This window comes from Shewanella sp. SR44-4, assembly GCF_014163715.1.
Classification (GTDB): Bacteria; Pseudomonadota; Gammaproteobacteria; order Enterobacterales; family Shewanellaceae; genus Shewanella.
Window position 1 is genome coordinate 57,672 of sequence record NZ_JACJDU010000001.1, and the last position, 57,671, is coordinate 115,342.

Below are 57,671 nucleotides of genomic sequence, written 5' to 3' on the forward strand. Positions count from 1 at the left end.
TTCATGATACTGCCGGCAGTATCATCTGGGTAACGCAATGCTTGCTCTACTCTATCCCGGTCTTGGCTTCGCATTGATTTGAGCACTTTCTTGTAAACATTATCGGGTAAACTGCGAAGAATATAGGCCATGTCATCTGTATCCATGCCTATTGTGGCCTGGGCAAGCTTCTCTGGTGTCATGCTGCTAATAAGTGAATCTTTAAGTTCTTCACCTAATTCGTCAAGAATTTCCCCAGCATATTGTTGGTCAATGAGTTGCCATAACACCTGACGATTTTTGGGCGGTGATGATTCGAGAATAAGGGCGACATCGTTAGGTGACATGGTATGTAGCATGTTACGGGCATGGACAAACAGACCACTGTCTAGTGCTTGAACGAGTTGATTGAGACGTTGTTCTGTTATCTCATTGTCTAGGTACTCTTTACCCATATATCTACTTCCTATTCGTCATACTTATATTATTCAGTATGTCATTATTCTGGGTTTCTCAGGTTGTACAGTTCAAGGCGTATAAATGCAGAAATAGCTGTCTTTACGTAAGACAATGAAATGCAGAAATAAAATACTTAAATGACTTCTGCGGTGAAATTCTGCAGCAGCCAATGCTGCTTTACATACTATAGACGTACCACGTCACGGAAACAGAGTTGCACTGGATCCGTTGCTAGAAGCGGTAATGTCTTTATCATGTTAAACGCTAACTCCCGCAGAATGAACTGATACTAATGAGATTGGTATCAACTGCGAGAGATAAACCTAAGGGCTAATATTTTTGAGGGACTGATGTCTACTGGTGATCATCAATGTCGTGACAGTTTGGTTAGTATGGCCTAGTCATTTAGAGGCCGCATAAAATAAGGATGACGGTGGCTTAAAGCATGAGTAACTTGCAGCTATTCACACATTACAGGCTATTTATAAATTCAATGCGATTAAAAAATTAACAAGATTCATCAAATTTAGCATTAATGAGATCGCACACTGCGTTTAATGCCACTTCAGCATCTGGGCCTTGAGCTGTCACCGTAATCATTTTACCGATACCACTTTCAAGCATTAATAGCCCAAGTACGCTAGCTGCGCTGGCGTTTTTTTCGCCTTGAGTTAAGGTGATGTTAGCATCAAAATCCGCCGCTAACATCGCGAGTTTTGTGGCGGCACGGGCGTGTAACCCCAATTTATTTGAAATGGTCACTTGGCGTTCAAGTTTGATCATTGACGCGATCCTATGCTCACTTAGTTATTAGTATCACTGATATTTAATTCTCTGTGGCGAGCATTAACTGTGTGTTTACTGCCTTGTCGAAATCGTTTTGCTAATTGATCTGCAATATATACCGAACGGTGCTGACCACCAGTACAACCAATCGCGATGGTAAGGTAACTGCGATTGTTACGTTCTAAATGCGGCATCCAAGTTTCAAATAGGTTTTCAATTTGCCAAATAAATTTATTAACTAATGGCTGACGACCTAAAAATTCTTGTACGGGCTCGTCTAAACCCGTAAATGGACGCAGTTCTATTTCCCAATGTGGGTTGGGTAAAAAGCGTACATCAAACATAAAATCTGCTTCTGTCGGCATGCCGTGTTTAAAGCCAAAAGATTCAAAGTTAATCACTAACTCTTTATCAACACTGCCTAATAATATTTGCCTAACTTGGTCGCTTAATTCGTAGATATTTAGCGCAGAAGTGTCGATATAGTGATCAACAATTTTTGCGATAGGCTCAAGTAAACGGCCTTCTAGTTTTATCGCTTCTTGCAGTGAAATATGATTTTTAGATAACGGGTGTAATCGACGTGTTTCGCTGTAACGTTTAAGCAATACTTTGTCATTGGAATTTAAAAAGAAACTGATAATTTCAGTGTCATTTTGAAGTAGTGCCAATTGGTCTTGAAGCACTTTACCTTGTTCTGCAATGTTACGAACATCAACGCTAATCGCAACCAAATCATTACTGCCTTTAAGCTGGGCTAATAATGTGCCAATGAGTGGTAAAGGCAAATTATCAACACAATAATATCCTAGGTCTTCTAATACTCTCAGGGCAACGGATTTCCCTGAGCCTGAACGTCCCGATACTATAACTAGTTTCATGCAGTAATAACCTGATAAAGTTCTGTTGCGTCGTGAGTTTTACGAAGCTGTTTCAATATTTGCTTATCGCTTAACTTTTGGGCCATGCTCGATAACGTGCCTAAATGTTGTTGGCACTGGTCTGCAGGGACTAACAAAGCAAATAAAAGATCCACGGGTTGCTTATCGATTGCATCAAAGGCAATGGCTTCTTCACATTTAATAAATATCGCGATAGGGTGATCGATGGTCGTTAATCTACCATGAGGTATCGCAATGCCATTTCCTATACCTGTGCTACCCATTTTCTCTCTCGCTAACAGGCTTTCAAAAACCTCTTGCGAAGACAGGGTTGGGTACTGGGCAGCGACTAAATTGCTGATGAGTTCCAGTACTTTTTTCTTACTGCCCGGTGTGGCACAGGTAGTGCATTCCGGCTGCAGAATGGTACAAAGTTCCATCGTTAGTGTTTTGTATTCTTCTCTTTGTGTTTAATTACCTGACGGTCGAGTTTATCGATCAGGGCGTCTATTGCAGCATACATATCAGTACTTTCTGACATTGCAAAAATTTCTGCGCCATTAATGTTGATTTTGGCTTCTGCTTTTTGTTGTAATTTTTCTACATTGAGCACAACGTGTACATTATGGATCTGATCGAAGTGTCGTTCAAGCTTTGAAAATTTACTGTGGATGTATTCACGTAAAGATTCTGTTATTTCGACATGACGTCCAGTCAGACTTATTTGCATAAAAAATCCTCCATTGCCTAGTAGGTTATAAACTCTTACGTTGGTTTGAGGGCGGGATCATCATTGCTTCACGGTATTTTGCTATCGTACGACGAGCAACGTTTATGCCCTGTTCTGCCAGAAGCTGAGCCATTTTACTGTCACTCAGTGGTTTTTTCTGGTTTTCTGCGGCAACCAGCTTTTTGATAAAAGCACGAATGGCCGTTGATGAGCATTCCCCGCCATCGTCAGTACTGACATGGCTAGAGAAGAAGTATTTTAGTTCAAATAAGCCACGAGGGGTGTGCATATATTTTTGTGTGGTGACTCGTGAAATGGTCGATTCATGCATTTCTACGGCTTCAGCGATATCATTGAGCACCATAGGCTTCATGGCTTCTTCGCCATATTCAAAAAAGCCTTGCTGAAATTGCACAATGCAATTTGCCACTTTAAGTAAAGTATCATTACGGCTTTCAATACTTTTAATAAACCATTTAGCCTCTTGCAGATGGCCTCGAATAAATTGACTATCCGACGGGTTTTTACTGCCTCTAGCCATGGCTGCATATTGCTGATTAACACCAATTTTAGGCATGTTGTCTGGGTTTAACTCTACTACCCAACGGCCATTTTTCTTTAATACTGTGACATCGGGAATCACGTATTCATCATCCATGGGGGTAATTAATAAGCCCGGACGAGGATTGAGTGTCTGGATTAGAGTGATTGCGTCACGTAACTCATTTTCTTTTAGTTTTGTTTTACGCATCAATAATCTGAAATCACGGCCAGCAATTAACTCTAAATAGCCTTTAATTAACAAACGGGCATTATCGATATGGGGTGTGTCGTTAGAGTATTGCGCTAATTGAATAAATAGGCATTCGCTTAAATCACGTGCTGCAACACCCACAGGATCAAAGTGTTGAACGCGTTTTAATACCGCCTCAACCTCATCGAGTTCCACATTTTCATCACCCATGGCTTCGAGAATATCTTCGGTACTTTGGGTTAGATAACCGCGTTCATCAATGGCATCAATAATGGCGGTGGCAATGGCGAGATCGGTGTCTGAAAATGGAGTGAGATTTTTTTGCCATTCTAAGTGTTCGTACAGACCTTCGGTGGTTTCACCTTGAAAGGGCATGTCGTCATCGCGCATGCTTGCACTGCCTGAACCTGACATAGGTGAGGCTGTGTATACTTCATCCCATGTGGTATCCATGGCTAAATCATCCATGGTTTCTTTGGTCATGGATTCTGTTATGTCGACGGTGGAAGTGTCTTTTTCGACATTAACAATACTGTTGTCACTAAAGTCTGTATCCGCTTGGTCGCGGTTTTCTTTTAAGGAGTCTTTTGCTTCAGAAAACTCATCTTCTATTTCAAGCAATGGATTTGAATCTAATGCTTGTTGGATTTCCTGCTGTAGCTCCAATGACGATAATTGCAGTAAGCGAATGGCTTGCTGCAATTGTGGGGTCATGGTTAAGTGTTGACCCATTTTAAGTTGGAGTGACGCTTTCATTTACCGCTTATCCCTAGATGATTTTCCATAAAAATGACAATCTCGAACTATAATGGATTGCCATAAACATCAATGACATTTAACGTTGTTTAGGTATCGTTCAATGAAATGAGTTAGCTAGACTAAAAGGCCAGTAAAGTAACTATAGCTTGAATTGTTCACCTAAGTACACAGCTCGAACTTGTTGATTACTTAATATCTCATCAGGTGTGCCTTCGGCAATTAAATTACCCTGGCTGACGATATAGGCTCGCTCACAAACGTCTAGCGTTTCACGTACGTTATGGTCGGTAATTAATACCCCTAAACCGCGATTTTTAAGTTGTTGGATGATTTTTTTAATGTCGATGACCGAAATAGGATCAACACCAGCAAAGGGCTCATCAAGCAAAATAAATTTTGGATTAGCAGCTAAAGCGCGCGCAATTTCAACTCGACGACGTTCACCACCCGATAACGACATACCTTGGCTGTCGCGTATGTGAGTAATGTGGAACTCTTCGAGTAGGTGCTCAAGCTGTTCAATACGTTGGTCTGTGCTGAGCTCTTTGCGAGTTTGCAGTACGGCCATTATGTTGTCGTAAACGGTGAGCTTGCGGAAAATACTGGCTTCTTGTGGTAAGTAACCTATACCTTTGCGGGCGCGCAAATGCATTGGATCGGCAGTAAGGTCGTCATCGTCAATCAATATTCGGCCTTTATCGCTTTTTACTAAGCCGACAACCATATAAAAGGTGGTGGTTTTACCTGCACCATTAGGGCCTAAAAGACCGACAATTTGGCCGGTTTTAACCGTTAAGCTCACATCTTTAACAACTTGACGAGCTTTATAGCTTTTAGCTAGATTTTCAGCGGTTAAGGTAATTTGGGTCATGGTTTGATCTGCTTGTTAACAGGAATTTCAGGGAGTTTTTGCTTTGGCGCTGACTCGTCTTGGAAATTCTCTGGTTGAATGATGGTGATTACCCGATCTTGTCCTGTACCAGTACTTTCGGCAATCAGCTCTTGAGCACTGATGTTGTACTTGATTTTATTACCGGTAACCTGGCTACCAGATTGATCCAATTTGGCGTTGCCAGTCAATGTGAGTGTAGTAGTGGCAAGGTCATAGCTAATTTCGTTAGCACTTGCGGTACCAATTTTACCGTCATCTAATTCTTGTGAAAATGTAGCTGGGGTGCCAGTAGCAATTAATCTCTTGCTGGTGGTGTTTTCAGGGGTAAACGCCCGTAACTGATCTGCATTGATATTAATCGTGCCTTGGACAATCGTTACCGGACCATTAAAAACAATTTGATTATTCTTAATGTCGGCAGACTGACTGACTGAAGCGATTTTCAATTCTTGTTTCAGATCCCCTTGTTTCGCTATGGCAGGCAAACTCAATATACAAAGTATGCTACTTAATAACATAACATTGGCGCGAGTGTGGAGACGATTAATGTGGCTCATATGTTCCTTCTACCTGGCTTAGTAGCGATAATTTTTGCGAATTCAAGTCAGCATGTAGGCCTAAACCTTGAATAATAAACCCTTTACCTTTGATGTACACCATCTCTTGTGAGGATCCTATCATAGTGGTTAAATCCACCGAAATAGCTTGGGTACTCAGTGACTGCAGGGGTTCTTCTATATCAATGGCATCAATAATAACATTATTTTCTAATGTGACTTTGCTGGTATTTTTATTCAATTGCCCACGGTCTGCACTTAATTGCCATTGTGCTTTACCGTTTTCAGGGTAAATGAGGTAAATAGGTTTGGTAAAGTGAGTGATGTCACTTGAGGCGTAATGCTCCATGTGTTCGGCGCTGACTCGACTTTCGACGAAACCTAGTTGGTTGAATTCTGTAGTGCGTAGGTTATCTGCAACAAAATCTGGGCGCTCAATACCGCGTATTTGTACCGCATCCATTTCACTGCGTTTTACTTGTGCTTGCCAGTACAATATAAAAGCAAGCCCAAAAAAAGCAATAATACCTAGCGTGACTCTACTCATATACTCATACCATGAGCACTGGCAAATTTATCTTGGCTTAATAGTAATAAATCGGTGAGTTCACGCAGTGCGCCGTGGCCACCATTGAGGGTGGTTGTCATATGGCACTGTTGTTTGACAAACGGATGACCATCACCGACACAAACGGCTAGTCCTACGGCTTTCATTACAGGTAGGTCTACCATGTCATCGCCAATGTAAGCCACTTCATCAGCAGTCACATTATAGAGCGACAATAATTGCTCAAAAGGCTCAAATTTATTATCAATACCTTGATAAATATGTGTTACACCTAATGCCGTCATGCGGTTTTCAACAATCTTGGATTTACGTCCTGTTATCACGGCAACATGGATACCACTGGTAAGCAAAGAACGCACACCATAACCGTCACGAGTATGGAACGCTTTGAGTTCTTCACCTGCATTACTGAGGTAAATACGTCCATCTGAAAATACTCCATCGACATCACAGATTAACAGTTTGATTTTTTGAGCTCGTTGCCAAATATCATTGCTGACAGGGCCGTAAAATCCTTGGTGAAACGAGGTTGATTCTGACATGATTAAATGACTCCAGCTTTAACCATATCGAGCATGTTTAATGCTCCGATCGGTTGATGTTTTTCATTAACGACAATCAGTCCGTTGATGCTCTTTTCATCCATGATTTGCAGTGCTTGTGCGGCTAAAATCCCCGCAGGGCAGGTAACACAATTTTCGGTCATAACCTGGGCAATAGGAGTGATTCGAAGATTCACGTCTGCATCGATAACCCGGCGTAAATCACCATCGGTAAAAATGCCCACAAGTTTATTGGCATGGTCGACTACTGCCGTCATGCCAAGGCCCTTTTTAGATATTTCATAAAGTGCCTCAGTAATACAAATATCATCATTGACGATCGGTAAATCATCGTCTTTATGCATGACATCGTCGACTTTTAGAAGTAATTTTCTTCCAAGAGAGCCACCAGGGTGTGATAAGGCAAAGTCATCACGAGTAAAACCTTTTGCTTGTAATAAAGCAATGGCTAATGCATCGCCCATAGCAAGTGTTGCAGTGGTGCTGGAAGTGGGTGCTAATCCTAATGGACATGCTTCTTCTTGCACTTGAATGCATAAATGGATTTTGGATAAACGCGCCATATTGGAGTCTGGTTTACCGGTCACCGCAATCACTGGTACACCCATACGTTGGATAACAGGCATTAATGTCAGTATTTCGCTTGATTCACCAGAGTTGGAAATGGCGAGTACAATGTCATTTTTGGCTAATGCGCCCAAATCACCATGACTGGCTTCACCAGGGTGAACAAAAAATGCCGGTGTGCCGGTACTGGCAAAGGTCGCGGATATTTTGTTACCAATATGACCTGATTTGCCCATCCCCATGACAATCACTTTACCTTTACACTGCATGATCAATTGACATGCTTGGTCAAACTCAACCGAGTCTACATATTGATATAAATTATCTAAGGCAGCTTTTTCTATATCAATGACTTTACGACCCCATTGACGAAATTGAGTGTGATTTACCATACGACTCTCTCTGTTAGCTTAATACTTTACCTTCATGCTCCAATCTAATGCGACTGAAAGACAACAATTTGGTACGCAATAAAGGTGATTAATAATAGTGCGCCATGCCAGCGAGTAAGTTGTTGCTTAGCGCCACTGGATAATACTAAAACGGCTAATGCTGCACTGGTGCCTAATACCATATAGAAGTCTCTTCCACTGGCTGAAGCATCTATTTCACCAGGGGAGATCAATCCTGGTAGTGCCAGTACCGCAAGAATGTTAAATAAGTTAGACCCAACAATGTTACCAATGACAAGGTCGTGTTCTTTTTTTAATACTCCAGCAATACAGGCCGCTAATTCTGGTAGGCTGGTTCCTACTGCGATAATGGTTAAGCCAATCACAAGATCTGACAACCCATAAAACGTTGCAATACCTACAGCGCCATCGACCATCCAACTTGCTGATAGGGGGAGCAATATAATACCGACGACCAGCCAAATGATAGCATGAAAGGTTGGCACATTTTTAGGGATCTCAGATTCAAGTTTATCATCTAAGCTGTCTGGGGTTTTGTCATGAGTAGCTTGCCAAATGAAATATCCCATCAACAACAAAAGTAATGCAATAAGCATGATACCTTCTGTTTGTGTCAACACATTATCATGCAAGGTGTAACCGGCAAATACCGTAGCAGCAAGCATGATAGGTATTTCGCGTTTTAAGGTCTTCGAATCTAAGCTAATGGCACCTAGTAAGGCTGTTAATCCTAAAATTAAGGTAATGTTAGCAATGTTTGAGCCCAATACGTTACCAATGGCGGTATCACGCATGCCATCCATTGATGCGGTGGCCGCAACAAACATTTCAGGTGCAGAGCTACCCATAGCAACAATGGTGAGTCCAATTAACATCGGAGGTAAGCCTAAGTTGCGGGCAAATGCCGCCGCCCCATAGACAAATCTATCCGCACTCCAAACTAAAACAGCAAGGCCAACAACTAACATTAGGATATTAACTAGCATGTGATTCCGATAGTAGTATTTAATTAACGACTATTTTCGCTGGATTTCTATCAAATTGAAAGCATTGCACAGTAATTGCTCTGGTAATGAAGCGTGTTGATATGGATATAGTTGTCGCTTAATCGACAATTACAGTACAATTTACTCTTCAACTTAAAGCAAGGAAGGCTGTTATCTCCTCAACGCCAATGTCTGATATGAGCAAATCAAGTAATAAACCTTTGGTCGAAGTTAACCATTTAGCATTTAGCCATGGTTCACACGTGATTTATGAAGATATTTCTTTATCGATTCTCAAAGGTAAAGTAACCGCTATCATGGGGCCCAGCGGTATCGGTAAAACCACCCTATTGAAATTGATTGGCGGACAGTTAACCCCCAACAGTGGGCAAGTTTTATTCGATGGCCATGATATACATAAGCTTAAACGCAAAGATCTGTTTGAATTGCGTAAGCGCATGAGTATGCTATTTCAAAGTGGTGCAATGTTTACTGACCTTAATGTTTTCGATAATGTCGCGTTTGCATTAAGAGAGCATTCTGGATTACCTGAAGAGATTATCCGCTCCATTGTATTGATGAAACTTCAAGCTGTCGGACTTCGCGGTGCCGCGTATATGATGCCTAATGAGTTATCTGGTGGTATGCAGCGTCGAGCCGCATTGGCGCGAGCGATTGCACTTGAACCTGAGATGGTGCTGTACGATGAGCCCTTTGCCGGACAAGATCCTATTTCAATGGGCATGCTAGTAAAACTTATTCGTGAGTTGTCGGATTCATTAAAACTCACTTCAGTAGTGGTTTCTCATGATGTAGATGAAGTATTAGGTATTGCAGATTATGTCTATGTGATAGCCGATAAAAAAGTCATTGCACATGGAACACCAGAGCAATTACGTCAATCTGACAATCCACAATTGGTCCAGTTTATCAAAGGTGCGCCAGATGGCCCTGTGCCATTCCATTATCCTGCAGAGGATTATCAAGAGGAGCTACTTCGTGGGCGTAATTGATTATATTGCCGACACCGGCAAATATGCACTGAGATTGGTGCAGGGTTATGGTCGAGCGGGCATCATGTTATGGCGCGCAATTGCGCATTTTCCTAACATCAAAAAAGGCACCCCATTACTGATTAAGCAAGTTTATGTGCTTGGTGTTCGTTCAATGGTCATCATTTTAGTGTCCGGTTTGTTTATTGGCATGGTATTGGCTCTGCAGGGATATAATATTTTAGTTGGGTTTGGCACTGAAGAAAGCTTAGGCCCAATGGTAGCGTTAAGCTTATTACGCGAACTTGGGCCTGTCGTTGCTGCATTATTATTTGCCGGACGAGCAGGTTCTGCGTTAACCGCCGAAATAGGCTTAATGAAATCGACAGAGCAATTGTCGAGTTTAGAGATGATGGCGATAGACCCATTAAGGCAAATCATCGCACCGCGTTTTTGGGCGGGTGTCATTAGCATGCCATTACTGGCGTTAATGTTTAGTCTTGTGGGTATTTTAGGTGGGCACTTAGTCGGTGTTGAATGGAAGGGCATTGATAGTGGTGCGTTTTGGTCTATTCTTCAAGCATCGGTTGAGTGGCGACAAGATATTGTTAACTGTTTGATAAAAAGTGCTATTTTTGGTGTGGTGGTGACATGGATAGCCTTGTACCGAGGTTATGAAGTTCAACCCAATCCAGAAGGCATCAGTCGTGCGACAACCTCAACGGTTGTGCAGGCAAGCTTAGCTGTTTTAGCGCTGGACTTTTTGCTTACGGCAATCATGTTTGGAAATTAAGATTTTTTCATTGTTTAGATTAATTTAAGTGGTTTAATAGTATGTTGACACGGAAAATAGAGTTATTAGTAGGTGTATTTTTATTGTCAGGTTTGTTGGCATTTTGCGTATTAGTATTCAACGTTGCTAATGTGAAAGTAAAATCCAATGCCCAGACTTATACCTTGGTGGCTGAGTTTAATAATATCGGTGGCCTAAAAGTACGTTCGCCGGTAAAAGTTGGCGGAGTCGTTGTCGGACGCGTGACTGATGTTACCCTTGATAGCCATAAATTAGTGCCTGTTGTGACGTTAACAATGGATAAGCGCTTTGATAAATTCCCCGAAACCAGCAGTTTGGCCATTTTGACTTCAGGGTTACTTGGGGAGCAGTTTATTGGTCTAACACCTGGATTTATGGACGATGATATTTCGATGCTTGCCGATGGCGATAAAGTACATGACACTCGTGGTGCATTGATTTTAGAAGATTTAATTGGTCAGCTGTTATACAGCATGTCATCTAAAGATAAATAGGATCCCTATTATGAAAACGTTTTTTAGTCGTGTTATAGCTTTATGCCTAGTGGGCAGCGCTGTTATCAGCCAAGGTGCTACGGCTGCTAATGATGAGGTGAATACTAGTGATCCTTATGAGATGATCAAACAAGTAGCCAATATGACCTTTGATCGGTTTAAATCAGATAAAGAATTAATTAATGCCGATTTAAGTCATTTAAAAGTGATTGTACGTGAAGAGCTTATGCCTTACGTCGATTATAAATACGCTGCGTATAAAGTCATGGGGCAGTATTTAAGTGATACCACCGTAGATCAACGTAATCGTTTTGTTGAGGCTTTCGAAGGCTATTTAGTCGCAACTTATGCTCAAGCATTAACAGAATATACCGACCAAAAAGTGGCCTTTGATCCGCCGAGTGATTTTAGCGACGAAAAAATAGTTGAAGTGAACGTGCAGATTATCGAAAAAGGTCGTCCACCGATTAAAATTCAATTTAAAGCGCGTCGTCTGAAAGACAACACTTGGAAAGCATTTGATTTAGTGGCGGAAGGGGTGAGTTTACTCGCCTCTAAACAGTCTGAAATTTCAAATTTAATCCGTCAGCAAGGTATTGAAGCGGTGATTACAATGTTGAATGATAAAACCCAACAGAATATTGATCGCCAACCAGCAAAAGAAGCAGCCGCTGCGTGATTACCTTTAATCAACAAGAGCAACGTTGCATTGTCAGCGGTCGGTTAACACAAGATGATGTAAAACAATTGTGGCCTAAACGCCATGAATTGTTTACTGCATCTACTCAAGTGGTAGACTTATCAGCATTGGAATACGTCGACAGTGCAGGTGTTGCATTGTTATTAGCGTTTATCAAACTACATGCTTCAAGTAGCCAAGAAACAAGTGTGTCACGTCAATTGGTTAATCCAAGTGATCAGCTCAAGAAAATGATTGAGCTTTATGATTTAGACGCTTTTTTCAGCCAAATATAGTCTCAAATAGTAAAGGTAATTGATTTCATGGAATGCAAGGTTATTGAACAGATTTTAACAGAGGCGTTGTCGCTAACAGAAGCACATGTGACCTCTGATGGCAGCCATTACAAAGTGGTCGCCGTGGGTGAATGCTTCGAAGGCATGAGTCGTGTAAAACAGCAGCAGGCGATTTATACTCCTTTAGCTGAGCAAATTGCCAGTGGTGAATTGCACGCGTTAACGATTAAAACTTTTACGCCTACCCAGTGGAAGCGTGAAAAACTTTTCAATATGTAACAACTGAGACTCACAGTGGATAAATTAACTATTAAAGCCAGCAAACCTTTAGCTGGCGAAGTCGTGATCTCTGGTGCAAAAAACGCAGCATTGCCAATTTTAATGGCTGGCGTATTAGCTGAAACAGATTTTATTGTCTCAAATGTGCCTAACTTACGTGACGTGATCACCAGCTGTGAACTACTACGCTGTTTAGGTGCAGAGGTTGAAGACTTAGGCGGTAGCCGCATTCGTATTTCAACCACCAATTTAAATGAATACTGCGCCCCTTATGATTTAGTCAAAACAATGCGCGCTTCTATTCTTATTTTAGGTCCATTGCTTGCCCGTTATGGTACTGCAGATGTTTCTTTGCCTGGCGGTTGTGCTATTGGCGCACGTCCGGTGAATCTGCATTTACATGGTTTAGAGTTAATGGGAGCTAAGATTGAAGTCAAAGAAGGCTACATCAAAGCGCGCGTAGATGGCCGTTTAAAAGGCGCACATATCTTTATGGATATGGTCAGTGTCGGCGCAACTGAAAACTTGCTTATGGCCGCTGCGTTAGCGGATGGCACCACAGTGATTGAAAATGCTGCCCGTGAGCCTGAAGTCACTGATTTAGCACATTGCTTAATTGCTATGGGTGCAAAGATTACTGGTGTAGGCACTGCGACCTTAAAGATTGAAGGGGTTGAGCGTTTATCGGGTTGCGAATATCGTGTTATGCCTGATCGCATCGAGACCGGTTCCTTCCTGGTTGCCGCAGCTGTAACACGTGGCAAAATTCGCTGTGTATCTGCAGACCCTAGTGCATTAGAAGCGGTATTATCAAAGCTTGAAGATGCCGGTGCTGAGATCACGACCGGCGAGGACTGGATTGAGCTTGATATGAAAGGCCAACGTCCAAAATCAGTCAATATTAAAACTGCACCTTATCCTGCGTTTCCAACCGATATGCAAGCGCAATTTTGTGTGTTGAATGCTCTTGCTGAAGGCACTGGCCGTGTTACAGAGACGATTTTCGAGAATCGTTTTATGCATGTACCAGAGCTGAGCCGCATGGGTGCTAATCTAGAGCTTGAAGGCAACACTTGCATTATTCATGGTATTGAACGGTTAAATGGCGCCCAAGTTATGGCGACAGATTTACGTGCATCTGCCAGCTTAGTCATTGCAGGCTTAATGGCTGAAGGAACGACAACAGTAGATCGTATCTACCATTTAGATCGTGGTTACGAGCACATTGAAGCTAAGTTCCAAGGCTTGGGTGCTGAAGTCGTCCGGGTTAAATAACTGGTGTGAAATAGCTGGTGTGAAATAGATCAAGTGCAGTCGTCATAAACATTACTGCTGACGCATAAAAAAAACCATTCATTTGAATGGTTTTTTTGTCGAAATACATTGTGAATATTTGCGTCTGCTACTCTGCTGCAGTGATCTTTTCTGAAATAATCACCGGTAGTGTTTGCTTTTTACCTTCACGAATAATGGTCATGTTGACTTTAGTACCCGGGGTAGTTTCTGCAATTCTGTCCATTAACATTTCAACACCTGGAACATCTTCGTCATTATATTGAGTAATAACATCTCTAGGAGATAAACGTGCACGTGCTGCTGGTCCGCCAGGATCAATACCTGTAACCAACACACCTTTTAAATCAGGTAAGTTGAGTATCTGGGCCATTACGGGATTAAGTGGTTCACCAGAAATGCCTAATGCACCGCGGATAACTCGACCATGCTTAATCAATTTGTCCATGATACTGTGAGCTAACTTTATCGGAATCGCGAAACTAATCCCATTACCCCCATTATCACCACCCACTTGGAATGCGGCAGTATTGATACCAATTAATTCACCACTGGTGTCGATTAATGCTCCACCAGAATTGCCAGCATTAATGGCGGCATCAGTTTGTAGGAAGTCTAAGTAACCTGAACTTAAGCCGTTACGTCCTGTTGCACTAATAATCCCTTGGGTAATGGTTTGGCCAATATTATAAGGATTGCCAATGGCCAATACCACATCGCCTACTTGGGCGAGCTTATTAAGATTAATCGGTACGATAGGTAAAGTGTCACCTTCAATTTTGAGTACTGCTAAATCAGTTTCGGGATCAGAACCAACCACTTCGGCGGTAAATTTACGCCCATCTTGCAGCGCAATCACAATCTCATCGGCTTTTTTTATCACATGGTAATTGGTTAATACGTAACCTTCTTTACTCATTATTACTCCAGAGCCGAGACCTTGAAGTGAACTTGAATTGAGTGGGTTATGTTGATCAATACTAAGGCTATAAATATTAGCAACGGCAGGGGCTGCACGGCGGACCGCTTTAGCAAAAGATAATTCTGAGCCATTATTGCTGACATTCGTTAAGCTATGGTTGAGCGAGGAGTTTTGGAGCAAGGAGGTTATGGCTAAAAAAACTGCTGCCATGATCAGACCAAATACCACAGCTTTAGTTATATAGATGCAAGTGTCTTTTAGGTTCATGGCATGAATAATTGTTAAAAAAAATGGCTGTTATATTAACATAGCTCAAAAAATTAAGCATCGACCAAACGGTTGTCGATGCTTAATTCCTTAACTGAAGTCACACTCAATAAACTCATGGTTGTTATCGAGTGCGATTCTAGTGGTTTGACAATATTAACGTAAAACTAGGTAGAGCAAGTTGTTGTCACGTAATATTTTTAGCGCTACAGAGCTTTGATTGTCTTTCAACATTTCTTTTAATGTTTTAAGACTGGTCACTTTGTTGCGGTTAAGTCCCACAATTAAGTCTCCTTTTTGCAAACCGCTCATTGCAGCTGGTGAGCCTTGAGCAATCTCAGTGATCTGGATGCCTTTCTTGCTGTCTTCTAACGTTGCGCCTTGTAACATAGGGTGGACGTTACCCGCTTCAGCTTCGACTTTATCCGCTTCGCCTAAGGTCGCTTTGATGGTCTTTTTATCACCGTCACGAATAATCCCAAACTCTACTTCAGCACCAGCGCCCATAGTGGCAACTTTTGCGCGCAGTTCTTGGAAAGTCTTAATGCTGCGGCCATTCAGGCTGGTAATAATGTCACCCGCTTTTAGTCCGGCTTTGTCAGCTGAACTTTTTGGCATAACTTCATTCACAAAGCCACCATGCTGAGTGTCTAAACCAAAGGCTTTAGCAAGTTCATTGTCAAGGTCTCGTCCTGATACTCCCAGTACGCCACGTCTTACTTCACCGTGTTCAATAATTTGATCAACAAGGTTATTAACCATATTGGCAGGAATCGCGAAACCAATACCGACGTTACCACCATTAGGGGCCACGATTGCGGTGTTAATTCCGATGAGTTCACCTTTTAAGTTAACTAATGCGCCGCCCGAGTTACCACTATTTATAGCGGCATCGGTTTGGATAAAGTTTTCTAGCATTTCAATGCCTAAACCACTGCGGCCTAGCGCGCTGACTATCCCTGACGTGACGGTTTGTCCAAGACCAAATGGGTTACCAATGGCCACAGCAAAATCACCGACGCGAATTTCGTCAGAATCAGTTTGTTTAATAGCAATTAAGTTTTTTGCTTCAATTTGAAGCAGGGCAATGTCTGATTCTTTATCTGCACCGATTAGCTTAGCTGTAACTTCACGACCGTCGTGTAAGCCGATTTGAATGTCGTCAGCGCCATTGATGACATGGTTATTGGTTATGATGTAGCCTTTGTCGGCATCAATAATAACCCCTGAACCTAAACCTCTAAAAGGACGTTCCTGAACTTGTTCTTGTGGTGCATTTGGACCGAAGAAGTAACGAAACACATCTGGTACGCGTTGCTTGGAAACTTGGGTACCCGATACTGCTACCGACACAACAGCTGGCGTTGTCCGTTCTAACATTGGCGCTAAGCTAGGAATGGCTTGCCCGTCGACAGCTTGTGGAATGGCAGCAAATGATAGCGTGGGTGTCATGGCTAACGATGCAGTTAATAACGCGGCAGAAAGTAAGCTTAATTTGGTTTTCATCTATGGATAGCTCCTGTATGCATTCAAGCTTGATAACATAAAATATGTGGCTTGATGGCATGATTTCAAAGTTAAATATCGTTAATCATTTTTGTTAGTGTGTAGTCGTGAGCTTGTTTAATGATGTTCTACAATGGCGAGCAAGTCAGCACAACGATAAGCAAACAATTAACAAATTTACGTTAATCAATCAGAGTAACGATCATCGTGTTAGTTCCATTTTTATTAACAAAGGTTAATTTGATCCGTTGAAGCCATTACTCGTATTTATTATTTAATGTTATTATTCGCAGCAATTATTTGATGCAAGAGAGTCGTAATCGTGTCGCAGTTAACCCCTTGGCAGCATTATCAGCAAGACCTTACCCGAGATGATTTTTCACATGATGCCGCACAAGAACAAGCGGTTAAGTCACTACAGCGAGTCTATGATGAATTGATTGTCGCTGCTAAACCGGCATCTGGCGTCAGTAAATTGTTTAGCGCAATAGGGATTAAGTCTACACCTCCACCAGTAAAAGGTTTGTATCTTTGGGGTGGGGTTGGCCGGGGTAAAACCTATCTAATGGACACCTTTTTTGATGCCTTGCCTACAGAGCTAAAATTACGCGCTCATTTCCATCGATTCATGCATCAAATTCATCATGACTTAGGTGAACTAAAAGGCGTACAAGATCCTCTGCTTACTATCGCTAAAAAGATGGCGTCACAATATCAAATCATCTGTTTCGATGAATTCTTTGTGTCAGATATCACCGATGCCATGCTGTTAGGGACGTTATTTCAAGCATTATTTAAAGAAGGGGTTGCACTCGTGGCCACCTCAAACATCATTCCTGATGAATTATATAAAAATGGCTTACAACGGGTGCGTTTTTTACCTGCCATTGCCTTGATTAATCAGCACTGTGAAATCTTAAATGTCGATTCTGGAATTGATTACCGTTTGCGAACTTTAGAGCAGGCGGAGATTTATCATTATCCCCTCGATGAACAAGCTGACATCAATCTAATACATTATTTTGACCAACTGGCACCGGAATCTGAAAAGCTTACCACTTCTATAGAAGTTGATGGGCGTGCAATTCGTATTCGTCAACAGTCACAAGGAGTACTATTAATAAACTTCCGTGATTTATGTGATGGGCCTCGCTCGCAACGTGACTACATGGAAATGGCTTGCCTCTATCATACCGTGCTGGTGAGTGGTTTAGAGCAAATGGGATCGCAGCAAACGGGTGATGATATTGCCAGACGCTTCTTAGCCATGGTCGATGAATTCTACGAAAGAAATGTCAAATTGATTATTTCAGCCCAAGTCGAATTGGAACATATTTATACCGATGGCCAGCTAAATTTTGAGTTCAGACGCTGTCGTTCAAGGCTGATTGAAATGCAATCAAGAGAGTATCTGGCGCTGGAACATTTACCTTAAGCCTGCAAACGGTACTTTTTGAAAACTCGGGCATATTTTGTTCAGCACTCATTGAGTAGTTTATTTGAAATATTATCAGAAAGCAGGTGATCTTTGCTGTGGCTTTGCGTATAATCTGCGACCTGCCCGCGTTAATCCGCCAATTTGGGCGGAAGTTGTAAGCCAATATTCATGTTCGAAGGGGCAAGAATCGGTAATTTTGTGTTGATTGCAACCTGCAGTCAGCATGTGAGACAGAAAATTAACTTTGGGTTTTTGTAATAATGAAGACTTTTACTGCTACACCAGAAACTGTAACTCGTGACTGGTTTGTTGTTGACGCTGAAGGCAAAACTTTAGGCCGTATCGCAACTGAAATCGCAACTCGCTTACGTGGCAAGCATAAGCCAGAATACACTCCACACGTTGACACTGGTGATTATATCATCGTTATCAATGCTGAAAAAGTGACTGTAACTGGTAATAAAGCTGCTGGTAAGATTTACTACTCTCATTCAGGCTTCATTGGTGGCATTAAGCAAATCAGCTTTGAGAAGCTTCAAGCTCATAAGCCTGAAATGATCATCGAGAAAGCAGTTAAGGGTATGTTACCAAAAGGTCCTTTGGGCCGTGCCATGTTCCGTAAGCTTAAAGTTTACGCTGGCACAGAACATAACCACGCTGCACAACAACCACAAGTTCTTGATATCTAAACGGGAGGAGTAAGCAAATGTCTGCAACTCAGTACTACGGCACTGGCCGTCGCAAAACATCTACAGCTCGCGTTTTCGCTAAAGCAGGTAGTGGCAATATCGTTGTAAACCAACGTCCTTTGGATGTATATTTTGGTCGTGAAACTGCTCGTATGGTTGTTCGTCAACCATTAGAATTAGTTGAAATGACTGATAAGTTAGACATCTATGTAACTGTAAAGGGCGGTGGTACTACTGGCCAAGCTGGTGCAATTCGTCACGGTATTACCCGTGCATTATTGCAACTAGATGAAGCTTTACGTCCTACTCTACGTAGCGCTGGTTTTGTTACCCGTGATGCACGTAAAGTTGAACGTAAGAAAGTTGGTCTACGTAAAGCACGTCGTAAGCCACAGTTCTCTAAGCGTTAATTCGTTTTTTGGATTCAAAAAACCCAGCATTTGCTGGGTTTTTTATTGTCTAAAATTTATCGTGTAAAATGTGCTGTGTGGGTTAATGATGTTGTATAGCATCAATGTGAATAGGCCAGAAACATCGGCTGAAAGGTACATAGCCTGAACTTGAGATAACAAACGCCTCGCAATCAGTCCTTTGTCTTGCTAACTGCGTTATTCTTTATACAAGCAGACTTACAATAGGCCAGCTATTGACGCGTCAATTTGCCTTGTTAGTAAAATAAATGACAAGTTTGATAGTGGCTAATGACTAAGCTTTAATTTTTATAATGATGTAACCTCATTTATATGCCGAGTTGAGGTTACATAATTAATGGAATTGGTATCCGTTAAAAAGAGGCTAAAACATGAATTTACCATTGTTAATGACCGCATTTGGCTTAGTTTTAATTATTGAAGGGCTTGGTCCGTTACTTTTTCCTAACAAGTGGCAAAAATATTTATTAGAGCTTTCTACACAAAAGCAAAATGTTCTCAGACGCTTAGGTGGATGTTTAGTTACTGCAGGAATTGTTTTATTGATCATTTTTCAATAAAACACTTGCCTATAACCCCCTAAAATCTGTTAAAATTCTATTTTATACCACAAGACGTTGCAGCTAATAATGGGCAAAAATGTAGTCGTACTCGGCACTCAATGGGGTGACGAAGGCAAAGGTAAGATTGTCGACCTTTTAACAGAACAGGCAAAATACGTAGTTCGTTACCAAGGCGGTCATAATGCCGGTCATACTTTGGTAATTGATGGTGAAAAAACCGTTCTTCATCTTATTCCGTCAGGCATTTTACGTGATAACGTAAAATGTATTATCGGTAATGGTGTGGTTGTTGCTCCTGATGCGTTGATGAAAGAAATCAACATGCTAAAAGGACGCGGCGTACCTGTCGAAGAGCGTTTATTAATTTCTGAAGCATGTCCGCTTATCCTTCCATTCCATTGTGCATTGGATGTTGCTCGCGAGAAAGCTCGCGGTAATAAAGCCATTGGTACAACTGGTCGTGGTATTGGTCCTGCATATGAAGACAAAGTTTCTCGTCGCGGTTTACGCATCGGTGATTTGTTTAATGCAGAACTTTTTGCGACTAAGTTACAAGAAGTGATGAAATATCATAACTTCATGCTAACTGAGTACTACAAAGTTGAAGCCGTTGATTACCAGCAAACACTTGATGATGCATTAGCGATTGCTGATTATCTAAAAAGCATGTGTACTGATGTTAGCGAAATGCTTGATGTTGCGCGTAAAGCGGGTGAGCCAATTCTTTTTGAAGGCGCTCAAGGCACATTATTGGATATCGACCACGGTACTTATCCATTTGTGACTTCATCAAACACGACAGCTGGTGGTGTTGCGACCGGTTCAGGTTTTGGTCCTCGTCATTTAGACTATGTTTTAGGCATCATGAAAGCTTATACGACTCGCGTCGGTGCTGGTCCTTTTCCAACAGAATTAGCCAATGAAATTGGTGATTATATTGGTGAGAAAGGCCAAGAGTTTGGTGCAACAACTGGTCGTAAGCGTCGTCCAGGTTGGTTAGATGCTGTGGCAATGCGCCGCGCAGTTCAAATCAACAGTGTTAGTGGTTTTTGTTTAACTAAATTAGACGTTTTAGACGGCCTAAAAGAAGTTAAAATTTGTGTTGGCTATCAATATGCTGATGGAACAGTTTCAAAGGTTACGCCTTTGGCTGCTGAAGGTTATGATTTAGTTACCCCAATATACGAAACCATGCCTGGTTGGAGTGAAACCACTTTTGGTGCCACAACAATCGAGCAATTGCCTCCAGCGGCAATAAATTATATCAAGCGTATCGAAGAGTTATTAGAAACGCCTATTGATATTATCTCTACGGGGCCGGACAGAAATGAAACCATGATTTTGGTGAGTCCGTTCAAGTAAACCAAAAAGGCCGCGATAAGCGGCCTTTTTAATGGATGCTATTAACGGTTGTAACAGTTTCTATTCAAGAAATACGCTATACTGCCGATGGATAAGTCATGAAAGTGCCATTGAGAATCCTTATGTTGCGTATCTGTTTATTGTTGTTGAGTGTGGTTTCGATCAATGTATTTGCGGTGACAGAAGCCGTCGATATCTATAGCGATCAACAATTGATTTCGCTCATCCGCTCAAATCAATATTTACAACGCGTAAAAGCAGACGACTGTCAGCTGGTTCAAGACATTGAAGCCCGTGCTGAAGTATTACAGCAACCCATGTACCAATTTTTATGGGCTGAAATGCTTAATAACGGTGTTTGTGTCAAGGCTCATCCTTCTCGCGGCATGGCGCTGCTGCAAACCTCTGCTGAGCAGGGTAGCGCTGAAGCGATGGTAAAATTGGCAGATTATTATTATCGCGGTAAACTAGTGGTTAAAGATCCCAATCGTGCAGTGCAATATGTATTGCCTGCGGCAGCTAATGGGGATTTAACCGCAAGAATGACACTGGTTCATTTATTTGGTGAAGGCTACGGAAGTCCTGCCGATTATGAACTGGGCTATCATTGGTTATATAACAGTATATTTGATGACGACGCCCAACAGAAAAAGGCCTCGTCTTTACTGCAGATGCTCGCTGCAAAAATGCCCGCCAGTATTGTGGCCAGGGCACAGCAGCCTCAGCTGTACACACGTTAAAGGCTCCAAAATATGGAGCGAATTATTTGGAAATTGAATGATCAACGATCCTCATTTTGAGAGAGAACAAGACAAGTACGACAATCCTATTCCTAGCCGTGAGTATATTTTAGAATACTTGCGCGCCCAAAAGTCTCCTGTTTCCCGCGATAAAATAGCTGAAGCATTATCCATTACAGATGAAGTGCCATTAGAAGCCCTCCGCCGTCGTTTACGTGCAATGGAGCGTGATGGCCAGCTAGTCTTTACCCGCGGACAAAGCTATGGCTTACCTGAACGGATGGATTTATTGTCTGGTACCGTTTTAGGCCATCGCGATGGATTCGGCTTTTTTAAGCCAGATGAAGGCGGTGACGATTTATTTATTAATAATCGCGATATGCTGATGTATTTCCATGGCGATAAAGTGCTTGCTCAAAAAGCAGGTACTGATCGTCGTGGTCGTCGCGAAGCACGAATTGTGCGCTTAGTTCATGAGCGAACAGCTGCATTAGTTGGCCGTTATCACGTCGACGGCGGCATGGGTTTTGTTATTGCTGATGACAGACGCATCACCCAAGAAATATTAATTGCCAGCGAAGATACACTAGGCGCGCGCGCCGGTGATGTTGTCGTGGTTGAGTTAACCCGTCGCCCTGGTCGTTTTGTTAAAGCGGCAGCGAAAGTGACCGAAGTCTTGGGTAAGACAATGGCACCGGGTATGGAAATTGAAATTGCGTTACGTAATTATGATTTACCACATACTTGGTCAGCGATTATTGAGAAAAAACTCAAACGTATTCCTGACGAAGTCACCGAAGAAGATAAATTAGGTCGCGTCGATTTACGTCATTTACCGTTAGTCACTATTGATGGCGAAGATGCCCGTGATTTTGATGACGCGGTGTATGCTGAAGCAAAACCAAGTGGTGGCTGGCGTTTATGGGTAGCAATTGCTGATGTGAGTCATTATGTACGCACTGATTCAGCATTAGATACTGAAGCGCGCTCACGTGGTAACTCGGTATATTTCCCATCGCAAGTTATCCCAATGTTGCCTGAGAAAATATCTAATGGCTTGTGTTCATTAAAGCCAAAAGTCGACCGTTTATGTATGGTTGCTGAAATGACCATTTCTGCAGCGGGTAAGTTATCGGGTACTAAGTTTTATCCCGCGGTAATGCACTCTCATGCACGTTTTACCTACACCCAAGTTGCCGACATGCTAGAAGGTGGTGCAATTGCCCCTGAGCATGAAGCATTATTCCCGCATTTATTGTGTTTGCAGTCGTTATATATGATCTTAGATGAGCGCCGTGCAGAGCGTGGGGCGATTGCTTTTGAAACGCTAGAAACGCAATTCATTTTTAATGAACAACGTAAAATTGATAAAATTGTCCCTAGAGGTCGCAATCAAGCGCATAAAATCATTGAAGAATGTATGATTTTAGCCAACGTGGCGTCGGCGAAATTTGTTAAAAAGCACAAAGGTGAAGTGCTATATCGTGTTCACGAAGCACCATCAGAGCAAAAACTGGCTAATTTTAAAGAGTTTCTTGCTGAGCGTGGTTTAAGCATGGATGGCGGATTAGAGCCGACCCCGACTGACTATCAAAATCTGATGTTAAAAATTGCTGACCGTCCTGACTTTGAGTTAATTCAGGTGATGTTATTGCGCTCAATGCGCCAGGCCGTTTACAGCCCAGACAACGAAGGTCACTTTGGTTTGGCATTAGAAGCTTATTCGCATTTTACGTCGCCAATTCGTCGTTATCCTGACTTAGTTTTGCATCGAGTGATTAAATATTTACTCGCAAAAGAGCAGGACAATGTTAACGATAAATGGACTCAAGATGGTGGTTATCTCTACCAGATTGAAGAGTTAGATGCATTAGGTGAAGAATGTTCCACCACTGAGCGTCGTGCAGATGAAGCAACTCGTGATGTGAGTGATTGGCTTAAATGTGAATATATGCAAGATCACGTCGGCGACACTTTCGATGCGGTTATTGCCTCAGTCACTAGCTTTGGGTTATTTGTCAGATTAAACGAATTATTTATTGATGGGCTGGTACATATTTCAAGTCTTGCCAGTGACTATTATCAATTTGATCCAATGCGCCAACGGTTAATTGGTGAAAATTCTCGCCAAGTATATCAAGTAGGCGATCCTGTGACGGTTAAAGTTGCGGCGGTGAATCTTGATGATCGTCAAATTGATTTATTGATGGTGGGTGACAACACTAAAGGTGCGGGTAAAACAGCGCGTAAAGGCAGTAAGCCAACAACAGCGCGCCAACGAGTGAATGCTGAAGGCGCTAAGTCAGCACGAGGTAAGTCATCTGCAAAGTCTGATAAACCTAAATCAGATAAGCCTAAGTCTGATAAATCAAAGTCTGACAAACCAAAGTCTGATAAGCCTAAAGCCAGCAAGCGTCGTTCAAGCGGAAAAGCTTCATCTCCAGCAGCAAAACCAGCGGCGGTGAAAAAATCTTCTGCAGTTGCACAAAAAACGGATGCAGCAAAACCAGATTCTAGCGTTAAGAAAAACCCTGCCAAGCGCAGCAAGAGAAAGTAATTAAATGAAAAAACAAGATACCATTTTTGGCATTCACGCCGTTCAAGCTTTGTTAGATAACAGCCCTGAACGTGTCATTGAACTTTGGCTACTACAAGGCCGTGATGACGAACGCTTAACCCCGTTAATTAATCTAGCGTCAACCTTTGGTACAACACTACAACGTGCAGCACGTAAAGTGTTAGATGATAAAGCGGGTAGCTCACAACACCAAGGTATTGTGGCTCGCGTTAAGGCTGTTAAGCCGTTGACTGAAAAAGATTTAGATGAGTTACTTGATAAAACTGCAGTGCCTTTCTTATTAATTTTAGACGGTGTAACTGATCCACATAACCTTGGCGCATGTTTACGTAATGCTGATGCTGCTGGGGTACATGCGGTTATCGTACCAAAAGATAACTCAGTAGGGTTAACCTCAACCGTAAGCAAAGTTGCTTGTGGCGCAGCAGAAACCATACCGTTATTTCAAGTGACTAACCTTGCTCGTACTATGCGTCACTTGCAAGATAAAGGTGTTTGGATTGTAGGTACTGCAGGCGAAGCCGAAGGTAATGTATACCAAGCAGACCTCAAAGGGCCGCTAGCGATTGCTATGGGCGCGGAAGATAAAGGTTTACGTCGTTTATCACGCGAAGGTTGTGATTCACTTGTATCGATTCCAATGTCTGGAAGCGTGTCGAGTCTCAACGTGTCTGTTGCCACTGGTGTTTGCTTATTTGAAGCGGTTAGACAGCGTTTAGGTTAATCACCTATCCATTAGCGTTGTTGCTAGCGAAAATAGCAAAGAATGCGATCAAAAAACGGCGATATTAATCGCCGTTTTTTATTATCTCGAGCTCAGGATATTGAGTGTTTTACATACTGCTTTAACGTTTTTATTAATTCAAAACGGCTAATGCGCTCAGTTTAAACAAGTGCACTTTAAATAAATACACTTTATATATGCAATTTATGACATCAATTAACGTCTACCGATCTCATTATCGACATCTTCGTCATCCAATTCCTCATGCCCCAAACTATCATCGTTTACTACGCTAGCATAAGCAGTATTATAACCGGCTTGCTCATCGGCATCTTCAAGCTCATCGTCGGTTGAATCTGGCACGCTATCAAATGCATCCTCGGCAGGATTGATCATTTGCTCGTTGACCATTTCTATATCCACACGTGGATCGAATGATGCTGCCAACGGCGAGCTGACTAAATCACCACCTGCCATTATGTAATCTCCAGTGGCAGTTTGTTCGGCTTTTTGGCGTAAATTAATCCACAGTAGTCTTACTAATAAGGTAAACGAACAGATTGCCATAAACCCATACAGCATTTGGTCACCTAAGACCTGCATTAAACCAGAAGCAACTAAGGGGCCAATACTTGCTCCGATACCGAAGGTCACTAATATAGTGGCAGACAGTCCAACTCGTTCGTGTTGGTCTACGCGTGAGTTTGCTAAGGCAGTTGCTAATGGGTATAAGGTGAACGCTAAAATACCAAATAAACCGGTTAATATTAATGAATACACTGAATGGAATGGAACGACCGTAATAATTAATACGATAACCCCCAATAACGTACAGTTAATGCGAATTAATAAGCTACGAGAAATAATGTCAGATAATTTACCCATTGGCCATTGGGCTAACAACCCGGCAAAAATGGTACAAGACATGTAGAGTGCAACATGTTCAGGATCAATACCTTTGGCAGTCGCATAAGATGGCGCTAAACCATAAAAACAACCTACAATCATGCTTCCTAACGCTATTGTCGTTAAGGCTTGAGGGGCTCGTTTCCAATACAGACCCATTTGTAATGGTGCCGGCGTTAACGGTTCTGGGTGAATTCTTCGAGTGATTGAAATAGGCACAATGCATAATGCAAAACATATGGCGATTAACAGCAGTGGTTCTATGCCCAAATCAGGATATAAGCTAATGGCTCCCTGGCCAGCCATTAACCCTAAATAAGATACAATCATGTAACTGGCAAATACGGTGCCGCGTTGATTATTTTCGGCCTGTTCATTGAGCCAGCTTTCTAACACCATATATTGGCACATCATTCCCATACCAACGGCAAGGCGCAATACTAACCATATGGTTAAGTTGTCGATGAGAGCATGACCCAGTGCTGATGCGGTGACGATTCCAGCACAGGCAACAAAAGCACGAATATGGCCAACTTGAGCGATAAGTTTATGGCCAACTTTGGAACCGCACACAAGACCAATATAGTAGGCAGACATCATGCCACCAATCCATATTTGTGGCACTTGCATGGTGGTCAGGCTTAAGCCCAGGTAGGTTGTCAGTAGACCTGCAGCAAGTACCATTAAAAAAGTGGTGCTATATAAGGATGCAAAACTGCGAAGCGGGCTGTCCATAACTGCGCCTTTATTGGTTCAGTAAGGCTACGTTAGCCCTACTGATTGATTGTCTTGTTACGCTTCATTTACGATCAATAATTATTGAAACGTGTACAACAAGTTGAATGTGGTGACTGTATCGGTGTTTTTACTTTCATCAGGCACCACTTCAGTGTACTTGATGTTCATACCGATTTTAAATGCCCAATCTTGAATAAATGTATTTTTATAACTCATATCAAGGGTTAACGTGTTGTTGTCTAAACCTGTTTCGGCTGTTACGTCGGCGTTGAAGCTAGTATATTCTTGCAATTTTACCGTATATTTAGCCGCTGAACGTAATATTACATCACGATTTTCATCAGGGTTTGGTTCAGCAATACTGGCTTGCGGTTGGTCGTAACGATAACCAGGGCCGGCTTCAAGGCTCAATTTGGTTTTATAGTTTTTAATTAAGTCAAAACCGTAACCAGTAGAAATAGTAGAAATACGGGTATAAGAACCAAACTCGTTCCAGGTAAATTCGCCACGACCAAATACATAACCACGCTCTAATTTATAGTTAGACTGTAAAAACAATTCGTACTTTTCCGCAGTAGACTCATTTCCATCAGAGGCATAATAAGCCTTTAATGTCGCTTCTTGTTTGGTGCTCGGCGAGTCGTAAGTTAAATAAGTACGGCCGTTAAAGTTTTTAGTTTCGTTGTTACCACTGTTTAGCTGTAAACCAGCTTCAACTTCAGCATTAAAATTACTAGGCGGTTCTTGATAATCTGGTGGTACTAACGCCCATGCCGGAGCAGACAATAAAAAGAGGCAGCATGTTGTGACTATGTTTTTCATGGTTATCATTAGACTGTTTTATTCTTGACGGCGTAAACGCGGTATTTTGGACTGTCGCCATCATACCTGTATTCAAGATTGCTGAAAAGAGTGAGTTAGTGCTTGAGTTTATAGCGCACTTTATGTATCATCGCGCGCTCAAATCAGTCACTTTAATTCGTTCCTTGCCTCCACATTGGTCTGACTGAGCCAGAAAAGAGGCTACTTAACCGTAAGGAGCAATAAATGCGTCATTATGAAATCGTATTTATGGTTCACCCAGATCAAAGTGAACAAGTCCCTGGTATGATTGAGCGTTACACCGGTGTTATCACCGCTGCTAATGGTACAGTCCACCGTTTAGAAGATTGGGGCCGTCGTCAATTGGCTTACCCGATCCAAGACCTACATAAAGCTCACTATGTTCTTTTGAACGTAGAAGCATCTGCAGAGTCTATCGAAGAACTAGAAACAGCTTTCCGTTTCAACGACGCTGTTCTGCGTAACATGGTAATGCGCACTAAAGCTGCAGTTACTGAAGCTTCTCCTATGGCAAAAGCAAGAGACGAACGTGATTCACGTCGTTCACCTTCTGATGACCGTAATGTAGAAGAAAGCGCTGAAGAAAACGCTGAATAATTTTTTGTGAATAATCACTTAATGTTGTCTGGAACGATAACTCGTTCAAGACGATTAGATAGCCCTAGCGGTATAGCCCATGTGGTCATAACGGTAGAGCATAAATCACAAAGACAAGAAGTAGAAATGTTGAGAAACGTCTACTGTTTGATTCAAGTGGTATTAAGTGGTCCGCGCTTTGATAGCGTAGCAAATAAATTACAAGCAGGTGTGCAAGTTGATGTTGAAGGGTTTCTTTCACTACAACAAGGGCGAAATGGACAAAACCGTTTAGTCTTGCATGCTGAAAATGTCGAATTGAAAACTTAGGAGACTGTCAAAATGGCACGTTATTTCCGTCGTCGCAAGTTCTGTCGCTTCACCGCTGAAGGTGTTGTCGAGATTGATTACAAAGATATCGTTACTTTAAAGAACTACATCACTGAAAGCGGCAAGATTGTTCCTAGCCGTATCACTGGTACCAGTGCTAGATATCAACGCCAACTAGCTCGCGCTATCAAGCGTGCTCGTTATCTTTCTCTACTGCCATATACTGATTTACATCAGTAATATTGCAGTATTAATTATTCCTAACAGAATATTGAGGATTTGATAATGAACGTTATTTTGCTAGATAAAGTTGCAAACTTAGGTAGCTTAGGCGACCAAGTTTCTGTTAAAGCTGGTTATGCTCGTAACTTCCTTTTACCTTATGGTAAAGCAGTTGTAGCAAACACAGCAAACACTGAAGTATTTGAAGCTCGTCGTGCTGAATTAGAAGCTAAATTAGCTGCTGAATTAGCTACTGCGACAGCTCGCGCTGATAAATTAACTGCATTAGAAGCTGTTGTTATTGCTTCTAAAGCAGGTGATGAAGGTAAATTATTCGGATCAATTGGCAACCGTGATATCGCTGATGCAGTTACTGCAGCTGGCGTAACACTTGCTAAATCTGAAGTTCGTTTACCTTTAGGTGCTTTACGCACTACTGGTAGCTTCGAAATTGAAGTTCAAGTACACGCTGAAGTTAAAGCTGTAGTTAAGATTGCTATTGTAGCAGAAGCTTAATTACTGTTTAGCTCCATAAAAAACACCGCCTCCGGGCGGTGTTTTTTTATCTCTGCGATTTAATCACTAGCCTTGTTAACACCATCTGTTTAGGCCGCATGGCCAGCTGTTTAGGATCTTTCAATGCCAGAGAATATTCCAGTGAACCTCTATTTGATGGTCACTGGAATATTGTTTACCAGGGCTAGTTTAGTTCTTTTTTAGTCGCTGCTTCAGGCGCTACTACAACAGTCGCTTTGGCCGGTGCTTTGGTTGCAACTTCGGCAGCTGCTTCAGGGGCTACTACAACTGCCGTTTTGGCTTGTACTTTGGTTGTAATTTCTGCAGGGGCTTCTGGTACTACTACAACTCCGGCTTTAGCAGATGCTTTGGTTGCAACTTCGGCAGCTGCTTCAGGGGCTACAGCAACTGCTGGTTTGACTTGTACTTTAGTTGCAACTTCTGCAGCGGCTTCTGGTACTACTACAACTGCCGCTTCGGCTTGTACTTTGGTTGTAACTTCTGCAGCGGCTTCTGGTACGACTACAACTCCGGCTTTAGCAGATGCTTTGGTTGTAACTTCGAGGGCTACTTCAGGCGTTACTGCAACTGCTGGTTTGACTGGTATTTCAGTTGTAACTTCGGCAGCTGCTTCTGGTGTTACTGCAACCACTGCATTGGTAGGAACTTCAGTCGCTGCTTTTATTGCAACATCGGGTGCAACATCGGGTGCAACTTCAATTGCCGCTTCTGCAGGTAATTCAGTTGCAGTTTCTATGGCAACATCAGACGCTACTTCAGTTGCCACTTTGGCTGGTGTCTCAGTTGCCACTTCGGGTGTGACGACTGTTACTGCTTCAGTTGCAATTTCAGGCAATATTTCGGTTGTTGCTATGGCAGTAACTTCAGTTGCTACCTTTGCTTCTCCTTCAGTCTTGGTCACTAAGGTTAACTCTTTTATCAAATTATCAGCGTGATCGACCTTGTCCATCATCCACAAAATGTAGCGAATATCGACATGTACGGCACGGGTAATCGTTGGGTTAAAGAACCAGTCTTTAGTGATGGCTTCATAAGTTGAGTCGAAGTTAAGACCAACTAACTCACCTTTACCATTTAACACTGGTGAGCCTGAGTTACCACCAGTAGTGTCAGCACTTGATAAAAAGTTAACCGGTACAGAGTTAAAATCGGCGGGCTTGTCTAAACAAGACATAAATTGACAACTGCTTTGCTGCTTATATACCGATGTGACGCGATGTTTACCTAAGTCGTCAGCTTTAATTGCCGCTAACAGTTTCGCGGGAGCATTATACGGTGCTTCACCGGTGTTTTTGGCTAGGATGCCAGCTAAGCGAGTAAATGGCTGCTTGTATAATGCATCTTTAGATTGATAGCCATCAACCATACCGTAGGTAATACGTAATGTGCGGTTAGCATCAGGGTATACAGGCCAGTTATTTGATTTGTAATAATCAATAATCGCCTTCATATATTCAGGACGAACAGATGACAATTTACCTGCAAGTAGCTTTTCGCTCTTTTCCAATGCCATATTGGTGTCATGAATGGCCACCGCTAAACGAATAAATGGGTCATCGCTAATCTCAAAATCTTCAGCTCTTTTACTCATCCACGCTAGGCGTTTAGCTTGGTCGGTGAGCTCTGTTAATGCATACAAACCTTCCACTTTAGACTCTAGCTGTTCAAAATTGTCTGAGCTGCTTAAGGCGTTATCAAACACTTCAGTTTTTAACGGTTGTCTTACATAGGCTTGTAAGTCTTGTAACCATAAAATTTTATCGACCACGGGATCGAAGCTGCTATCGATACGTTTAAGTGCTGCTTTAAACATTTTCATATCACGCAGCTGAAACCCTGACTCACGTTGGTCATTGGGTTTCTTCCTTTCTTTAGCTAAACGGTACAGTTTGCTAGCAGCCTGGAGCATTTCGCTTGATTGGGCATTTTTAAAGAAATAATTGGTTTGCATTTGCTGATGTTTTTCAGCAAGTAGTGCTTCAAGATCACTGATGAGATTTTGGTTAGCACCAGGATCTTTTTTAAGCCAAGCGAGAAAGTCATTCTCACGTTGCTGTTTAATACCAACAATATCAGTGGCGTTAAAGCCATCTAATAAGCCATTAAGCTTTTTCATCCGGTTAGCCATTGAGGCCATAGTGCCGGCATATTTAAGCGCGATATCTTTATCTACATCGCCCATTAAGGTAATGGTATCAATTTGCAACTGGTAGCGTTTTGCGTAGGTTGGATATATCCAATCACTAGCAAACTGTAACTCACTGGTTAAGTTGTAACGGCTGGTAGAACCTGGATAACCGGCCACAAAAATACCATCGCCTGCTTTTACACCGTCTGCGTTCACTTTTAAGTAGCTCTTAGGCTGATATGGCACATTGCCTTTCTTAAACGTTGCAGGCTTACCGTCTTTGCCCACATAGGCGCGTAAAAAGGTAAAATCGCCAGAATGACGAGGGTATTCATAATTGTCGATATCGCCGCCAAAGCCGCCAATACTTTTAGGTGGCGCATACACCAAGCGTACATCTCGAATGATTAACTGTTTCGTCAGATAATATTCTAAGCCGTGGTGAAAACTGTTAACTGAGCAACGGTAGTTGTCATCTGATTCGCAGATTTTAATTAATGCTTTTTTATTCGCCTGGATATCTTCAAAGCGTACCAAAGGTTCGGTGCTTAAGTTAGCCATAACGCTATCGGTCACGTTGGTAACTTCCTCGGTAATGTATAAGCGTTCGTTTGGCCCAGCAGAAGGTTCTTCCGCTTGGGTGTTTGCTAAAAAGCCATCTGCGAGGTAATTATGTTCTTTTTTGCTGTTATATTGTATGCCGCGATAAGCACAATGATGGTTTGTGACAACTAGGCCTTGGGGGGATACAAAACTGGCGGTACAATACCCCAAACTGACGACAGCATTCATTGGGTACTGTCCCAAATCTGCCAGTTGTGATGCGGGAATATCAATACCACGTTGCAGGAGTTTGTCGGCAATGGATGGCATTTGATACGGTTGCCACTGCCCTTCATCGGCAAAGGCAAAACCAGATGTCAGCACAAGTGCTGCAACGAGTGCTATACGCATGTATTTTCCTTAAATAATTATTTTATCTCCGTTTGACGGAGCTGTTATTCTAATCGGTAATGACGGCAAATTAAGCTAGACCACGGTGTTATACCATATTTTATAAAGTCGTTGGAAATTGGGAGTGTTAATGTCACAGCAAGGTGCTTTTAAAGCAAGAAACAGGCAAAGAGATGTAGAAGTTAATGCATTAAAATTGCCTCCTCATTCAATAGAAGCAGAACAATCCGTGTTAGGTGGATTGATGCTAGATGCTGAAGCGTGGGATCGTGTTTCTGAAGCGGTTGTGCCAGAAGATTTTTATTCTCGTTCTCATCGAATGATTTTCACGGCTATGCAACGTTTAATGGAATCGGGCCAACCGCTGGATTTAATTACCGTATCCGAACAGCTCGAAATTGAAGATCAATTAGACGATGCTGGCGGCTTTGCTTACTTAGGCGAAATTGCCAAAAATACCCCCAGCGCCGGTAATATTTTATCTTACGCAGACATTGTGCGTGAACGTGCCGTAGTACGTGACATGATTGCCGTTGCCCACGAAATTGCCGATGCGGGTTATAACCCAGAAGGCCGTGATTCAAGTGCATTATTAGATTTGGCTGAAACCAAAGTCTTTAAAATCGCAGAAATGCGTACCAATGCCAATGAAGGCCCGGAAAACATTAAAAGCATTCTTGAAAAAACCGTCGATAGGATTGAGCAGCTTTATAACAATCCCCATAACGGTGTGACTGGTGTTTCAAGTGGTTTTAATGATTTAGATAAAATGACCGCTGGTTTTCAGTCTGGCGACTTAATTATTGTAGCCGCGCGTCCTTCTATGGGTAAAACCACCTTCGCGATGAACTTGTGTGAACAAGCCGCCATGAATGAAGACAAGCCAGTACTTATTTTCAGTCTCGAGATGCCGTCAGAACAGATTATGATGCGTATGTTAGCCTCGCTTGGCCGTGTAGACCAAACCAAAATTCGTACAGGTCAATTAGACGATGAAGATTGGGCGCGCGTGTCTTCAACCATGGGTATCATGCTTGAACAAGGTAAAATGTACATCGATGATGGCTCAGGGTTAACCCCAACCGAAGTGCGCAGTCGTGCCAGACGTATTGCGCGTGAGCATGGCGGGTTATCAATGATCATGATCGATTACCTGCAATTAATGCAGGTACCGTCGTTAAAAGATAATCGTACCTTAGAAATTTCAGAGATCTCTCGTTCATTAAAAGCCTTAGCCAAAGAATTAGAAGTACCTGTTATTGCATTGTCGCAGCTTAACCGCTCGCTAGAGCAACGAGCCGATAAACGCCCAATTAACTCTGACTTACGTGAATCGGGTGCGATTGAGCAGGATGCCGATTTAATTATGTTCATCTATCGCGACGAAGTGTATAACGACAGCTCCGAAGATAAAGGCACCGCAGAAATCATTATCGGTAAGCAACGTAACGGACCTATTGGGCGTATTCGTCTGGTATTCCAAGGTCAATTCTCTCGCTTTGATAACTATGCTGGGCCGCAATTTGAAGAAGACTAATCATTGATTAGACTGTATTTGTGTTTTTAGTATCGTTATTTATGATATTAGTTTATCTCTGTTAATGAGGTTGCATTCATGGCCCTAAACCTCTTAACAGATAGCAAGCCGCGCCATGTTATTTATTGTTAATTAAGGCAACCTATTGAAACCTTTTCCTCGTGCAGAAATCAGTCGTTACGCATTGCAAAGTAACTTGGCACAATTGCGCCTTATTGCGCCCAATAGCAAAATTATGGCAGTGGTTAAAGCCAATGGTTATGGCCATGGGTTATTAAATGTGGCTGAAAGTGTCGGCTTATTAAATTATGTAGAAAGTGTCGGCAAGTATCATGGCGGCGCAGATGGGTTTGGTTTGGCAAGGCTTGAAGAAGCATTGCAACTCAGAGAAGGCGGCGTAAAAGGTAAGCTTTTATTATTAGAGGGTTTTTTCCGTCAGTCAGATTTACCCACACTAGTTAGTCATAATATCGATACTGTGGTTCATCATGAATCGCAATTGCAAATGCTTGAAACTATCACGCTAGATAAGCCTGTCACCGTATGGATAAAAATTGATACTGGCATGCATCGTATCGGCTTTAGTCTTGAGCAGTTCGACAGTATTTATCAGCGTTTGCTGGCTTGTCCGCAAGTGGCTAAGCCGATTCATTTAATGACTCACTTTGCCTGCGCCGACGAACCCGATAATATCCTTACTCAAACGCAAATGAATGCCTTTGAGCAATTGATTAGTGGCTTAGAAGGCGATCGCACCTTAGCAAATTCTGCAGGTACCTTATTTTGGCCAACAAGCCAAGCCGACTGGATAAGACCCGGCATTGCGCTTTATGGTGTATCTCCGGTGGTGGGTGATAGGGGCGTTAATCATCGATTAATTCCGGCGATGGAATTAGTATCCAATCTGATAGCTGTGCGCGAACATAAAGCCGGCGATAGTGTCGGCTACGGTGCAACTTGGACCGCTAAAAAAGACACTCGCTTAGGGGTTGTTGCCATTGGTTATGGTGATGGTTACCCACGTAATGCGCCAGAAGGCACACCGGTATGGATTAACGGCCGCCGAGTACCGATAGTCGGTCGAGTGTCTATGGACATGTTAACCGTAGACCTAGGTGCCGATGCACAAGATAACGTCGGCGATAGTGTTCAGCTGTGGGGTAAAGCACTTGCAGTAGAAGAAGTGGCCGAACACATTGGTACCATTGCTTATGAATTAGTGACTAAGCTTACGCCACGAGTGTTGGTTGAACTGCTCGATTGAGCATGAGATTGATATAAACAATGCCCAATACGTAGATAATGTGTTGGGCATTGTTGTTTTAGATACTTTTTTAGGTGCTGTAGTTTTAGATACTGTTGTTTTAGGTGCTGTAGTTTTGAGGCTCTGTTTTTTTAAGAATTGGGTGCCAGCGTTAGATTCAGTTTTTCACTTTGGCGTTAACTTCTAATGTTTGATTAAGAATCCTCAAAGCAAATTTCAATAAAAGCGTTACCGAATTCGTGGCTAAAAGGCATCATGATTTTTTTACCGCGCGCTTTATGAGAAATAGTATGGTTTTTACCAGACACCACAGCCGGTGTTGCCATATCAAAGTCGTAACCTTTTTCGCTGAGTAAGTTTTTGGCACCGCCAGTCACCATGTTAGTTATTTCACCCACTAAATCAGTTACTTCATCATTAATAACCCCCGGTTTTTCACCAAGCATTTTATTCATAATTTCAAGGATAAGTGATTGCTCAAAAGTAATCGACAGCGAACCGCGAGTTTTAGGACCCACCATACCAATCAAGCCAGATACGTCACCTTTTGCAAGGTCATGGTTTTTTAATTGAGGTTTACCAGGCTTAAGATCCATTGTTGCCATGGTAGAGATTACATTGATTAAAGACACAAGAAATGGGTTGATGAATTCAACGTTCATAGGCAAAGCAATCCTTCTATATTTTAAAGGGTGGCATAGTATATAGAGAGGGCATAAAGAGTGCGTAACGCTACACGGCCCTATCATTATAGTAGCTGACTAACACAAATACTGACTATATCAGCAAAGTGAAATACAGGTTTAAGCTTAGAGCACAAAAAGGAAATTGATAGTGGCATTAACGGTAAAAATATTTTTATACAGTTAATTCATGTAACAAAAATCTAGAATGAGCCATTAATTTACTATGGTCGGTCTAACGCTACAAGGGCTGAGCTGAACATCAATTGATTGCGCTACTGACTAAGGTGGTTTCTAGTTGGAGCTAATATTGATTACCCATGGACTTAAAGCAATTAGCGCGACAGCGAAGACTGCAAACGTTGATTATCCAATGATGATAAATTCGGTTAATGCCACATCAAAGCGAGGCTCACCAACGGATAAGCACAGCAATAGCTATGCTCGTGCGCTTCTTTTCCATTATACCGATGTTGGATAGTTCATTATGTTAAGTCGCTGACTGTAATTGTAATGATTCAGTTTGGAATTTCTATTAGCTAGTTCATGTTTTTAACGCTGTGTTGGCTACCTGAAAAGCTAAGATGATTTAATCGCTTTACATCAATAAGATGGCAAATGTAGGATAAATCAATAACGCAATGACTAAACGTCATGTACCACAAGGATCGAGCAAGTGTCGAAATCTGTAGCCATCACAATAAATGATCAATTTTCACGAGTTGATTTTCTGAAACATAGAACGCCAGAAACCACTAATGAACAAGCAAAAAATGCTTTTGCGCTATTATCTGAATATAGAGACGGTGGAATATATATCGCTCATTATTCCGGTTTTAGTGAGTGGGAGAAACACCCAAAAGGTGATGAGTTCGTTCAGATTTTAGGTGGAGAAACGACATTAGTCCTTCTAGTTGATAACGTAGAGCAACGTTACCCTTTATCGACGGGGCAAATGTTGGTTATCCCCCAAGATGTTTGGCACCGTTTTGAATCACCAGAAGGTGTTAAAATTATGACAATAACACCGCAACCAACAGAGCATAGTATCGAGAAGCCAAACGGAACATAACAAATAACGATAGGTCGGTTGAAGCCGTATTAAGTACCCATTAGCGCGAGCAGCCCTATTCGGTTAAGCAAAAATGCTGTCGTGAAAAGTGCCGTTGTGCAATGTGCAGTTGTGAAAGGTAGTAAGAAGATAAACCTTGGTTTACTCTGCGTTTTTGCAACCTTAAGTTCTTGTTGTGGCTTAGGTTTTATGGTTTTTAATTTTAATTTCATGAGAAATCATATCGTTGTACAATAAAAATAACTAAATAAGAGGTGTTCTATGGATGGAAAATCATTAATCGTTATTTTAATAATGGTGTCAGCTTCAGCTTCTGCAGAAGTCTATAAGTGTGCAGATGGTAAGTATCAAGCAGACCCGTGCGACGACCAAAGCGAACCGTTAGATTTAAGTAATGTAGGCAGCGTGGTTGCACCATCGAGAGGTTACCCTGAAAGCCTAACTAACGAGACCATAGATGCAAGGCAGCTGGATAGTGCTGTTAATGCGCGTGATAAAAAAGCTGAAATCGCTCAATACTTACGTAAACAAAAAATTGAACGTGAAATTAGAAACCTCGAAAAAGAAAGGAAAAAAGCGTTCAAAGATCGTGATGATAAAATCGATCAATTGCGTACCACTGGTAAGCGAGCTAACAATAATTTAGCGGGTGCAACTTGGCAGCAAAGTCTAGCGCAAGAAATGACCGCAGTTATGCAACAGGGCAGTACCGAAGTCGAATCAATTGATCGTCAAATATCTGCACTTAGGTCTGAATTAAAACAACTGTAAACCAAATAAACTAATCAATAACCGTGGCTACCAATTGGTGGCCTTTCTTTACGCGAATTAAGCAACGGTACTTACATGCACCATCAGCTTTATCATGTTTATGAATGCTATAAGACGCCATAATTTTGGTTCCCCACTTTTATTTGCCCAATTCATTATGGTTCCCCTGGCCTCTAAAAACGTGTAAAAGCGTCTTAAAATGTGTGAAAAACTCAAAAACGTGAGAGGTGTTAATTCAGTGAATACAACGTCAAAGCTAGCCATACCAACGTATACACTCTATCGCACCGTGATCTTTCCCTAAATCAGTAGACACTTGCTTCTCGATGATGGGTTAATGATATAATTAGCCATTACTTAGGGCAGCCCAGTTGTTTTAGCCTAATTTATGACTTTTTTACTGGCTCCTTGTGCAACAACGATTACCCAAAATGCAGCTAAAAAGGTGCATCAATACCGCAAATTATGAGTATAAAGAATTCAGTGAATACAACACCAAAGCTAGTCATACCAACAGATACGCTTGATCGCACCTTTTCCATTGCGCCGATGCTGGATTGGACTGACCGCCACTATCGTTACTTTGCACGCCTTATGTCGAGCAAAGCCTTGTTGTATACCGAGATGATCACCACGGGTGCCATATTACAAGGTAAGGGCGACTATTTAGCTTATAACGAGCAAGAGCATCCTGTAGCGTTACAGTTGGGTGGTTCTAACGCTGCTGATTTAGCGGCGTGTGCCAAATTGGCTGCTGAGCGCGGTTATGATGAAGTGAACCTCAATGTAGGGTGTCCGTCTGATAGAGTGCAGAATGGTCGCTTTGGTGCGTGTTTAATGGCTGAACCTGCGTTAGTAGCGCAATGTGTTGATGCGATGAAGCAGGTAACCGATATGCCGATCACGGTAAAAACCCGTATTGGGATTGATGAGCAAGACAGTTATCAGTTTTTAACGGATTTTATTGAAACCGTGAGCGCTCAAGGTTGTAGTGCATTTACTATTCATGCGCGTAAAGCCTGGTTACAAGGGTTAAGCCCGAAAGAAAACCGTGAAATTCCGCCGCTAGATTATGATCGGGTTTACCAGTTAAAGCGTGACTATCCACACTTGAACATTAGCATTAACGGTGGCATTAAAACCCTTGAAGAATCTAAGCTGCATCTAACCCAGCTAGATGGAGTGATGGTGGGGCGTGAAGCTTATCAAAACCCCTATATATTGGCGCAAGTTGATCAGCAATTGTGTGGACTCGATACAGTGGTGATTACTCGTCAGCAAGTGATTGAGCAAATGTTGCCGTATATTGAGGCTCATTTAGCCCAAGGCGGTCGGTTAAACCACATTACTCGTCATATGATTGGTTTATTTCAAGGATTGCCGGGTTCACGTGGCTGGCGTCGTCATTTAAGTGAGAATGCTCATAAGCCTAATGCTGATATTGGGGTAGTGCTTAAAGCCGCTGAGTTTGTTGATGCCGAAGCATTGGCCAGTGACGAATCGACTTTGATATAACACTTTATATTAATAGGTTATATCGAGAAGTTATATCGCGAGATATTTCAATAGAATACGTTGTCAAATAAACGCCCAGACGGTTATATTAACAATAGCCGTTAGCATATCAAAAGCGTCTTTTATTAGGCACTTTTTGATTTTTAACTCGTTTGTAAAATCAGCTCGAGAATCTGTAAAGCCCGCTAGACAAAAGTGGCCAAGACAATTACCTATGATAAGACCTAAAAAGACTAGACCGTCACTGACTATTGTCAGTAACTATTGTCACGAATCCAGTTACTAAACCTGTCACTCACGCAATCATTTTCTCAATTATTAACTCATCCATTATCTCAATCATTAACTCTGTCAGCGTAACCATCACATTCATCAACTATTAATCTCGCCGTTAATTTAACCTCTACTTCAGCCACTCATCTAAGCACTTACTTCGCTGTAGCTTTTCGGTGGGTGGTAATATTGGGCTATTTCTGACGACGTTTTAGTCTTGCTAAGATGCTTAATAAAAATCACTGGTCATTTTCACTAACTATATGGTTAATTTTACTACCTGTTGGTTTTTTGCTCACGACTTCAGTTCAGTTATATAAACTATAATTAATTTATTTGGTTTACAAATTAAGTGGTTAGAGTGGTTTTTGAAAGTTGGCACGCAGCTTGTAATACCTATTGTGTAATCAACTAGACGGGTGTTTAGTTGCCATTAACCAACACAAGAAAGGATGCCATTATGTCTACATTAACTTCAACCAACGTGATTCGCCGTAGTGTTCAACTATCAATTGCTGCAGCATTATTGGTTACCGCCAGTGTTTCGGCACAAGCAGATGAAATTTCAATCTCTAATACAGTCGCTGCGCTAGAACAGAATATGACGCAAGCGAGCCAAGAGATGATTTCAAATGTGAAGCAAGAGTTAATGCTGTCGTTGCAAACTCAAATTGCTGAACAAGTTTTTGAAATTAATTCAGCTTTAGAGTTTGCTAGCTTTGAACAACCACAAGTGAGTACCGCTGTAGCTGCTGAGAATAAGTAATGGATGGGGCGATGAATATAGGCTTGGTGCTGCCATTAATGTCGTTATTGTTATTGCCAGTTATCAGTTTTGCATTGTGTGCGATGTTAGTCAGCTGGCTGTTTTGGCCAAGCATTAATGACCAAGCTTAATCTTAACTCATTGCTTTTAGAATAAACCTTATTAAGTACGAGAGGATAATATGAACCGTTTAATCAATAGATTACAAGATGAAACTCGAATTGTATGTGGCGTATCTGCGAAGTTAGCAAAACAATATGGCTGGTCATTACTTTGGACTCGTATTGTGACAGTAGGATTAGTGCTAACCAATCCAAGTATTAGTTTACTTGCGTACTTTGTGATTGCAGTGGTGATGAGTCAAAAAACATCTCGATTTTAAGGCTTGCCCAGTAATGAGTAAGCGGGGGAAGTTTAATTACCCCGCAGATAGGTTATGTATTGATGTATGTGGTTATTTTTTTAAGAAAGCTTGGAAGCGTTGTTTTGCTTCGTCACTTTGTAAGCGTTCAGCAAACTCAACTAATTCTAATTTCATCTGAGCTTTAACTTCTGCCTGGTTATGACGTAAAAGCCGTTTTGATGCTTGCATAGATAATGGTGGCAGAGCTGCCAATTTTTTTGCTTGCGCTAGACTGAAGCTAATGAGCTCGTCTTGCGCAACCACGCGGTTAATAATGGTTAATTTTTCAGCCGTCTCTGCATCAAAGGCTTCGCCCAGTAAAATCAGTTCAGCCGCTTTTTGTTGGCCAACAATTAAGGGTAACAAGATGCTTGAGGCTGCTTCTGGTACTAGCGCTAAATTGACAAATGGCATTTGGAATTTAGCCTGATTGTCGGCGTACACTAAGTCGCAATGCAATAGTAGAGTTGTTCCTATTCCCACAGCCGCTCCGGTTACCGCTGCAACCACAGGCTTTTTAAGATCTAACAAACAAAACAAGAATTTAACGGTTGGATGATTGTCATCTAAGGCACCACTTTGCAGAAAATCGACGATATCATTGCCAGAGGTAAAACAGTTTTCGGTACCATGGAACAGAAAGGCACGAATATCATTGTCGGCTTCACCTTGGATCAGGTATTCTGTGAATTGCTGATACATTTCTAGATTAAAGGCATTGCGCTTTTCTGGACGATTAAAACTGATGATACGCACGCCTTGATCATCTCTTACCTGAATATGACTCATTCGTAGCTTCCTGTTGTGAACGCGAGTGGGATTACATGGAGTTTAAGACATTGAAAGCAATATTCAAACATCTGTTTAACTTTTTAGTGTTATCATCATTATCATTCGCCGCCACTGCTAACGTTGTCCTGGTCGATGGACATGTTAGAGCTATGCCTGCGAGTGTGCCTAATACCGCCGCTTATTTTACGTTAGAAAATCATAACAACAGCGATGTTAAGTTAGTTGAAGTGAAGACCAGTGCGGCAAAAGTAGCGCAGTTACATACAATTTTAGAAGAAGATGGCATGGTTAAAATGCGTCAAGTCGAAGGGTTTACTATACCGTCTCACGGTTCGTTAACACTTCAACCTACTGGCGACCATGTGATGTTGTTGTCGTTAACCGCGCCATTGGTTATTGATGATAAAGTGCCTTTAGAATTAATTTTTGAAGATGGTCAGCATCTTATGATTGAGCTTACAGTGCTTAAACAGACCGCGGCTCAACATGATGAACATGTCGAGCATCATCACCATCATTAAGGAGCAATATTGATGCAAGTAACAAGGAATAAAATTTTAGCCGTTGTTGGTGTGCTGGGTTTAGTACTTTACTTTGTTAGCGTGTGGTGGAGCGTTGAGCCGGATCCCATTAAGCCGGTCTCGTCGCAAACCGATAACGGTAAGTTAATTGTGGGTTATGCCACAACGACTGCATTAATTGATACCATGGAAACCTTGCTGGATAAACCAGGTGGTTGGCTATCTAATGATATTATGCCTCCGTCGGTAATGATGGATAACATGCCTGCATTTGAATTTGGTGCATTAGAGCAAGTGCGTGATTTAGCACTCACTATGCGTAAAGAGTTTAGTCGTTCGCAGTCGCAGTCGACGGCGGACACTGATTTGTTAGCCGCTCATTCGAAGTTAAACATTGGTCATACTAGTTGGTTAGTGCCAAGTGCTGAAGGTGAGTATCGTGATGCGATCAAATTATTGAAACTTTACCGTGCTAAAATCAACGACGCTGATAACAATAATGCTCAGTTTTATGCTCGTGCAGATAATCTCAATGAATGGTTGAAAGAAGTTCAGAAACGCTTAGGCAGTATGTCGCAACACTTATCTGCCAGTGTGGGCCAAGAACGCTTAAATACTGATTTAGCAGGTGATAAGTCTGCGCGTCAATCTACACCGGGTTTATCGAGTAATGAAATTAAAACCAGCTGGTGGAAAATTGATGATGTATTTTATGAAAGCCGTGGTTCAGCCTGGGCATTATTGAATTTTATGCGGGCTATTGAAGTTGATTTTGCCGATGTGTTAGAAAAGAAAAATGCTGAGGTCAGTTTACGTCAAATTATTCGTGAACTTGAAGCTACTCAGCAAACAGTTTGGAGCCCTTTGGTTCTTAATGGAAATGGTTTTGGTTTAGTGGCTAATCACTCGTTGGTGATGGCTAATTATATTTCGCGTGCAAATGCCGCGGTAATTGATTTAACTAATTTACTCTCACAAGGATAATGATGAAAAAGACTCTTCTTGCCACAGCTGTAGTGGGCCTTTTAAGTGTGTCATCGGCTCATGCGGCAACTGTATTGGGTTTTAAAGTAGGCGCCGATTATTGGCAGGCAGACACCACAAATGCATTTAATGATGATAGTGGTGTTGCTCACAGCTTTAATGATGATTCTTCACAAGGTAGTGTGTGGATTGCTGTTGAGCATCCATTGCCGTTTGTGCCTAATGTTAAAATTCGTGAAAACCGTCTTGAGTCGAGCACGAGTCTTGCTAATGCCGACTTTAACTTTAACGGTCACAATTTTACTGGCGAAACCTCAGTGACGAATGACTTAAGTAATACTGACTTTGTATTGTATTACGAAATTCTCGATAACGACTTAGTGTCTGTTGATTTAGGTGCGGCATACAAGTTAATGAGTGGTTCATTACGTGTTGCTGATGCAGGTCACCCAGAAGAGGTGGATATCGATAGCGGTATCGTGATGGGATACGCCAGTGCACAAGTCGGCATGATTGGTTTAGGTTTGTTTGGCTTTGCTGATGTAATGATCGGTGTAGATGAATCTAATGTATATGACTACGGTGCAGGTTTAGGATGGCAGTTTGACGGATTAGCTGTCGATACTTCTATCCGTGTTGGTTACCGCGAGTTCAATTTTGATGTAAGCAACTTCTCTGGTGTTTCTCAGAATACTGACTTTAGTGGTGCATTTGCTGGTGTTGAATTAGTTTTCTAATTCGGTATCGAGCTTAACGATTATATAAATAATTGTAATGCCTATAAAAAAACCGCCAATTGGCGGTTTTTTTGTGGGAGCTTATTTTTGTGTAAGCTTAGTGCTTAGTGCTTAGTGTTTAGTGACTAGTGCTTATTGAGCAATAAGTCCGCTGTTAATCGAGATAACATCATCTTCGTTCAACGTACCCGCAGCCTGTTTAAGCGCTAATATAGAGTTAATATAACCATAACGAGCTTCAGATAGTTGACGCTTTGAATCATATAAGTCGCGTGTACGGTTTAGCACATCAACAATTGTACGCGTACCCACTTCAAAACCAGCTTGGGTTGCTTTTAGCGCGCTTTCAGATGAAATAACTGATTGCTCATACGCTTTGATTGAACTGATAGACGCATTCACGTTGTTAAAGTTATTACGCACGTTTTTGGTAACGCTACGATGAGTTTGCTCTAATTTCTCGCTAGCTTCCACATATCGGAATTGCGCTTGCTTCACTTGAGAGGTGACTTTAAAGCCTTCAAAAATTGGAATGCTTAACGTGATACCAACATTGCTGTTGTCATAATCTGGACCAGGCGTTTGATCAACGCCTTTGTTGTAACCAGCATTGAAGTTCAATGAAGGCATATGGCCAGCTTTGTACAATTTAATGGTTTCATTGGCGATATCTTTAGCGATACGTTGAGTCATTAAATCGATACTATTGGTTTCGGCCATTTTTAACCAAGCAGCAGACGATGCTGGGGCAGGTGTAACGGCTGAAAAACGGTTAGTATCAAGAATATCAATTGATTTATGATCTATACCAGTAATTTCACGTAATGTTTCGTAGCTATTGTCTAGGGTATTTTGAGCCAAAATTTCTAATGCTGATGCTAAGTCATATTGTGCTTGAGCTTCATGTACATCAGTAATTGCGGTTAGGCCGACTGCAAAACGTTGCTTAGTTTGTTCAAGCTGACGTTCAATGGCGGCTTTTTCTGCACCTTGGAACTCGTAGTTATCTTTAGCCGTTAATACGTCAAAGTACGCTTTAGTTACGCGAGTGATTAACGATTGTAATGACGATGCATAAGTTGAGTCGGCTTGAGATGCTGCCATTTCAGCAAGATCTAAACCAACCCATGCACTATGATCGTATATAACTTGAGTTAAGCTAACACCACCCGTTAAACCGTCGGTGTCTGCTAAAGGATCGTTCCACGCTTTGGCATAACCAACGTTTGCGCTGATGGTTGGTAATAACGGTGCACGGTTTTCTTGAATACTCTCGTATAACGCATCACGTTGTGCTTTGGCTTGTAAAACGATAGGGTCGCTAGTGAGTGCTTGCTGATATATTTGAAGTAAATCGTCAGCTTGTACTGCTGGTGCTGCAATAGCAAATGCTAATGCTGCGTATAATGAACCAATTTTGAATTTCATTTGCTGCCCTTTTTAGACAATTCCTCGGTAATTTGAGGTGTTGATTAACTTATAATTTGGTCATGCTCTTGGTTAAGTGAATGATTTATCATCATTTAATCTTAACTCGGCAATCAGTGTTAACTCACTTGCTTAATGAATATGCACAATAATTTACAGATGATAGCGTCGTTCAATGTCGACATTTCATTGTTGATTACATATTGCTCACAATATATCGATTATGTCATGTCGATTACTACATATTGTGCACTACTTAATAGTAGTGATTTTTTCATTTTCAAGTCAAATTTGAAGTGTAACAGATTTTATTTTAATTAGACCCGTTTTTGCTTTTTTCAAGCTCAAATGCTTAGTTCTTAATTATGTTAATTTAAACTGTTAAAATGACCCGTTAGTTTATGTTTTGATAGACAAGGATAAATATGTCTGAGCAATCGGTGTTAACAACCTTTGACGCAGAGTCAGGTTTTAGTTTGATATCTAAAAAAGTGTTGTATAAAGGTTTCTTCCAGTTGGACGAATACACCTTTAAGCATAAGTTGTTTAAAGGTGGCTGGAGTGGTGAGATTACCCGTGAGGTTTTTGAGCGCGGTAATGCGGTGGTTGTACTGCCTTATGACCCCGTTCGTGATGAAATTGTATTAATCGAACAAATTAGGGTACCTGCATTAGCAACTACTAAATCAATCTGGCTTCTTGAGTTAGTGGCAGGTATGATTGAGCCCGGCGAATTTCCAGAACAAGTTGCAGAGCGAGAATTGGCCGAAGAAGCTGGATTAAGTCTATTAGGTTTAACACGCATAAACAGTTACTTAGTCAGTCCTGGTGGCACTTCTGAGCGTTTTCATTTGTTTTGGGGGCAGGTTGATACGACCAAAGCTGGCGGAATACACGGACTTGAACATGAAAATGAAGATATTCGTGTGCATGTTGTTAGCCGTGAACAAGCCTATGAGTGGATTAATAATGGTCGCATTGACAATGCATCGACGGTATTAGGCATCCAATGGTTGATGCTAAACTACCAACAGATTCGTGACGCACTTTAGTTTATTGAACATGGTGATAAGCAAGATAGGAATGATTGAGTGGCAGAGTTTAACCAGAGAAACAAGCAAAAATATCAACCCAATATCAGTGCGTTTTTAGCGGTTTGTGGTCGAAATTATGCACATATTTTAAAATGGTTACCCGATCAAATTACGGTCAATGTGCCTTGGCAGGTTGAAGGTGAGTTTGGCCAGTTGTCGATCAATCTTCTTGAGAATACTAAATATACTCAGTTAATCGAAATATCGCGCCCTATACCAAATGGACATTTTTTTAAATCTCCAAACGCAATTGTTCGTGTCTATCATGATGCTCAATTAGCAGAAGTGTTAACTAGCCAACAGATTTATCGCTTAAAGCCAGTGTATGATTACCCGAATATACATATGCATCATAGCGATGAAAAATTTCAGGTGAATGCATTCCTTGAGGAGCTGTTGAAGATTGGGTCTCTGAGAGTGACTTGCCAATCGTAGCTTTTTTCTTCTTTTTACCATGTTAGGAATATTTTGTGCTTAAAGACGCAGTGCATTATTCTGTTGCTGAAAATGAGCCTGTGCGATTAGTACAAGTGACGGATCCGCATCTTTTTGCTGATCCCGAAGGTCAATTGCTTGGTGTTAATACGGCACAAAGTCTTCAAGCCGTGTTGAATACATTTATTGCAACCCAATATCCCGCCAATATTTTATTGGCTACGGGAGATATTAGCCAAGATTATTCACCTGAGTCTTATCAGCACTTTGTGCAGAAGATTGAGATGTTAGATCTGCCTTGTCATTACTTACCCGGAAACCACGATGATCCTCGCTTAATGAGTCTGCGTATGCAGGGTGAAAAAGTGTTTGGTCAACAACGGATAATTATTGGTAACTGGCTAATATTAATGCTTGATTCAACTGTTCGTGGTAAGCCTGGTGGCTATATGGGCGAACAGCAGTTTGCATTGATCGAGGCTTCAATTAAGGCGACACCAGATAAACATGTGTTATTAGTGATGCACCATAATCCTATTTTAATGCAGTGCGCTTGGTTAGATCAGCATTGCATGATGAATGGCGAAGACTTTTTGCAACGAACAAGTCGCTACCCGCAAGTGAAAGGCGTTCTTTGGGGGCACGTACACCAACAAGTCGATAATATTCATCGTGGACCGCATGGTCCTATTCCACTAATGGCGACACCATCGACGTGTATTCAGTTTAAACCATTATCCTCCTATTTCGCCTTAGATCATCGTCAACCGGGTTATCGTTTGCTGGAGTTGGCAGGCGATGGTAGCATTCGTACTAATGTGTATCGCGTGCCTGGAAATCGATTTGCACCCGATAATGAGGCCAGCGGATACTAGTTTAGTGCGTCATCTTATGTTACTAAGGGACGTTAAGTATTGATTAACCGTCTCGCGAGGGAATATGCTGCTTTATATACATGGTTTTAATAGTTCTCCTCAGTCGGATAAGGCCGTTCAAACCGCACACTATATTCAGCAACATTATCCACAAGTCGACTTTCACCAACCACAATTACCTTCATCACCCTCTGCTGCTATGGCTTTATTGTGCAACATCGCTGAGCAAGCGAAACGGCAAGGGCAGATATTGCGCTTTATTGGCTCGTCGTTAGGTGGTTATTTTGCCAGTTATTTAACCGAAACGTATGGTGGCAGAGCTGTTTTGATTAATCCGGCGGTAAAACCGTTCGAATTATTTGAAGAGTTTATCGGGCCTCAATATAATCCTTATACCAATGAGCATTATCAAGTGTTGCCGCAGCATCAAGATGATGTCGCCCTGTATAATACTCACGTGATCCGGCACCCGGATCGTTTTCTGGTGCTGTTGCAAACTGGTGACGAAGTGTTAGATTATCGACAAGCATTACATAAGTACCATAGCTGTGAATTACATTTAGAGCCTAATGGCGATCACAGTTTTGTCGGCTATGAACAACAATTAGACAAAATATGTAAATTTATTCAGTTGTAACTTTCTACCGTTACAAACAACGATCAATTTGAGCTAACTTTGGCTCTATTTAACTCCAAATGTGTGGATTATGAGCAACCAATATACTTCTGACGCTATTGAGGTCCTTAATGGACTTGACCCGGTAAAACGCCGTCCAGGTATGTATACCGACACCTCTAGACCAAATCATCTTGGGCAAGAAGTCATTGATAACAGTGTTGATGAAGCTCTGGCAGGACATGCGACTAAAATTGAAGTTGTACTCCATACTGATAATTCCCTTGAAGTGACCGATGATGGCCGCGGTATGCCGGTGGATATTCACGCTGAAGAAGGCATTCCTGGGGTTGAACTGATCCTAACTAAATTGCACGCTGGCGGTAAGTTTTCCAATAAAAACTACCAATTTTCGGGCGGTTTACACGGGGTTGGTATTTCTGTTGTTAACGCCTTATCCACCCGAGTTGAAATCAGCGTTCGCCGTGATGCACAAATATACGAAATGGCCTTTGAGAATGGTTTTAAGGTCGAAGAGTTGGTGGTGACGGGTACTTGTGGACGTCGCAATACCGGGACCCGAGTGCATTTTTGGCCCGATGTAAGTTATTTTGATTCACCTAATTTCTCGGTCAGTAAATTAATTTATATTCTGCGAGCTAAAGCGGTATTGTGCCCTGGTTTGCGGATTAAATTCACCAATAAACAAAATGGTGATGTGCATGAATGGTTTTATGAAAGTGGCTTAACTGATTACCTCAAAGAAGCGATAAAAGACTCGGTTTTATTACCTGAAGAGCCTTTTGTCGGCAGCTTTAAAGGCAAATTAGAAGCTGCTGAGTGGGCTATTACATGGTTACCAGAAGGTGGCGAAAGTTTAAGTGAAAGCTACGTTAACTTAATTCCGACACCATTAGGTGGTACTCATGTGAATGGGTTTAGACAAGGTTTGCTTGAGTCTATGCGTGAGTTTTGTGAATTTCGCAATCTTGTTCCTCGGGGAATTAAGTTGTCGCCCGAAGACATTTGGGACCGTGCGGCGTTTATTTTATCGATAAAAATGCAAGACCCACAATTTGCTGGGCAAACCAAAGAAAAATTATCGAGCCGTCAAAGCTCTGCATTTGTTTCTGGTATTGCTCGTGATGCCTTTTCGTTGTGGTTAAATTCTAATACTGAGTTAGCAGAGCAGTTGGCAGAATTGTGTATTGGCAATGCATTGCGGCGCTTAAAGGCAGCCAAAAAAGTCGCGCGTAAAAAAGTCACTTCTGGACCTGCGTTACCGGGCAAGTTAACCGATTGTAGCGGCCAAGACCCAATGCGAGGAGAGTTGTTTTTAGTAGAGGGTGATTCTGCTGGTGGTAGCGCCAAACAAGCACGAGACCGCGAGTTTCAAGCGATTATGCCGCTAAGAGGTAAGATTTTAAATACCTGGGAAGTTGATTCCGGACAAGTGTTAGCGTCGCAAGAGGTACATAATATTTCGATTGCGATTGGTTGCGATCCTGACAGTGATGATATTTCAGAATTACGTTATGGTAAAATTTGTATCTTAGCCGATGCGGATTCTGATGGGCTGCATATTGCGACATTGTTGTGTGCGTTGTTTTTAAAGCATTATCGTGTATTAGTTAACAATGGTCATGTGTATATTGCAATGCCACCGTTATTTCGTATTGATATCGGTAAAGAGGTTTTTTACGCTTTGGATGAAGCGGAAAAAACCGGTATTTTAGACCGTATAGCGGCAGAAAATAAAAAAGGTAAAGTGCAAGTGACTCGTTTTAAAGGTCTGGGTGAAATGAACCCGTTGCAGCTACGTGAAACCACTATGGATCCCAATACTAGACGCTTAGTGCAATTAACCATTGATGATGCCGATGAGACCGTGGCATTAATGGATATGTTACTTGCCAAAAAGCGTGCACCGGATCGTAAAAGTTGGTTAGAAACCAAAGGTGACCTAGCGTTACTTTAGCCGTGTTTCTTAGTGCCAATAATAATGTATAACATAAGGCAAAAGATAATTAGCATGCAATATATTAGATTACGATCTTACGTAAATTTGGGCGGTAAATTCGCCTTCATGGGGGTTATGTTTTTAGCCCTGACGCCTATTTTAGCCTCTGCTGCGCAATCGGTGATGATTACCGTTACCAAAGGTTTTGGATTAAGTTTATATGCTTCCGATTTAGGTGATATTAAGCAATTAACTGTAGGCGATGAGGGCACTCTTTTTGTAGGCTCTCAAAAAAGTGGCACTGTTTATGCGCTAGTTGATAGCGATCAAAATGGCCAAGTTGATAAACGTTATCTTATTGCCAGAGGCCTCGATTATCCTGAAGCGTTAGCCTTTCATGATGGTTCATTATACGTCACTGAAGACGATCGCATTATCCGTTTTGAAGAGATTGAGTCTCGCTTGCGTCGCCCTAGCCGTGCGCGTGAAGTGTATTCAAATTTACCAAGCTTAGACAAAAAGTATTCGCGTTCGATGCATTTTGGACCCGACGGACGTTTATACATTGCCATCGGATCGCCTTGTAATGTGTGCGAGGCTGCTTCGCCATTTGGCAGTATATTAGCGATTAATGTCGATACCGGTGCCAGTGAGCAAGTAGCTTCTGGGCTTCGCAGTGTTATTGGCTTTGATTGGTCACCCGATACTAACAAGTTGTGGTTTGCTGATTTAGGCCGAGATTGGATGGGCGATAATATTCCCGCTGATGAGATAAACCGTTTAGACGTTAAAGGCAGCCATTTTGGCTTTCCTTATTTGCACGGTAAAAATGTTATTGAACCCGCCTATGATAAACCGGAAAATTTAAACATCACCCTGCCCGAATTTGAATTACCAGCCCATGTTGCTGCAACGGGATTAAGCTTTTACCGAGGCGAGCAATTTCCTGAACGTTATCGCAAACAGATTTTTGTGGCTGAAAACGGTTCGTGGAACCGTTCAAGTAAAGTCGGTTATCAAATTGTGATGCTTGAAATGGAAGATAACAAAATTATGAAACGTGAAACCGTGGTGAGTTTTCTGGATGGAGAATTTCCGGTAGCACGTCCATTTGATGTGATTAATGCGCCTGATGGTGCAATGTACATTTCAGATGATCTAAAAGGTAATATTTACCGCTTGTTTTATAATGCACCCGAACAATCACAGGAAACGAATAATGAGTGATGCGATTGAATTAAGCCTTGATGGTGTAGAGCAAATGCCGCTGAGGCGCTTTACCGAAGGGGCTTATTTAAATTATTCCATGTACGTGATTATGGATCGCGCCCTACCGCACATTGGTGATGGTCTAAAACCTGTCCAACGCCGCATTATCTATGCAATGAGCGAATTAGGCTTATCAGCGCAATCTAAACACAAAAAATCAGCCCGTACTGTCGGCGACGTGTTAGGTAAATATCACCCGCACGGTGATAGTGCGTGTTACGAAGCTATGGTGTTAATGGCGCAACCATTTTCCTATCGATATCCGCTGGTTGACGGCCAAGGTAACTGGGGTGCGCCAGATGACCCTAAGTCATTTGCTGCAATGCGTTATACCGAAGCTAGATTATCAAAGTTTTCTGAAGTGTTATTGTCGGAATTAGGGCAGGGTACCGTAGATTGGAGCCCTAACTTTGATGGCACCATGAAAGAGCCTGTAACCTTACCAGCACGATTACCGCATATATTATTGAATGGTATTACCGGTATCGCAGTGGGCATGGCAACGGATATTCCGCCGCATAATGTGCGTGAATTAGTAGGCGCCTGTATAGAGCTAATCGATAATCCTAAAGCTGATTTAGCCCGCCTAATGGAGTTTGTTCCTGGTCCTGATTATCCAACAGAAGCCGAAATTATTACTCCTAGAGCTGATATTGAGCGGATTTATGAAACTGGTAAAGGCTCAATCAGAGCGCGTGCAGTTTACAGTGAAGAGCAGGGCGAGATTGTCATTACGTCATTACCGCATCAAGCCAGTAGCGGTAAAATTTTAGAACAAATCGCCAATCAAATGCAGGCCAAAAAGCTGCCGATGGTGTCTGATTTACGTGATGAATCTGATCATGAAAACCCAGTGCGATTAGTGATTGTACCTCGTTCAAATCGCATTGATTGTGATCAGCTAATGACCCATTTATTTGCGACTACAGACCTTGAGAAAAGCTTTCGAGTTAACCTAAATGTGTTGGGACTGGACGGTCGTCCGAAAGTAAAAGGTCTGAAACAACTGTTAACTGAGTGGTTGGAGTTCCGCCTTACAACGGTCACTCGCCGCTTGCAATATCGACTTGATAAAGTATTAGCCCGGTTACATATTTTAGAAGCGTTAATGATTGCGTTTTTAAACATTGATGAAGTGATCGAAATTATTCGTTATAACGACGAACCTAAAGCTGAGTTGATGGCACGCTTTAACTTGTCAGATAAACAAGCTGAATCAATTTTAGAGTTAAAATTACGTCATTTAGCCAAGCTTGAAGAATTTAAAATTAAAGGTGAGCAAGATGAGCTTGCGGCAGAACGTGACAAATTAGAGTTATTGTTAAGCTCAGAACGTCGCATGAAAACCTTAGTGAAAAAAGAATTAATCCAAGATGGTGAGACTTATGGTGATAATCGTCGCTCGCCAATTATTGAACGTTTAGATGCCAAAGCGCTGACTGAGCAAGAGTTAACGCCAACTGAGTCTGTCACAGTTGTATTGTCTGATAAAGGCTGGGTACGTTGTGCTAAAGGCCATGATGTCGATGTAGAAGGCTTATCGTATAAGTCTGGTGACAGTTATCTTTGTAGCGTGATGGGCAAGAGTAACCAAGCTGCGGTGTTTATAGATTCGACTGGACGTGCATTTGCCACAGACAGTCATACGTTGCCTTCGGCGCGCAGCCAAGGCGAGCCAATTACCACACGCTTTAATATGGCTCCTGGCGCGACGATGCAACATGTACTCATGGGCGAAGATGAACAGTTCTTCTTGTTGGCAACCGATGCTGGTTATGGCTTTATTTGTGCTTACCCAGATTTGGTTAGCCGCAATAAAGCCGGTAAGGCACTACTCAGTCTGCCAACCAATGCGTTAGCTCTACAGCCAAAGTTAATCAATAAAACGGCAGAGCAATCGTTGTTAGCCATTACCTCTGAAGGCCGTATGTTGATGTTTAGCTTAGATGCCTTGCCACAGCTATCAAAAGGTAAAGGCAATAAGATTATTGGTATTCCAACCGATCGCGCTAAAAATCGTGAAGAGTTACTTTTGCACTTAAATGTAGTGCCGCATAATACCGCAGTAACCTTGTGGGCCGGTAAGCGCAAGCTAACATTGAAACCAAGCGATTTAGAGCACTATCGTGGTGAGCGAGGTCGTCGTGGTGCTAAGTTACCGAGAGGATTACAACGCGTAGACAGTGTTGATGTCGAAATGGGACCATTGGCAGAAGACGGCTTGCAAGACGATAATCTGGATATAAACGAGTAAGAATGCTGGATTGTAGAATAAAAAAATGCTGCTCATATGTCATATGAGCAGCATTTTTTTATGGAAGCAGAGTCGACTTATATATTAATGCGACTAGGCAACTTCATAGAAATTAGGTTCGTACTCAAGCTGTGTTTGAATTATTTGACTAGCCATGCGGGCACATTTGCCGCATTGGTCTGCAACGCCAAGACGTTTCTTTACATCAGCTAACGAACTGTCACCTAAGCTAACAGCTGCTTTGATTTGAGTGTCGGTAATCGCATGACAAAGACAAACGAACATAGGGAAAGCCTCTTCATTCAAAAAAATGGTCTGAGCTAGAAAGTAATCTAATTCTAAATGAAAACAGTTATCATTGGCAATAACTATTTTGCTTATGTAGCGATCATTTTTAATACAGTTTGATCTGGCTCACCTTTTTCCGATAAACCAGCACCGCGATATTAGTCCCGGCATAAACCAGTTGTTAATTAACGTATTGATATAAATGAATTTAGTTCGATGAGTGAAGAGAACTGTGAAAGTGGTTAATGTTAGATGCTAGCTGGATTAGATTAAGTACATGCTTGATGTTATACACCAAAGTGATCAAAATCTCCGCAAGCCTTCCCTGTTAATCCTAAATTGATTGCAGCTTTAGTAACCTTGTTTAACGTCGACCACATATTGTAATGGTTTAGATTGTTGCCATAGTTGATAGTTGTGGCTGAAAATTTGTGTTACTTGTTCAGGGAAGCTTGGTGCAGCGATATGCGGTGTGATAGTGACGTTATGGTAATGCCATAGTGGATGATCAGCAGGTAAGGGCTCTTGTTCGAATACATCTAATATGGCTTGACGTTGTGGTTGTAAGGTTAATTCAGCTTGTAACGCATCTAATTCAATGGCGTTACCTCGGCCAATATTAAATAACATGGCATCTGCTTTTAATAACGACAGATTAGCCGCATTTAATATGTGCTTGGTTTGAGGTGTATTGGGCAATACGCTAACAATCACATCTGCTAGCGGTAAATAGTCGGCTAATTTATCAATGGTGTCGATGTTATCAAAGCCACTAACAGGAGCACCTTTTCGATTAAGCCCGCTGACAGTCATACCAAAATGATGGGCTGTTTTTGCAAGGTGCTGTGCGATAGAGCCGGTGCCTAATATTAATAGTTTGACTCCTTGCAAAGTACCATAACTACCCGGTAACCAACGCTGCTGTTGTTGCTGTTGAGTGTACGCATTATGGTGGCGATAATGGCTTAGCAGGTAACCAAAAACATATTCACTCATAAGCGGGCCAAATACACCGCGAATGTTGGTGAGTAAATAATCATGTGGTAACGATGGATGCATTAATGCATCGATACCGGCAAAGGTAGATTGTAACCATTTTGGTGCTGTTGCATGCGGCAATAATGAAGCCGCTAGATGAGGTTCTGCTAACCAAATATCGGCATCGTTAATATTGCCGCCGGTGTAATTGCCAGAATCATCAACCATCAGATCGTCAACAATTTCGAGGTTCGGCAGGCAAAGTTTTGTTAATAGTTGCCTATATTGATCGTTTTCTCTGGTGAGTAATAACAGTTTATGTGCCACATTAACCTCATTGTCGAACGTTGGATAACTAGATTATTCAAACCAAGCGCTATAATCGGTTGTTATCGGCATCATTGCAGCAGCGATGGCTTTATCTGGGTAATTACTGAATATACCGTCCACGCCCATCGCTTTTAACGCTTGAATATCTTGTGGGTTATCAACCGTATAAACAAACACTTTGCCGCCTCGCTGGTGGGCATCATCAACAATGGCTTGATTAATAAAACCAACATCAAGGTTAATTGAATAGGCATTAAGTGTGGTCATTATTGTAGCTAGATCGAGCGGAATGCCTGCTAATAATGGTGCGATCACCGCGTGCGGAAAAGACTGTTTTATCTGCGCCAAATAAGGATGGTTAAAGGATGATATTAACAGTTGTTCTGGGGTGAAACTAAGTTGCTCTAAGGCTTGAGGATATAAGGCAATAAACGGTTGTACGCAGCCAATGCCTTTTAATTCGATGTTAATAGTACACGAGCCTTTGCTGCTAACACTGACTCGTTCGAGTACTTGCCACAATGTGGGGATTGCTTGTCCGCCAACCGTAAATTGAGCCAATGCTGCCTTGGTGGTTAAATGGATTAGCCCTGTTCCGGTTGATTTACCTTCTAAGCGGCGATCATGAAACACCACTAATTCACCTTCAACGCAATGCACATCCAGTTCAATGGCATTAACACCCAAGTCGAGCGCTTTGTCCATTGCGGCTAAGGTGTTTTCAGGAGCATAACCGCTGGCGCCGCGGTGAGCAAAAACGAGCATAGGTGTCCTTAATCAATACTTAGCTTAGCCCTTGTATAATCCTGTGGATTCTTTAGGCGCATGATTAATATGAACTTCCATCTGAGGGTAGGCAAGTTCAACATTATTGTCTTTCAATTTTTTACTAATACGCTTATGTAAATTATGGCGCAGCGGCCAACGATCAGACATGTCTTTAGCATACGAACGTACTTCATAATCTTGTGTGTGTTGACCAAAACCAGCAAACCAAACTTCGGGTTCTGGGCTGGTTAATGATAAATCACATTCGCGCACCGCTTGATGCAATAGCATTTCTACTTTGGTTGGATCTGAATCACGAGATACAGATACCGTGACGATAACGCGGGTAATTGGATCTGATAAAGACCAGTTGACCAATTGCTCGGTGATAAAGGCTTTGTTAGGCACGATAATTTCTTTACGGTCCCAATCGACAATTGTGGTTGCTCGAATCTGGATTTTACTGACAGTACCAGTGAGATCTCTAATGGTGACGGTATCGCCAATACGGATCGGTTTTTCAAATAGAATGATAATACCGGAAATAAAGTTGGCAAAAATTTCCTGGAGGCCAAAACCTAAGCCCACTGATAATGCGGCAACTAACCACTGTAATTTTGACCATTCCATGCCCAAGGTTGAAAAACCGAACAACGTGCCAAAAAATACCACAAGGTAGCTACTTACCGTGGTAATCGCAAAACCTGTGCCTGGTGATAAATCGAGTCTTTGTAAGAGCATTAATTCAAGTAAACCGGGTAGATTCTTTGCAATAACGACTGAGAACCCGACTAACATGATGCCAAATAAAATCGACTTTAATGTAATGGGCACTTGTTGCTCAATACCATTTACATTGCTATTGGTGGTCCATAAGGTAATGCCATCTAAAAATGAGAATACCGCGGTATGCGTTTGCGCCAAAATGCCTAATAAGCTGGCAAAAAAAGCTAAGATTAGGATCGATCTTACTAAGCCTAACGATTGGCTAGAGATGGTTTCTAAATCAACGACGGGTTCTTCGTAGGTTTCTATCGGCTCATTATTCATTTCGCCTCTTTCACGCTGTGCAAGACGCTCTGCACGTTTAGCTTTGGCACGGTCAAAGGCTATTAAGCGACGCTCGATTAACATCCAACGTTTAATGAGCTGATAGGTAAGTAAGAAACCTAAGCCTAACAGTACCGATATTTGTAGCTGTAATAGCAGCTGGAAAGCCGTGAAGTAGTAACCTATTCCCGCTAAGATAGCGCTAAAAATTGGCGTGACAACTAGAAGTGCCCATACCGCTTTTTGAATCAACTCCATGTTAGTGGCGTTAGGCTTATTTTTACGATATTGGCCAATAAGTAACATGATATCTTTATACAACAGGCATAACACAATACAGAAAACGATAAATGCCCCGCGGCCAAGGCTGTTGCGTACTAATGAAGTATCTAGTGCTTCGGTGAAACCCATTAAGCCGATTAATGGTGCCGATACCATGACAAATGAAGCCATGGTTTGTTGTGCTTGTTTAACAATTTTTTTGGGCCGTCTGAAGTGGCTAATCAAAATGCCTTTATCAACGGTTAATAAGTAAAAGAATTGATAAATGAGATAACAGACACCAATGGCTAAGATGCCCACTCCGACGGCATACACCATGTTTTGCTCTGATCGCGAGAATATAAACCCAGCCATGATCACCGGTAAGGGTTTTATTAGGGCATACACTAAGCTGATGATTAAGGTTTTGATGGTGTATTTAAATTTATCTTGAGTCACATTACCGACAAAGATGGCATAGCGCCCAATCGCTTTATTGAACTTAGGTGTCAGCATGTCTTGTGCCATTAAACAGCACAATAATAAAATTCC

59 protein-coding genes and 1 pseudogene (2 of these 60 cut by a window edge) are annotated in these 57,671 nt (G+C 41.9%); 36 read left to right on the forward strand and 24 right to left on the reverse strand.

The genetic code is table 11. The annotated features are described in order from the left end of the window. The 12 genes from mgtE to H5125_RS00270 all read right to left on the reverse strand — a co-directional run. Window positions 1-434 carry the start of a magnesium transporter gene (gene mgtE, locus H5125_RS00215; protein ID WP_182743134.1) on the reverse strand. It extends 931 nt beyond the left edge of the window, so the window shows 434 of its 1,365 coding nt (coding positions 1-434); its start codon is at window positions 432-434; the stop codon falls past the left edge of the window. 511 nt (window positions 435-945) lie between these two features. Next, entirely contained in the window at window positions 946-1,221 is a 276-nt protein-coding gene (locus tag H5125_RS00220; protein ID WP_101085181.1) for an HPr family phosphocarrier protein, read from the reverse strand. Window positions 1,222-1,241: 20 nt separating this feature from the next. Next, on the reverse strand, window positions 1,242-2,105 hold the full coding sequence (gene rapZ / locus H5125_RS00225) for an RNase adapter RapZ (protein ID WP_101085182.1): 864 nt from the start codon (window positions 2,103-2,105) through the stop codon (window positions 1,242-1,244). Further along, window positions 2,102-2,545, reverse strand: coding sequence for a PTS IIA-like nitrogen regulatory protein PtsN (gene ptsN, locus H5125_RS00230; protein WP_011638816.1), 444 nt, complete (start codon window positions 2,543-2,545; stop codon window positions 2,102-2,104). Before ptsN ends, rapZ begins: the two co-directional genes overlap by 4 nt. A gap of 2 nt (window positions 2,546-2,547) precedes the next feature. Beyond that, window positions 2,548-2,835, reverse strand: coding sequence for a ribosome hibernation promoting factor (gene hpf, locus H5125_RS00235; RefSeq protein ID WP_101085183.1), 288 nt, complete (start codon window positions 2,833-2,835; stop codon window positions 2,548-2,550). Window positions 2,836-2,860: 25 nt separating this feature from the next. Next, window positions 2,861-4,345 carry an RNA polymerase factor sigma-54 gene (locus tag H5125_RS00240; RefSeq protein WP_182743136.1) on the reverse strand — a complete coding sequence of 495 codons (1,485 nt, stop codon included), beginning with the start codon at window positions 4,343-4,345 and terminating at the stop codon, window positions 2,861-2,863. A gap of 142 nt (window positions 4,346-4,487) precedes the next feature. Next, the gene (gene lptB, locus H5125_RS00245; protein WP_011638813.1) at window positions 4,488-5,219 is read right to left on the reverse strand and encodes an LPS export ABC transporter ATP-binding protein; all 732 of its coding nucleotides are present in this window, start codon (window positions 5,217-5,219) and stop codon (window positions 4,488-4,490) included. After that, window positions 5,216-5,797, reverse strand: a complete 582-nt coding sequence (gene lptA / locus H5125_RS00250) for a lipopolysaccharide transport periplasmic protein LptA (protein WP_101085184.1) — start codon at window positions 5,795-5,797, stop codon at window positions 5,216-5,218. The genes lptB and lptA overlap by 4 nt, the downstream gene beginning before the upstream one ends. After that, window positions 5,784-6,344 carry an LPS export ABC transporter periplasmic protein LptC gene (gene lptC, locus H5125_RS00255; protein ID WP_182743137.1) on the reverse strand — a complete coding sequence of 187 codons (561 nt, stop codon included), beginning with the start codon at window positions 6,342-6,344 and terminating at the stop codon, window positions 5,784-5,786. The genes lptA and lptC overlap by 14 nt, the downstream gene beginning before the upstream one ends. Next, window positions 6,341-6,907, reverse strand: a complete 567-nt coding sequence (gene kdsC, locus H5125_RS00260) for a 3-deoxy-manno-octulosonate-8-phosphatase KdsC (RefSeq protein ID WP_162023893.1) — start codon at window positions 6,905-6,907, stop codon at window positions 6,341-6,343. Before kdsC ends, lptC begins: the two co-directional genes overlap by 4 nt. A 2-nt stretch (window positions 6,908-6,909) precedes the next feature. Beyond that, a complete protein-coding gene (locus H5125_RS00265; RefSeq protein WP_101085187.1) occupies window positions 6,910-7,887 on the reverse strand; it encodes a KpsF/GutQ family sugar-phosphate isomerase in 978 nt (325 codons plus the stop codon). Window positions 7,888-7,931: 44 nt separating this feature from the next. Further along, window positions 7,932-8,894, reverse strand: coding sequence for a calcium/sodium antiporter (locus tag H5125_RS00270; protein ID WP_182743139.1), 963 nt, complete (start codon window positions 8,892-8,894; stop codon window positions 7,932-7,934). 188 nt (window positions 8,895-9,082) lie between these two features. Here H5125_RS00270 and H5125_RS00275 point away from each other — a divergent pair, with 188 nt between their 5' ends. The 7 genes from H5125_RS00275 to murA are packed head-to-tail and all read left to right on the forward strand — an operon-like array spanning window position 9,083 to window position 13,723. Further along, entirely contained in the window at window positions 9,083-9,907 is an 825-nt protein-coding gene (locus H5125_RS00275; protein WP_101085189.1) for an ATP-binding cassette domain-containing protein, read from the forward strand. Next, entirely contained in the window at window positions 9,840-10,679 is an 840-nt protein-coding gene (gene mlaE / locus H5125_RS00280; protein WP_194956033.1) for a lipid asymmetry maintenance ABC transporter permease subunit MlaE, read from the forward strand. Before H5125_RS00275 ends, mlaE begins: the two co-directional genes overlap by 68 nt. 41 nt (window positions 10,680-10,720) lie before the next feature. Beyond that, the gene (gene mlaD / locus H5125_RS00285; RefSeq protein ID WP_101085191.1) at window positions 10,721-11,194 is read left to right on the forward strand and encodes an outer membrane lipid asymmetry maintenance protein MlaD; all 474 of its coding nucleotides are present in this window, start codon (window positions 10,721-10,723) and stop codon (window positions 11,192-11,194) included. Between the two features lie 10 nt (window positions 11,195-11,204). Next, window positions 11,205-11,873 carry a phospholipid-binding protein MlaC gene (locus tag H5125_RS00290; RefSeq protein WP_194956034.1) on the forward strand — a complete coding sequence of 223 codons (669 nt, stop codon included), beginning with the start codon at window positions 11,205-11,207 and terminating at the stop codon, window positions 11,871-11,873. Continuing rightward, entirely contained in the window at window positions 11,870-12,169 is a 300-nt protein-coding gene (locus H5125_RS00295; RefSeq protein WP_101085192.1) for a lipid asymmetry maintenance protein MlaB, read from the forward strand. The genes H5125_RS00290 and H5125_RS00295 overlap by 4 nt, the downstream gene beginning before the upstream one ends. A 27-nt stretch (window positions 12,170-12,196) precedes the next feature. Beyond that, window positions 12,197-12,448 (forward strand): BolA family protein, encoded by a 252-nt coding sequence (locus tag H5125_RS00300; protein ID WP_011638802.1) that lies wholly within the window; start codon window positions 12,197-12,199, stop codon window positions 12,446-12,448. A 15-nt stretch (window positions 12,449-12,463) separates the two neighbouring features. Then, on the forward strand, window positions 12,464-13,723 hold the full coding sequence (gene murA / locus H5125_RS00305; RefSeq protein ID WP_101085193.1) for a UDP-N-acetylglucosamine 1-carboxyvinyltransferase: 1,260 nt from the start codon (window positions 12,464-12,466) through the stop codon (window positions 13,721-13,723). A gap of 127 nt (window positions 13,724-13,850) precedes the next feature. Here the strand turns inward: murA and degS are convergent, their stop codons facing one another. After that, window positions 13,851-14,930, reverse strand: a complete 1,080-nt coding sequence (gene degS, locus H5125_RS00310; RefSeq protein ID WP_182743140.1) for an outer membrane-stress sensor serine endopeptidase DegS — start codon at window positions 14,928-14,930, stop codon at window positions 13,851-13,853. Between the two features lie 156 nt (window positions 14,931-15,086). Further along, on the reverse strand, window positions 15,087-16,436 hold the full coding sequence (gene degQ / locus H5125_RS00315; RefSeq protein ID WP_162023889.1) for a Do family serine endopeptidase DegQ: 1,350 nt from the start codon (window positions 16,434-16,436) through the stop codon (window positions 15,087-15,089). 322 nt (window positions 16,437-16,758) lie between these two features. Between degQ and zapE the strand changes: the two genes are divergently transcribed. From zapE to rlmB, 8 genes are all read left to right on the forward strand, one after another. Beyond that, window positions 16,759-17,871 carry a cell division protein ZapE gene (zapE, locus tag H5125_RS00320; protein ID WP_182743142.1) on the forward strand — a complete coding sequence of 371 codons (1,113 nt, stop codon included), beginning with the start codon at window positions 16,759-16,761 and terminating at the stop codon, window positions 17,869-17,871. A gap of 263 nt (window positions 17,872-18,134) precedes the next feature. Then, on the forward strand, window positions 18,135-18,563 hold the full coding sequence (rplM, locus tag H5125_RS00325) for a 50S ribosomal protein L13 (RefSeq protein ID WP_011638797.1): 429 nt from the start codon (window positions 18,135-18,137) through the stop codon (window positions 18,561-18,563). Between the two features lie 17 nt (window positions 18,564-18,580). Beyond that, entirely contained in the window at window positions 18,581-18,973 is a 393-nt protein-coding gene (gene rpsI, locus H5125_RS00330) for a 30S ribosomal protein S9 (protein ID WP_011494965.1), read from the forward strand. A gap of 392 nt (window positions 18,974-19,365) precedes the next feature. Next, window positions 19,366-19,554 carry a DUF2065 domain-containing protein gene (locus H5125_RS00335; RefSeq protein WP_011638796.1) on the forward strand — a complete coding sequence of 63 codons (189 nt, stop codon included), beginning with the start codon at window positions 19,366-19,368 and terminating at the stop codon, window positions 19,552-19,554. Window positions 19,555-19,623: 69 nt separating this feature from the next. After that, window positions 19,624-20,919, forward strand: coding sequence for an adenylosuccinate synthase (locus H5125_RS00340; protein ID WP_101085197.1), 1,296 nt, complete (start codon window positions 19,624-19,626; stop codon window positions 20,917-20,919). A 122-nt stretch (window positions 20,920-21,041) separates the two neighbouring features. Continuing rightward, complete coding sequence (locus tag H5125_RS00345; protein WP_392341439.1) at window positions 21,042-21,659, forward strand: tetratricopeptide repeat protein; 618 nt, start codon at window positions 21,042-21,044, stop codon at window positions 21,657-21,659. A gap of 37 nt (window positions 21,660-21,696) precedes the next feature. Continuing rightward, window positions 21,697-24,216 (forward strand): ribonuclease R, encoded by a 2,520-nt coding sequence (rnr, locus tag H5125_RS00350; protein WP_182743143.1) that lies wholly within the window; start codon window positions 21,697-21,699, stop codon window positions 24,214-24,216. Between the two features lie 4 nt (window positions 24,217-24,220). After that, window positions 24,221-24,961 carry a 23S rRNA (guanosine(2251)-2'-O)-methyltransferase RlmB gene (gene rlmB / locus H5125_RS00355; protein ID WP_011638792.1) on the forward strand — a complete coding sequence of 247 codons (741 nt, stop codon included), beginning with the start codon at window positions 24,221-24,223 and terminating at the stop codon, window positions 24,959-24,961. A gap of 216 nt (window positions 24,962-25,177) precedes the next feature. On the opposite strand, the gene H5125_RS00360 is transcribed toward rlmB, so the two are convergent. After that, the gene (locus tag H5125_RS00360) at window positions 25,178-26,602 is read right to left on the reverse strand and encodes an MFS transporter (RefSeq protein WP_162023885.1); all 1,425 of its coding nucleotides are present in this window, start codon (window positions 26,600-26,602) and stop codon (window positions 25,178-25,180) included. A gap of 81 nt (window positions 26,603-26,683) precedes the next feature. Continuing rightward, the gene (locus tag H5125_RS00365) at window positions 26,684-27,436 is read right to left on the reverse strand and encodes a DUF481 domain-containing protein (RefSeq protein WP_174839655.1); all 753 of its coding nucleotides are present in this window, start codon (window positions 27,434-27,436) and stop codon (window positions 26,684-26,686) included. Window positions 27,437-27,652: 216 nt separating this feature from the next. Between H5125_RS00365 and rpsF the strand changes: the two genes are divergently transcribed. From rpsF to rplI, 4 genes are read left to right on the forward strand one after another with little or no spacing between them, the layout of a single operon-like run. Further along, window positions 27,653-28,045: a 30S ribosomal protein S6 gene (gene rpsF / locus H5125_RS00370; RefSeq protein ID WP_011638789.1), complete on the forward strand. Its 393-nt coding sequence runs from the start codon at window positions 27,653-27,655 to the stop codon at window positions 28,043-28,045. A 21-nt stretch (window positions 28,046-28,066) separates the two neighbouring features. Next, window positions 28,067-28,354, forward strand: coding sequence for a primosomal replication protein N (priB, locus tag H5125_RS00375; protein ID WP_011638788.1), 288 nt, complete (start codon window positions 28,067-28,069; stop codon window positions 28,352-28,354). Window positions 28,355-28,366: 12 nt separating this feature from the next. Next, a complete protein-coding gene (gene rpsR / locus H5125_RS00380) occupies window positions 28,367-28,594 on the forward strand; it encodes a 30S ribosomal protein S18 (RefSeq protein WP_101085203.1) in 228 nt (75 codons plus the stop codon). A gap of 45 nt (window positions 28,595-28,639) precedes the next feature. After that, a complete protein-coding gene (gene rplI / locus H5125_RS00385; protein WP_101085204.1) occupies window positions 28,640-29,092 on the forward strand; it encodes a 50S ribosomal protein L9 in 453 nt (150 codons plus the stop codon). Between the two features lie 913 nt (window positions 29,093-30,005). Here the strand turns inward: rplI and H5125_RS00390 are convergent. After that, window positions 30,006-32,195 (reverse strand): annotated as a pseudogene (locus tag H5125_RS00390) (S46 family peptidase); the annotation flags it as partial. 130 nt (window positions 32,196-32,325) lie between these two features. Here H5125_RS00390 and dnaB point away from each other — a divergent pair. Both dnaB and alr read left to right on the forward strand, forming a co-directional pair. Continuing rightward, complete coding sequence (gene dnaB, locus H5125_RS00395; RefSeq protein ID WP_101085206.1) at window positions 32,326-33,732, forward strand: replicative DNA helicase; 1,407 nt, start codon at window positions 32,326-32,328, stop codon at window positions 33,730-33,732. Between the two features lie 145 nt (window positions 33,733-33,877). After that, window positions 33,878-34,996, forward strand: a complete 1,119-nt coding sequence (gene alr / locus H5125_RS00400) for an alanine racemase (protein WP_101085207.1) — start codon at window positions 33,878-33,880, stop codon at window positions 34,994-34,996. Window positions 34,997-35,190: 194 nt separating this feature from the next. Here alr and H5125_RS00405 read toward each other — a convergent pair whose 3' ends face one another. Beyond that, on the reverse strand, window positions 35,191-35,658 hold the full coding sequence (locus H5125_RS00405; protein WP_101085209.1) for a chemotaxis protein CheX: 468 nt from the start codon (window positions 35,656-35,658) through the stop codon (window positions 35,191-35,193). 697 nt (window positions 35,659-36,355) lie between these two features. Between H5125_RS00405 and H5125_RS00410 the strand changes: the two genes are divergently transcribed. From H5125_RS00410 to H5125_RS00430, 5 genes are all read left to right on the forward strand, one after another. Then, window positions 36,356-36,751, forward strand: a complete 396-nt coding sequence (locus H5125_RS00410) for a cupin domain-containing protein (protein ID WP_182743147.1) — start codon at window positions 36,356-36,358, stop codon at window positions 36,749-36,751. Window positions 36,752-37,012: 261 nt separating this feature from the next. Then, window positions 37,013-37,522 (forward strand): hypothetical protein, encoded by a 510-nt coding sequence (locus H5125_RS00415; protein ID WP_182743149.1) that lies wholly within the window; start codon window positions 37,013-37,015, stop codon window positions 37,520-37,522. A 465-nt stretch (window positions 37,523-37,987) separates the two neighbouring features. Next, window positions 37,988-39,037 carry a tRNA dihydrouridine(20/20a) synthase DusA gene (gene dusA / locus H5125_RS00420; protein ID WP_182743151.1) on the forward strand — a complete coding sequence of 350 codons (1,050 nt, stop codon included), beginning with the start codon at window positions 37,988-37,990 and terminating at the stop codon, window positions 39,035-39,037. Between the two features lie 733 nt (window positions 39,038-39,770). Continuing rightward, a complete protein-coding gene (locus H5125_RS00425) occupies window positions 39,771-40,076 on the forward strand; it encodes a hypothetical protein (protein WP_059744650.1) in 306 nt (101 codons plus the stop codon). A gap of 181 nt (window positions 40,077-40,257) precedes the next feature. Then, the gene (locus H5125_RS00430) at window positions 40,258-40,458 is read left to right on the forward strand and encodes a PspC domain-containing protein (protein ID WP_011638776.1); all 201 of its coding nucleotides are present in this window, start codon (window positions 40,258-40,260) and stop codon (window positions 40,456-40,458) included. Between the two features lie 72 nt (window positions 40,459-40,530). On the opposite strand, the gene H5125_RS00435 is transcribed toward H5125_RS00430, so the two are convergent. Next, window positions 40,531-41,268 carry an enoyl-CoA hydratase-related protein gene (locus tag H5125_RS00435; protein ID WP_182743153.1) on the reverse strand — a complete coding sequence of 246 codons (738 nt, stop codon included), beginning with the start codon at window positions 41,266-41,268 and terminating at the stop codon, window positions 40,531-40,533. A gap of 35 nt (window positions 41,269-41,303) precedes the next feature. Here H5125_RS00435 and H5125_RS00440 point away from each other — a divergent pair, with 35 nt between their 5' ends. Genes H5125_RS00440 through H5125_RS00450 form a run of 3 tightly spaced genes read left to right on the forward strand, consistent with a single transcriptional unit; the run spans window position 41,304 to window position 43,513 of the window. After that, window positions 41,304-41,792: a copper chaperone PCu(A)C gene (locus H5125_RS00440; RefSeq protein WP_182743155.1), complete on the forward strand. Its 489-nt coding sequence runs from the start codon at window positions 41,304-41,306 to the stop codon at window positions 41,790-41,792. Window positions 41,793-41,804: 12 nt separating this feature from the next. After that, window positions 41,805-42,776: a DUF2333 family protein gene (locus H5125_RS00445; RefSeq protein ID WP_101085216.1), complete on the forward strand. Its 972-nt coding sequence runs from the start codon at window positions 41,805-41,807 to the stop codon at window positions 42,774-42,776. 2 nt (window positions 42,777-42,778) lie between these two features. Further along, window positions 42,779-43,513 (forward strand): TIGR04219 family outer membrane beta-barrel protein, encoded by a 735-nt coding sequence (locus H5125_RS00450; protein ID WP_101085217.1) that lies wholly within the window; start codon window positions 42,779-42,781, stop codon window positions 43,511-43,513. A 132-nt stretch (window positions 43,514-43,645) separates the two neighbouring features. On the opposite strand, the gene tolC is transcribed toward H5125_RS00450, so the two are convergent. After that, complete coding sequence (tolC, locus tag H5125_RS00455; RefSeq protein ID WP_162023878.1) at window positions 43,646-44,941, reverse strand: outer membrane channel protein TolC; 1,296 nt, start codon at window positions 44,939-44,941, stop codon at window positions 43,646-43,648. A 425-nt stretch (window positions 44,942-45,366) separates the two neighbouring features. On the opposite strand from tolC, the gene nudF reads away from it, so the two are divergent. The 7 genes from nudF (at window position 45,367) to parC (ending at window position 53,444) form a co-directional block, all read left to right on the forward strand. Continuing rightward, a complete protein-coding gene (gene nudF, locus H5125_RS00460; RefSeq protein WP_101085219.1) occupies window positions 45,367-45,993 on the forward strand; it encodes an ADP-ribose diphosphatase in 627 nt (208 codons plus the stop codon). 39 nt (window positions 45,994-46,032) lie between these two features. Then, window positions 46,033-46,470 (forward strand): DUF1249 domain-containing protein, encoded by a 438-nt coding sequence (locus H5125_RS00465; protein WP_162023877.1) that lies wholly within the window; start codon window positions 46,033-46,035, stop codon window positions 46,468-46,470. Between the two features lie 35 nt (window positions 46,471-46,505). Beyond that, window positions 46,506-47,345, forward strand: a complete 840-nt coding sequence (cpdA, locus tag H5125_RS00470; protein WP_101085221.1) for a 3',5'-cyclic-AMP phosphodiesterase — start codon at window positions 46,506-46,508, stop codon at window positions 47,343-47,345. Window positions 47,346-47,409: 64 nt separating this feature from the next. After that, complete coding sequence (locus H5125_RS00475) at window positions 47,410-47,982, forward strand: YqiA/YcfP family alpha/beta fold hydrolase (RefSeq protein WP_162023876.1); 573 nt, start codon at window positions 47,410-47,412, stop codon at window positions 47,980-47,982. Window positions 47,983-48,052: 70 nt separating this feature from the next. Beyond that, on the forward strand, window positions 48,053-49,939 hold the full coding sequence (gene parE, locus H5125_RS00480) for a DNA topoisomerase IV subunit B (RefSeq protein WP_101085223.1): 1,887 nt from the start codon (window positions 48,053-48,055) through the stop codon (window positions 49,937-49,939). 108 nt (window positions 49,940-50,047) lie between these two features. Further along, a complete protein-coding gene (locus tag H5125_RS00485; protein WP_254439942.1) occupies window positions 50,048-51,148 on the forward strand; it encodes a sorbosone dehydrogenase family protein in 1,101 nt (366 codons plus the stop codon). Beyond that, window positions 51,141-53,444, forward strand: a complete 2,304-nt coding sequence (gene parC / locus H5125_RS00490) for a DNA topoisomerase IV subunit A (RefSeq protein WP_182743157.1) — start codon at window positions 51,141-51,143, stop codon at window positions 53,442-53,444. Before H5125_RS00485 ends, parC begins: the two co-directional genes overlap by 8 nt. 93 nt (window positions 53,445-53,537) lie before the next feature. Here parC and H5125_RS00495 read toward each other — a convergent pair whose 3' ends face one another. The 4 genes from H5125_RS00495 to H5125_RS00510 all read right to left on the reverse strand — a co-directional run. Then, window positions 53,538-53,729 (reverse strand): bacterioferritin-associated ferredoxin, encoded by a 192-nt coding sequence (locus H5125_RS00495; protein ID WP_011638763.1) that lies wholly within the window; start codon window positions 53,727-53,729, stop codon window positions 53,538-53,540. Between the two features lie 354 nt (window positions 53,730-54,083). Next, window positions 54,084-55,037, reverse strand: coding sequence for a D-2-hydroxyacid dehydrogenase (locus tag H5125_RS00500; RefSeq protein ID WP_182743159.1), 954 nt, complete (start codon window positions 55,035-55,037; stop codon window positions 54,084-54,086). A 33-nt stretch (window positions 55,038-55,070) separates the two neighbouring features. After that, on the reverse strand, window positions 55,071-55,805 hold the full coding sequence (locus tag H5125_RS00505) for a glycerophosphodiester phosphodiesterase (protein WP_101085227.1): 735 nt from the start codon (window positions 55,803-55,805) through the stop codon (window positions 55,071-55,073). A gap of 24 nt (window positions 55,806-55,829) precedes the next feature. Continuing rightward, window positions 55,830-57,671, reverse strand: the 3' portion of a protein-coding gene (locus tag H5125_RS00510) for a mechanosensitive ion channel domain-containing protein (protein ID WP_101085228.1). It continues 1,395 nt past the right edge of the window; only the last 1,842 of its 3,237 coding nucleotides appear in the window; its start codon lies beyond the right edge, outside the window; the stop codon is at window positions 55,830-55,832.

Excerpts from the sequence above, each read along its gene's own strand:
- H5125_RS00425 (WP_059744650.1), top strand. The coding sequence starts at position 39,771 with ATGTCTACATTAACTTCAACCAACGTGATTCGCCGTAGTGTTCAACTA.
- parE (WP_101085223.1), top strand. The coding sequence starts at position 48,053 with ATGAGCAACCAATATACTTCTGACGCTATTGAGGTCCTTAATGGACTT.
- H5125_RS00340 (WP_101085197.1), top strand. The coding sequence starts at position 19,624 with ATGGGCAAAAATGTAGTCGTACTCGGCACTCAATGGGGTGACGAAGGC.
- H5125_RS00335 (WP_011638796.1), top strand. The coding sequence starts at position 19,366 with ATGAATTTACCATTGTTAATGACCGCATTTGGCTTAGTTTTAATTATT.
- H5125_RS00445 (WP_101085216.1), top strand. The coding sequence starts at position 41,805 with ATGCAAGTAACAAGGAATAAAATTTTAGCCGTTGTTGGTGTGCTGGGT.
- lptA (WP_101085184.1), bottom strand. The coding sequence starts at position 5,797 with ATGAGCCACATTAATCGTCTCCACACTCGCGCCAATGTTATGTTATTA.
- lptC (WP_182743137.1), bottom strand. The coding sequence starts at position 6,344 with ATGAGTAGAGTCACGCTAGGTATTATTGCTTTTTTTGGGCTTGCTTTT.
- H5125_RS00365 (WP_174839655.1), bottom strand. The coding sequence starts at position 27,436 with ATGATAACCATGAAAAACATAGTCACAACATGCTGCCTCTTTTTATTG.
- H5125_RS00240 (WP_182743136.1), bottom strand. The coding sequence starts at position 4,345 with ATGAAAGCGTCACTCCAACTTAAAATGGGTCAACACTTAACCATGACC.
- H5125_RS00415 (WP_182743149.1), top strand. The coding sequence starts at position 37,013 with ATGGATGGAAAATCATTAATCGTTATTTTAATAATGGTGTCAGCTTCA.
- lptB (WP_011638813.1), bottom strand. The coding sequence starts at position 5,219 with ATGACCCAAATTACCTTAACCGCTGAAAATCTAGCTAAAAGCTATAAA.
- rapZ (WP_101085182.1), bottom strand. The coding sequence starts at position 2,105 with ATGAAACTAGTTATAGTATCGGGACGTTCAGGCTCAGGGAAATCCGTT.
- rpsI (WP_011494965.1), top strand. The coding sequence starts at position 18,581 with ATGTCTGCAACTCAGTACTACGGCACTGGCCGTCGCAAAACATCTACA.
- rlmB (WP_011638792.1), top strand. The coding sequence starts at position 24,221 with ATGAAAAAACAAGATACCATTTTTGGCATTCACGCCGTTCAAGCTTTG.
- H5125_RS00495 (WP_011638763.1), bottom strand. The coding sequence starts at position 53,729 with ATGTTCGTTTGTCTTTGTCATGCGATTACCGACACTCAAATCAAAGCA.
- H5125_RS00265 (WP_101085187.1), bottom strand. The coding sequence starts at position 7,887 with ATGGTAAATCACACTCAATTTCGTCAATGGGGTCGTAAAGTCATTGAT.
- ptsN (WP_011638816.1), bottom strand. The coding sequence starts at position 2,545 with ATGGAACTTTGTACCATTCTGCAGCCGGAATGCACTACCTGTGCCACA.
- H5125_RS00270 (WP_182743139.1), bottom strand. The coding sequence starts at position 8,894 with ATGCTAGTTAATATCCTAATGTTAGTTGTTGGCCTTGCTGTTTTAGTT.
- H5125_RS00435 (WP_182743153.1), bottom strand. The coding sequence starts at position 41,268 with ATGAGTCATATTCAGGTAAGAGATGATCAAGGCGTGCGTATCATCAGT.
- rplI (WP_101085204.1), top strand. The coding sequence starts at position 28,640 with ATGAACGTTATTTTGCTAGATAAAGTTGCAAACTTAGGTAGCTTAGGC.
- rnr (WP_182743143.1), top strand. The coding sequence starts at position 21,697 with ATGATCAACGATCCTCATTTTGAGAGAGAACAAGACAAGTACGACAAT.
- H5125_RS00405 (WP_101085209.1), bottom strand. The coding sequence starts at position 35,658 with ATGAACGTTGAATTCATCAACCCATTTCTTGTGTCTTTAATCAATGTA.
- rplM (WP_011638797.1), top strand. The coding sequence starts at position 18,135 with ATGAAGACTTTTACTGCTACACCAGAAACTGTAACTCGTGACTGGTTT.
- H5125_RS00275 (WP_101085189.1), top strand. The coding sequence starts at position 9,083 with ATGTCTGATATGAGCAAATCAAGTAATAAACCTTTGGTCGAAGTTAAC.
- H5125_RS00505 (WP_101085227.1), bottom strand. The coding sequence starts at position 55,805 with ATGCTCGTTTTTGCTCACCGCGGCGCCAGCGGTTATGCTCCTGAAAAC.
- H5125_RS00430 (WP_011638776.1), top strand. The coding sequence starts at position 40,258 with ATGAACCGTTTAATCAATAGATTACAAGATGAAACTCGAATTGTATGT.
- H5125_RS00450 (WP_101085217.1), top strand. The coding sequence starts at position 42,779 with ATGAAAAAGACTCTTCTTGCCACAGCTGTAGTGGGCCTTTTAAGTGTG.
- H5125_RS00220 (WP_101085181.1), bottom strand. The coding sequence starts at position 1,221 with ATGATCAAACTTGAACGCCAAGTGACCATTTCAAATAAATTGGGGTTA.
- dnaB (WP_101085206.1), top strand. The coding sequence starts at position 32,326 with ATGTCACAGCAAGGTGCTTTTAAAGCAAGAAACAGGCAAAGAGATGTA.
- kdsC (WP_162023893.1), bottom strand. The coding sequence starts at position 6,907 with ATGTCAGAATCAACCTCGTTTCACCAAGGATTTTACGGCCCTGTCAGC.
- tolC (WP_162023878.1), bottom strand. The coding sequence starts at position 44,941 with ATGAAATTCAAAATTGGTTCATTATACGCAGCATTAGCATTTGCTATT.
- H5125_RS00345 (WP_392341439.1), top strand. The coding sequence starts at position 21,042 with ATGTTGCGTATCTGTTTATTGTTGTTGAGTGTGGTTTCGATCAATGTA.
- H5125_RS00485 (WP_254439942.1), top strand. The coding sequence starts at position 50,048 with ATGGGGGTTATGTTTTTAGCCCTGACGCCTATTTTAGCCTCTGCTGCG.
- H5125_RS00290 (WP_194956034.1), top strand. The coding sequence starts at position 11,205 with ATGAAAACGTTTTTTAGTCGTGTTATAGCTTTATGCCTAGTGGGCAGC.
- degS (WP_182743140.1), bottom strand. The coding sequence starts at position 14,930 with ATGAACCTAAAAGACACTTGCATCTATATAACTAAAGCTGTGGTATTT.
- parC (WP_182743157.1), top strand. The coding sequence starts at position 51,141 with ATGAGTGATGCGATTGAATTAAGCCTTGATGGTGTAGAGCAAATGCCG.
- dusA (WP_182743151.1), top strand. The coding sequence starts at position 37,988 with ATGAGTATAAAGAATTCAGTGAATACAACACCAAAGCTAGTCATACCA.
- mlaD (WP_101085191.1), top strand. The coding sequence starts at position 10,721 with ATGTTGACACGGAAAATAGAGTTATTAGTAGGTGTATTTTTATTGTCA.
- degQ (WP_162023889.1), bottom strand. The coding sequence starts at position 16,436 with ATGAAAACCAAATTAAGCTTACTTTCTGCCGCGTTATTAACTGCATCG.
- nudF (WP_101085219.1), top strand. The coding sequence starts at position 45,367 with ATGTCTGAGCAATCGGTGTTAACAACCTTTGACGCAGAGTCAGGTTTT.
- priB (WP_011638788.1), top strand. The coding sequence starts at position 28,067 with ATGTTGTCTGGAACGATAACTCGTTCAAGACGATTAGATAGCCCTAGC.
- H5125_RS00360 (WP_162023885.1), bottom strand. The coding sequence starts at position 26,602 with ATGGACAGCCCGCTTCGCAGTTTTGCATCCTTATATAGCACCACTTTT.
- H5125_RS00475 (WP_162023876.1), top strand. The coding sequence starts at position 47,410 with ATGCTGCTTTATATACATGGTTTTAATAGTTCTCCTCAGTCGGATAAG.
- rpsR (WP_101085203.1), top strand. The coding sequence starts at position 28,367 with ATGGCACGTTATTTCCGTCGTCGCAAGTTCTGTCGCTTCACCGCTGAA.
- H5125_RS00440 (WP_182743155.1), top strand. The coding sequence starts at position 41,304 with ATGGAGTTTAAGACATTGAAAGCAATATTCAAACATCTGTTTAACTTT.
- mlaE (WP_194956033.1), top strand. The coding sequence starts at position 9,840 with ATGGCCCTGTGCCATTCCATTATCCTGCAGAGGATTATCAAGAGGAGC.
- H5125_RS00300 (WP_011638802.1), top strand. The coding sequence starts at position 12,197 with ATGGAATGCAAGGTTATTGAACAGATTTTAACAGAGGCGTTGTCGCTA.
- hpf (WP_101085183.1), bottom strand. The coding sequence starts at position 2,835 with ATGCAAATAAGTCTGACTGGACGTCATGTCGAAATAACAGAATCTTTA.
- rpsF (WP_011638789.1), top strand. The coding sequence starts at position 27,653 with ATGCGTCATTATGAAATCGTATTTATGGTTCACCCAGATCAAAGTGAA.